The organism is Nonomuraea terrae, assembly GCF_004348995.1.
Lineage (GTDB): Bacteria > Actinomycetota > Actinomycetes > Streptosporangiales > Streptosporangiaceae > Nonomuraea > Nonomuraea terrae.
The window spans coordinates 1-55083 of sequence record NZ_SMKQ01000021.1 but is presented as its reverse complement, the minus strand read 5'-3'; the positions used below and the strand labels follow the sequence as shown (position 1 = coordinate 55083).

The following is a 55083-nucleotide window of genomic DNA, read 5'->3' as shown; positions in this document are numbered from 1 at the left end:
GAGGCGCCTCGCGTGGAGCCCATGCCCGACGGCGGCATGCGGGTGACCGCCCGGATGCCGGTCGACGAGCTGGGCGAGCTGTTCGACACCGAGATCGAGGTCGACGACGTCGAGACGGTGGGCGGGCTGCTGGCGCACGCGCTGGGGCGGGTTCCGATCGCGGGCTCGCACGCGCAGGTGGCCGGGTTGTCGCTGACCGCCGAGAGCCTGGCGGGGCGCCGTAACCGCATCAGCACGGTGGTGGTCCGCCGTGCCGAGGCGCCGGCGGGTGACGTCGTCCCGGCCGCGGCCGAACGCGAGTGACGAGCGGCAAATCGGGGCAGATGCCGCAAGCGTTCTACAAGTCTTCTGCAAGCCGGGTCCGGCACTCTGAACTCACGGCATCCAGTGCGGTGGGTGCCCGAGGGGAAGTGTCCGAGGGCCGGGTGGGGTTCGCGGCCCGAGGACGCCCCTGGGGGGGACGACAGCGTCCCGGCTGGTGAGCCGGCTGTGGCGCTGATCGGCGTAAAGGGTGCTCTCGTCCGAAATATTCGGACGGGGGCGCCCTTTTTGCGTATTCGGTGGGTTGTCGCATTCGTCGGTTGGGGAGGTTGCCGGGCAAAGGGGGGGATCATGAGACGAAAACGGGGGATCTTCGCCGGAGTGCTGCTGACAGGCGTTCTGGCGGGATGCGGGGGAGCCGAGAGAGTCCACGACCCGCACGCCATGGCGCAGCTGCACGAACTGGTCAGCAAGGGGCCGCAACTGCCCGACGGCTTCACGGTCAGGCCGGAGCCGGCGTGGCGGCTGCCGTTCGCGAAAGGCGACAAGGACTGCCGGGCGCTGCTGGAGCCCGCCGGTGGCAGGGCGCCGGGCGAGGCGCTGACCGCGCAGGTCGCGGTCAGCTACCGGGGCTACGACCTGGGCGAGCAGGCCGGGGTGGGCCTGGCCCGGTACGCCGACGCGCAGGCCGGGGGGCATCTCGACGAGCTGGCCGGGGCGATGCGGGAGTGCCGGGCCGTACGGACCGCCACGGGGACGCACCTGCGGCTGCTGGAGCTGCCGATCGGGAACGTCGGCGACGAGGCCGTGGGCGCGCGGCTGCGCGGACGCCTCAACGGCTACCCGTACGCACTGGACGTCGTGCTGACGCGGGTGGGGGACACGCTGGTGTCCGTGGTGCACACGGGCCTGGAGGGCGTGGACGCCGCGCGTACCCGGCAGGTGGTGGATGCGGCCATCTCCATGGCGAGCGCCTAACCTGTTCCCGTGACTCTCGATCCTGAAGACAGCAAGATCATTACGCTGGCCCGGTCGGCCAGGGCGCGCAACGGCTCCGCCGAGGGGGCCGCCGTACGCGACGAGACCGGCCGCACGTACGCCGCCACGAACGTGGCGCTGGACGCGCTGACCCTGTCGGCGGTGCAGGTGGCGGTGGCCATGGCGATCTCCAGCGGGGCGCGGTCGCTGGAGGCCGTCGCGCTGGTGAGCGAGGGCGCGCCGAGCCCGGCCGACGAGGCCGTGGCCGCCGAGCTGGGCGTCAAGTCGCTGCTCGTGGCAGGCCCTGACGGGACCCTGCGGGGCTGACATGCCGATGTCCCCGTTCCTCGCGCGGTTGCGCGAGAAGGTCGGCACCGACCTGATCATGCTGCCGTCGGTGTCCGGCTTCGTGTTCGACGACGCGGGCCGGCTGCTTCTTGCCCGGCACGGCGACGTGGGGCTCTGGGCGGCGCCAGGCGGCGGCGTCGACCCCGGCGAGCGGCCGGAGGAGGCCGTGGTCCGGGAGCTGAAGGAGGAGCTCGGCATCGCCGTCGAGGTGCGCGGCCTGATCGGCGTGTACGGCGGCCCCGAGTTCCACACGGTCTACCCCAACGGCCACGAGGTCGGCTACGTCATCGCCGCGTACGGCTGCGCGATGGTCTCGGGCGACCCCGAGCCCGACGGCGTGGAGATCAACGATTTCCGGTGGGCGGCGGAGCCCGAGGTGGCCGAGCTCGACACGACCGCCTGGATGCCGGTGGTGGTCCCCCAGGCGTTCGCCTGGTGGCGTGAACACGCCCGCTGATGGGACACAATGCACATGTGACTTCGCCAGACAGCCATCGCGCCGGATTCGCCTGCTTCGTGGGGAGGCCGAACGTCGGCAAGTCGACGCTGATGAACGCCCTGGTCGGTACGAAAGTGGCGATCACGTCGTCCAAGCCGCAGACGACCAGGCGCGTCATCAGGGGCATCGTGCACCGCCCTGACGCCCAGCTCATCATCGTCGACACCCCCGGCCTGCACCGCCCGCGCACGCTGCTCGGGGAGCGGCTCGACAGCCTGGTGCTGTCCACGCTCACGGAGGTCGACGCGATCGGTTTCTGCGTGCCGGCCAACGAGCCGATCGGCAAGGGCGACCGGTTCATCGCCGACAAGCTGTCGGCCGTGAAGAAGACGCCGGTCATCGCGGTGGTGACCAAGTGCGACCTGGCGAGCAGGGAGCAGATCGCCGAGCAGCTGCTCGCGGTGTCGCAGGTGGCGGAGTTCGCGGCGATCGTGCCGGTCTCGGCGCAGTCGGGCGAGCAGCTCGACGTGCTGGCCGACGTGCTGATCGAGCACATGCCGGAGTCGCCGCCGCTCTACGAGGGCGGCCAGCTGACCGACGAGCCGGAGCAGGTGCTGGTCGGAGAGCTGATCCGGGAGGCGGCGCTGGAGGGCGTACGCGACGAGCTGCCCCACTCGATCGCCGTGGTCGTCGACGAGATGCTGCCCCGCGAGGGGCGTGACGACCTGCTCGACATCTACGCCCACATGTTCGTCGAACGGCCCTCGCAGAAGGCGATCGTCATCGGGCACAAGGGCGAGCGGCTGCGCGACGTCGGCACCAGGGCCCGCAAGCAGATCGAGGCGCTGCTCGGCACCCGCGTCTACCTCGACCTGCGTATCAGCGTGGCGAAGGACTGGCAGCGCGACCCCAAGCAGCTGCGCCGCCTCGGCTTCTACGACTGAGCCCCGCGCGTGGCGCCACGGCTTCCTGGCGGTGTCGGAGACGGCTGCCTCATCGGTGCCGGCGGTGGAGGAGGGCCAGGAGCGCGAGGACGACGACCGCCGCCGCGCTCGCCAGCGCGGCGAACCAGCCGAACCTGATCACCGGCTCGATCGACAGCAGGTCGCCGAGGTGGATCGAGACGCGGTCGTGCAGGCCGCTGCCCTCGTTCATGAACAGCACCAGCAGCAGCACCGCCACGCCGCCGGGCACCGCGGCCAGGGCGGCCAGCCGCGGGTGACCGCGCAGACCGGCCACGCCGCAGGCCAGCGCCGCCAGGCCGGCGACCAGCGTGTAGACGCCGTACACGTCGTCGACGCCGCGGACGTCGCCGGTCACGCTGCCGCCGATGAGGCTGCTGGTCGCCTGCAACCCGGCCCACGGCAGGACCGCGCAGCACATCAGGAGCGCTCCCGCCACCGCCACGGCCAGCGGGTAGCCGCGGCCGCCGCGCGGTGGGGCGGACGTGGGCGTGAGGTCATCCACAGGCTCACTGTAAGCCGGGCCCGTCCGGCCGGCCACCGTACGCGACGGAGTCGTCACCAAGAAGGTGCAGGTCCGCGTGGGGTGGGTGCCCCTGGGACCGGGGCCGCGCGAAGGTCCGGTGGGGGTTCGTGCGGAAGCGGTGTCTCTGGGACGAGGCCGGGGTCGTGCGGGCTGGCACAGGGTGGCGCGGGTCTGTGTGGGGGGTGATGCTCAGCGGGGTGAGGTCGGAGCCGGTGTCAGGGCCGTCTGCTCGCCCCATTCCAGGCGGGAGCGGAGTTCGACGGCGTCGGCGGCCAGGGCGGAGACCAACGTGCCGGGGCCGGCCAGGGGGAGGACCGCTACGCCGTCGGACACGGTCGGTTTGTCGGTGCGGGCTGTCAGGAACGTGGTGCCGACGCAGCGTGCCGTGCCGTAGACGGCGGGGGAGGCGTCGAGGGCCGGGTCGCCGATCGTGAACTCCTGGCGGAGCAGCGGCAGGCCGTCGCAGGTGGCGTCGAAACGGGCGTGACAGCGGCCGGGGGACTCGCCGTGCCGGCCGAAGACGATCTCCTCGCGCCAGAACACGTCCGCGTCCGCTTCCAGGGTGAGGCGTACCAGAAGGCGGTGGTCGCAGCCGGCGGCGAGCACCGTGGGCTCCGGCGCGAACCGGAGGGTGGCGCCCGCGCCCACCCGCGCGGTGACCAGCATCTCGGACGCGCCGTCGCCGGGCAGCACGAGCGTGCCGGCGACCGAGCCCAGCTCCAGGGTCGTGTACGGGGCGACGTCCACGTCGAGGGCGAGCCGGTCGCCGCCGAGGGGGCCCGCCGCGGTGGAGATCAGGTGGACGGCGCGGGGGCCGGTCTGGCGCAGCGTGAGCGGCGGCGCCGAGGCCAGACGGCGGATGATCGTACGTCCGTCGCCGGTCAGGGCGGTCGCCACGGCCGCGCTCGCCCGCATCCCCCGACGGGACGGACGCCTTTCCCCGGCGGGCCCAGTGACGGCCGTGCGGGCGGGCTCGGGGGCCCGCGTGTCGGCGGGCGCGGTGCGGGGTGTCAAGAGACTGGGACCGCGTGGTCGTGGGACCAGGCGTGGACCTGGTCGGAGACCCAGGTGGCGACGGCGGCGGCCGTGGGTTCCTGCCTGATGGAGGTGAACAGGACCGGGCGCTCCCCGCGCACGGTCCTCGCGTCGCGGGCCATCACGTCGAGGTCGGCGCCCACCAGCGGCGCCAGGTCGGTCTTGTTGACCACCAGCAGGTCCGACGTGGTGACGCCGGGGCCGCCCTTGCGGGGCACCTTGTCGCCGCCCGAGACGTCCAGCACGAAGATCTGCCGGTCGGCCAGGCCCCGGCTGAACGTGGCCGTCAGGTTGTCGCCGCCGCTCTCCACGATCACCAGGTCCAAGGGGCCGAAGCGGTGTTCCAGGGTCTCCACGGCGTCGAGGTTCGCGGCGATGTCGTCGCGGATGGCGGTGTGCGGGCAGCAGCCGGTCTCGACGGCGAGGATGCGCTCCTCGTCCAGGACGCCCGCCCGGCGCAGGAAGTCGGCGTCCTCGGTGGTGTAGATGTCGTTCGTCACCACGCCGAGGGACAGCGTGCGGCCGAGGGCCCGGCACAGGGCGGCGACCAGGGCCGTCTTGCCGCTGCCGACCGGCCCGCCCACCCCGAGCCGCAGCGCCCGGCCGCGTCCGTCGGGGGCGTGGTGGTGGTCGTCGTGATTGGCGCCCATGGTGAAATGTCCTTCCTTGCGGAGCGTTCAGGAGACGAAGAGCCGGACCGCCGCCTGCGCGTGCTGTTCGGCGATCAGGTCGAGGGCGGGTGCCGAGCCCGCGGGCAGCGCCTCCCAGCCGGCAGCCCCGGCGGCGAGGCCGGCCTGCGCGGCGACGGCGGCGAGGTCGGGGGCCAGGTCCGCCAGCAGTCCGTGCACGGCCACGGGGTCCAGGCCGAGGAGCCGGACCGCCGCCGTGGCGGCGCCGCTGACGGCGTGGTACGCCGCCGCCAGCGCGGCCTCCCCGGGCGTGGCCCCGGCCGCGTGCGCCGCCACCCCGAGCGCGAGCGGATGATGGGGGCTCGGGGTGGCGCGCGCCAGCCCGTCCAGCACCGGCGACGGCCATACGCGGCGGGCGACCCGGAGCAGCAGCCGCCCCTGCGTCGTCGAGGCCTCGCGCTGCGCGGGCGACGCGGTCCTGGCGTCCACCTCGGCGTCCAGCGCCGCCCACCGTGGCTCGGCGGAGGCGGCCTCGGCGCAGACGGCGGCGGTCAGGGCGGCGGTGGCCGTGCCGGTGGTGTGCAGGCGTCCGCGCAGGAACGCCTCCAGCGACGGCACGTCGCGGACCGCCCCCGAGGCGATGGCGCGTTCGGCGCCGCCCGAGTGGGCGTGGCCGCCGGCCGGCAGGCGGGAGTCGGTGAGCAGGAGCAGCGCCGGGTTCATCCGGGCGAGCCCGCCGAAGGGAGTCCGTGCATGAAGCTCCTCAGAACAGGAAGTAGCGCTGGGTCATGGGCAACGTGACGGCGGGGGAGGGCTCGATGAGGTCGCCGTCGATGCGCACCTCGAACGTGTCGGGCGCCACCTCGATCCGCGGCAGCGCGTCGTTGAGCGGCATGGACGACTTGCCGCGCCGCCGTACGTCGGCCACCGGGACGAGCCGGCGGCGGACGGTCAGCCGGTCGGCCAGGCCCGACTCCAGGCCGAGGGGCGCGACGAAGTGCAGCGAGGTGGCCGCGGCCGTCACCGGCGAGGCGCCGAACATGGGACGGGGCAGCACCGGCTGCGGCGTCGGGATGGAGGCGTTGGCGTCGCCTATCTGCGCCCAGGCCACCATGCCGCCCTTGAGCACGAGGTCGGGCTTGACCCCGAAGAACGCCGGGTCCCACAGGACGAGGTCGGCGAGCTTGCCGCGTTCGACCGAGCCGACCTCGGCGTCCAGGCCGTGCGCGATGGCCGGGCAGATCGTGTATTTCGCGATGTAGCGCCGGGCGCGCAGGTTGTCGGCCGGCCCGCCCAGCGAGCCGCGCCGCGCCTTCATGACGTGCGCGGTCTGCCACGTGCGGATGATGGTCTCGCCGATGCGGCCCATGGCCTGCGAGTCGGAGCCGATCATGGAGATCGCCCCCATGTCGTGCAGCACGTCCTCGGCGGCCATCGTGGTCGGCCGGATGCGCGACTCGGCGAAGGCGAGATCCTCGGGGATCGAGGGGTTGAGGTGGTGGCAGACCATGAGCATGTCGAGGTGCTCGTCGAGCGTGTTGACGGTGTGCGGCCTGGTCGGGTTGGTCGAGGACGGCAGCACGTTCGGGTACGCCGCCACGCGGATGATGTCGGGCGCGTGCCCGCCACCCGCCCCTTCGGTGTGGTACGCGTGGATCGTCCGGTCGCCGATGGCCTTGAGCGTCGACTCGACGAAGCCGGCTTCGTTCAGGGTGTCGGTGTGCAGGGTGACCTGCACGCCGGAGGCGTCGGCCACGGTGAGGCAGGCGTCGATGGCGGCCGGCGTCGAGCCCCAGTCCTCGTGGAGTTTGAAGCCGGAGGCGCCGGCACGCAGCTGTTCGAGCAGGCCCTCGGAGCTGACGGTGTTGCCCTTGCCGAGCAGCGCGAAGTTGAGCGGGTAGGCGTCGAGCGACTCCAGCATGCGGCCGAGATACCAGGTGCCGGTGACGGTCGTGGCCTTGGTGCCCTCGACGGGGCCGGTGCCGCCGCCGACGATCGTGGTGACGCCCGACCCGATGGCCTCGTCGAGGAGCTGCGGGCAGATCAGGTGGACGTGGGAGTCGACGGCCCCGGCGGTGAGGATCTTGCCGTTGCCCGCGAGCACCTCGGTGGACGGTCCGATGACGAGGTCGACGCCGTCCATCGTGTCGGGGTTGCCGGCCTTGCCGATGGCGTGGATGCGGCCGTCGCGGATGCCGACGTCGGCCTTGACCACTCCCCAGTGGTCGAGGATCACCGCGCCGGTGATGACCAGGTCGGCCGCGCCCTCGGCGCGGGTGGCGCGGGCCTGGCCCATGGACTCGCGGATGACCTTGCCGCCGCCGAACACGGCCTCGTCGCCGGCCCCGGCCGGGCCCATCGACAGGTCCTCGGTGACCTCGATCCACAGGTCGGTGTCGGCCAGGCGGACGCGGTCACCGGTGGTGGGACCGTAGAGCGCCGCGTAACGGGCGCGGGAGATGTCAGTCATCGAGCGGCCCCGCCCACTCCGGCCGCAGGCCGGGGACGACCCGCTTGCCCGCGATCGGCACCAGGGACACGTCGCGCTCGACGCCCGGCTCGAACCGGATCGCGGTGCCGGCCGGCACGTCGAGCCGCATGCCCCAGGCGGCCTCCCGGTCGAACTCCAGGCCGGGGTTGGCGGCGGCGAAGTGGTAGTGGGAGCCGACCTGCACCGGCCGGTCGGCCGTGTTGACCACGCGTACGGTCACCCGTTCCCGGCCCGGGTTGAGCTCGATCGCCCCCTCGGGGTGCGCGTACTCGCCCGGGATCACGGGATGGGCCTGTGGACGGTGACGAGCTTCGTGCCGTCGGGGAACGTCGCCTCGATCTGCACGCTCTCCAGCATCTCCGGGACGCCCTCCATGACGTCGGCCCGGTCGAGCACCGACCGTCCTGCCTCCATCAGGTCGGCGACGCTGCGTCCGTCTCTGGCGCCTTCCATGAGGAACGACGCGATGATGGCGGTAGCCTCGGGGTGGTTGAGGCGCAGGCCCCTGGCCCGGCGCTCGCGCGCCACCCCGGCGGCGACGTGGATGAGCAGCCGCTCCTGCTCGTGTGAGGTAAGCCGCATGGCCGGACCATAGGAACCGGCCGTTTCCTCGCTGTTGCCGGGTGATGTCGTGTCGGTTTCACGCGGCGAAGAATCCCGACATGACGGAATAAGTGCCCTTGTGAAAGTTTGGCAATGGCCAATTAACGTTCGGGATCTTCCGGGGTAATGTCGCGGGGTCACCTTTCTGGCAGAACTCCTCAGCCAGGAAGGAACCGGCTGTGCGCATCTCCCGTCCGATTCTGTCCGCACTGCTCGTCATGGCCTTGGCGGCCTGCGGATCCGACGCAGAAACCGCCGCCTCGTCCAACGAGATCAAGGTCGGTCTGCTCCATTCGCTCAGCGGCACGATGGCGATCAGCGAGGTCACCGTACGCGACGCCGAGCTGCTGGCCATCGAAGAGATCAACAACGCCGGCGGCGTGCTGGGCAAGAAGATGGTCCCCGTCGTCGAGGACGGCGCCTCCGACTGGCCCACGTTCGCCGAGAAGGCCACCAAGCTCGTCAGGCAGGACAAGGTCGCCGCCGTCTTCGGCGGCTGGACCTCGGCCAGCCGCAAGGCGATGCTGCCGGTCTTCGAGCGCTACAAGGCGCTGCTGTGGTACCCGGTGCAGTACGAGGGCCTGGAGAGCTCGCCGTACATCTTCTACACCGGGGCCACCACCAACCAGCAGATCATCCCGGGCCTCGACTACCTGAAGGAGCAGGGCAAGAAGCGGATCTTCCTGGTCGGCAGCGACTACGTCTTCCCGCGTACCGCCAACAAGATCATCAAGGCGTACGCGGCGGCGAACGGGATGGAGATCCTCGGCGAGGAGTACACCCCGCTCGGCCATACCGAATACTCGACGCTGGTCAACAAGGTCATGCAGGCCAAGCCGGACGCCGTCTTCAACACGCTCAACGGCGACAGCAACGTCGCGTTCTTCAAGAGTCTCAAGAGCTCCGGCGTCACGGCGGAGAGCATGCCGGTGCTGTCGGTGAGCATCGCCGAGGAGGAGGTCACCGGCATCGGCGTGGAGAACATCGCCGGCCACCCCGTCGCCTGGAACTACTACCAGACCACCGAGACCCCGGCCAACGAGGCGTTCGTCAAGGCGTTCAAGGCCAAGTACGGGCAGAACAAGGTCACCTCCGACCCCATGCAGGCCGGCTACAACGCCGTCCACCTGTGGGCCGAGGCGGTCAAGAAGGCCGGCACCACCGAGGTCGAGGCGGTCAAGAAGGCCGCGCCGGGCATCTCGCTGGACCGCCCCGAGGGCAAGGTCACCATCGACGGCGACAACCAGCACATGCACAAGACCGCCCGCATCGGCATCATCCAGCCGGACGGCCTCATCAAGCAGGTGTGGGACTCCGGCGAGCCGATCAAGCCGGACCCGTACCTCGAGGGCTACCCGTGGGCGGCCGGGCTGGCGGGCCAGTGATGACGGCCTTCCTCAACCAGCTGCCCATCGGGCTGTCGATCGGTGCGGTGCTGATGCTGATCGCGCTCGGGCTGACGTTCACGTTCGGGCAGATGGGAGTGATCAACATGGCGCACGGCGAGTTCATCATGGCCGGGGCCTACACCGCGTTCCTGCTGCAGGACATGGTGCTGGCGCTGCCGGCGGCGTTCCTGGTCGCCGGGGTCATGGGGCTGATCCTGGAACGCTCGGCGATCCGGCACTTCTACGGCCGGCCGCTCGACACGCTGCTGCTCACCTGGGGCGTCAGCCTGGTGCTGCAGCAGCTGGCCCGCGACCTGTTCGGCGCGCCGAACGTGCAGGTGCCCGCTCCCGCCTGGCTGTCGGGCGGGGTGGGCATCCTGCCCTACAACCGGCTGTTCATCATGGGCCTGGCGGTGGCCGGCGTGGTGGCCGTCTGGCTCTACCTGACGCGTACGGGGCTCGGCCGCAGGACGCAGGCCGTGGTGCAGAACCGGCAGCTCGCCGCCACCAGCGGGATCGACACCGGCCGGGTGGACATGCTGACGTTCTTCATCGGCTCCGGCCTGGCCGGCGTGGCCGGGGTGGCGCTCACCCTCATCGGGCCGGTCGGGCCCGCGCTCGGCACGTACTACATCGTGGACGCCTTCCTCGTCGTCGTGGCCGGCGGGCTGGGGCAGCTGCGCGGGGCGGTGCTCGCCGCGCTCGGGCTCGGGCTGCTCAACTCCTATGCCGAGTTCTGGTCGGACGCCTCGCTGGCCAAGGTGATCGTGCTGGCCGCCGTCATCGCGTTCCTCCAGGTACGGCCGCAGGGACTGTTCGTGCTCAGGTCGAGGGTGCTCACATGATCAAACGACACCTGCCCTTCGCGACCGTGGCGGTGATCGCGCTGGTCGCCGCGCCGCTGCTGCTGGAGCCGTTCCGGCTGGGGCTGCTGGCCAAGTACCTGTGCTACGCGATCGTCGCGCTCGGCATCGGGCTGGCCTGGGGCAAGGGCGGCATGCTCACCCTCGGCCAGGGCGTCTTCTTCGGGCTCGGCGGCTACTCCATGGCGATGTACCTCAAGCTCACCGAGGCCGAGGGCGGGCTGCCCGACTTCATGGTGTGGAGCGGGGTGGAGGAACTGCCCGCCCTGTGGGTGCCGTTCGCCAACCCGGTCTTCGCCCTGTCCATGGCGGTGCTCGGCCCCGTCGTCCTGGCGGTGGTGCTCGGCACGCTGGTCTTCCGCCAGCGCGTACGGGGGGCGTACTTCGCGATCCTCACCCAGGCGCTGGCCGCCGCCATGGTGATCCTGCTCGTCGGCCAGCAGGGGCTGACCGGCGGCACCAACGGCATGACGAACTTCTTCGAGCTGTTCGGCCAGGACCTCGCCGAGGACTCCACGCAGCGCGGCCTCTACCTGGTGGTGGCGGGCGTGCTCGGCGTGCTCTACCTCGCCACCCGCCAGCTGGTGAACAGCCGCTACGGCCGCCTGCTCGTCGCCGTGCGCGACGGCGAGGACCGCGTGCGGTTCCTCGGCTACGACCCCGCCCTGGTCAAGACCGTCACGTTCGCCGCCTCGGCGGGCATGGCGGGCCTGGCCGGGGCGCTGTTCGTGCCGGTCGTCGGGATCATCTCGCCGGCGCTGCTCGGTGTCGTGCCCTCGCTGGAGCTGGTCGTCGCGGTGGCCGTGGGCGGGCGGCACGTGCTGGCCGGTGCCGTGCTCGGCGCCGTCGTCATGGGGTACGCCAAGACCGCGTTCAGCGAGCAGTTCGCCGACGGCTGGCTCTACCTGCAGGGCGCCCTGTTCATCGTGGTCATGACGCTGGCCTCCAAGGGCATCGCCGGAGTCGCGCAAACCGTGGCGGGGAGGCTGCGCAGTGCTCGAGCTACGTGACGTGCAGGTGGCGTTCGACGGGTTCCGCGCGCTCGACGGCGTGAACCTGACCGTGCCCGAGGGGGAGCTGCGCTTCCTCATCGGGCCGAACGGCGCGGGCAAGACCACGCTGATCGACGTGGTCACCGGGCTGACCCGGCCGGCGGCGGGCAGCGTCCGGTTCGCCGGCCAGGACCTGGTGGGCAGGAAGGAGCACCAGATCGTCCGGCTCGGCGTCGGGCGGACGTTCCAGACCTCGGTGGTGTTCGAGGAGCTCACCGTCGTCGAGAACCTCGACCTGGCCGCCAGCTTCCGCGAACCGCTGTGGGCGCTGACCCGGCGGCGCAAGGGCGTCTCCGAGGCCGTCGCGGAGTCCCTGGCGAGGACGGGGCTCGAAGCGCTCGCCGAACGGCCGGCCGGCGTGCTCTCCCACGGCCAGCGCCAGTGGCTGGAGATCGGGATGCTGCTGGCGCAGCGGCCCAGGCTGCTGCTCCTGGACGAGCCGGTGGCGGGCATGTCCAAGGACGAGCGGGAGCGGACCGGGGAGCTGCTCACGGCCATCGCCGCGGACCACACGGTGGTCGTGGTCGAGCACGACATGGACTTCCTGCGGCGGCACGCCTCCACGGTGACCGTGCTGCACGAGGGCCGCGTCCTCGTCGAGGGGTCGGTGGACGAGGTCAGCGTCGACCCCAGGGTGCAGGAGGTGTACCTGGGCAGGAGGGCTGATGACACGGTGGGCGAGCGATCCTGAGGCCCGGGGAACGGCGCCGTGCGTCTTTCGCAATGGTCAATTAACGTCCCGGCGGCTCGCCCGCAACGTCGACGCGTCACCTTTCTCCCAGAACCGGTCAGCCAGGAAGGAACCGCCCATGGGCCTCTCCCGCTCTGATCCCGTCCCCGCTCCCCATGACCGCCACCGGACGTTCAGCGGCCGTTCGCGCCGACGGCCGACGCCGGTGACCCGCGACCGGAACACTGCCACGAGAGGAGAGGAGACCGGGCGATGCTGTCGGTGAACGGACTCGAATCGGGATACGGCCGGGCCCGCGTCCTGTTCGGGGTGTCGCTGGAGGTGGGCCCTGGGCAGCTCGTGTGCGTCATGGGGCGCAACGGCGTCGGCAAGACCACGCTGCTCAACACCGTCATGGGGGTGCTGCCCGCGACCGCGGGCACGGTGACGTTCGACGGCGCCGACGTCACCCGGCTCAAGCCGCACGAGCGCGTACGCCTCAGCATGGGCTACGTCCCCCAGGGCCACCAGTGCTTCCCGCAGCTGTCGGTGCTGGGCAACCTGCTGGTGACCGTGGAGGCCGCCAAGCAGCCCAAGGAGGCCATCGACGAGGCCCTCGACCTCTTCCCGGCGCTCAGGCCGCTGCTCAAGCGGAGCGCCGGGCACCTGTCGGGCGGCCAGCAGCAGCAGCTCGCGATGGCCCGCGCCCTGGTGACCCGGCCCAGGATGCTCATCCTCGACGAGCCCACCGAGGGCATCCAGCCGTCGATCATCCTGGAGATCGAGGCCGCCATCGAACGCCTGCACGCCGCCGGGCTGCCCGTGCTGCTCGTGGAGCAGTACCTGGACATCGCGCTGCGGTTGGCCGACACGTTCGTCATCCTCGACGGCGGCCACGTCGTACGCACCGGGGCGGCCGAGGACCTGCACCAGGAGGACGTCAGAAAACTCCTCGCCGTCTGAGCTTGTCGTTCAACCCGTGGCGCGCCTGAGTCCTTCGTCGATGCGGGTGCGCAAGGAGCGCAGCGCCTGCCTGAGCTCCGCTGGTTCGATGTCCGTGACGTCAGCGTCGAAAGTCAGGAGCAATCCAGCCAGCCCTGCCCATGACCACGCACCGAGCACGAGCCGGCAGCTGGAGTCGGTGTCGTGCTCGACCGTCCGCCGCCAAGGCCGGGAGAGCACTGCTGATCACCGGCTCGCTCACCATCGCGGCATCCCAGCTCGTCCTGTGGGCGATCACCAGAGACGGTAATGATCACCGGCCGACTACGGTCACGCGCTCGGCATCGTCCTCCCCGTCTCCGCGGTGCTCTACGTCGTGGCGGCACTCGTGATGCTCGCGCTCCCGAAGACCGCGGCCGAGACCGCCACGGGTTGAACGACAAGCTGAGCGATGCGTCCAAGAGGTGCCGTTCAGGCGGTGCTCCAGGCGCGGGCCGTGCGGATGATCTCCTCCAGGTGGCCGCTGTGCGCGCCGTGCCAGTAGACCTGCCCGCACTCGCGGCAGCGGCCGTAGGCGTCGTAGGTGCGGCTCGTGCCCGCCTCCAGCAGGGACTCGACCTCGTCCTTCGGCACCGGCTCCAGCTCGCCGTTGCAGGCCGTGCAGCGCGTCCACGGCCGCAGCGGCGGAACGAAGCGCTCCAGCAGGTCGCGCAGCTGGTCGGCGGGGTCGGAGCCGCGTACGTACGCGCCCAGCCACAGCGCGCGGCGCCGCAGCAGGCCGCGGTCCTGCGTCAGCAGCACCCGCCGCTCCTCGTTGGCCTGCACCACCAGTGACGGGTCGTCCATGTCGTTGTGGTAGGCGGCGTCGATGCCCAGCAGCCGCAGCCGCCGCGCCAGCGTGCCGAGATGCACGTCGAGCAGGAACCGCGGCTCCTCCGGCAGCTGCTGCGGACGTGGCACGGGATGGACCTCCGCCACGTCGCCGTCGGCCAGCTGGCAGGAGGGCGGCACCCCGCGTCCGTTGACCACGAGCGGCCCCACCTCGGTGAGCGGGACGCCGAGCGACTCGACGTGGTGGCCCAGCGTCGAGGTGCCGTCGGGGGTCACCTCCTGCCATTCCTGGCGGCGGCTCACGGGCAGGAACATCCTCAGTTCGGGGTCGATGCGCAGACGTGCGGTCACGTGTCCATTCTGTGGCACCCGCTACCGTGACTTCATGCCGATATCCCGCCGCGCCCTCTTCGGCTTCGTGGCCGCGGCGGCGGGCGGCTGCTCCACCGGGGATGATCTGCCGGAGCTGCGCCTCGCGACCGGGCTGACCGGCGGGCCGTACGGCGAGCTCGGCGACCGGCTCGCCGGGGAGCTGCGCCGCGACGGGCTGCGCGTGCGGGTGCTGCCCACCGCCGCCAGCGTGCAGAACCTCGCGATGATGGCCGACGGGCGCGCCGACGTGGGGTTCGCGCTGGCCGACAGCGCCGACGACGCCGTACGCGTGCGCCGCCGGCCGGTCTCCGCGCTGGCCCGGATGTACATGAACTACGTGCACCTCGTCGTCGCCTCCGGTGCGCCGATCTTCGGGATCGGCGACCTGGCCGGGCGGGTGGTGTCCGTCGGGGTGGAGGGGTCGGGCACCTCCGTGACCGCGGCCCGCGTGCTGGCCGCCGCCGCGCTCGGCCACGCGCCCCGTACCGTCCGGCTGGAGCTGGACGACTCGATCGAGGCCCTGCGCGACGGCCGGATCGAGGCGTTCTTCTGGTCGGGCGGCGTGCCCACGCCCGCCCTGGCGGCGGCCCGCGGCGTCCGGCTGCTGCCGCTGGAGGAGCTGGTGCCGGTGCTGCGCCGCAAGTACGGCCTCGTGTACGAGCACGCCACCGTCCCGGCCGGCGCGTACGCCGCCACCCGGGCCGTGCCGACCGTCGGCACCCCCAGCTACCTGATGTGCCGGACCTCGCTGCCGGCGGACGCCGCCTACACCGTCACCGAGACGCTCTTCCGCGCCCGCGACCGCCTGCGGGCCCCCTCGGCCCCCGGCGGACGGCTCGACCCGCGCTACGCCATCGGCACCGGCGCCGTGCCCCTCCACGCGGGAGCGGTCCGCTACTACCGGTCGGTCTACGGCTGAGGCAGCCGCAGCTCCACGACGAGGCCGTGCGGCGTCGCGGGCAGCAGCCGCAGCGTGGCCCCGCACGCCCGGGCCAGCTCGGAGGCGATGGCCAGGCCCAGGCCGCTGCCCGGCACGTTCGCGTGGGCGCCTGAACGCCAGAACCGGCCCGTCGCCTCCGCCCGCGCCTCCTCGCTCAGCCCCGGCCCGTCGTCGGCCACGCGCAGCACGCCGTCCTCCAGGCCGACGGTCACCGTGCCGCCCGCGGGCACGAACTTCTGGGCGTTGTCGAGCGCGATGTCGGCGATCCTGGCCGCCGCCTCCGGCACCGTCGCCCCCTCGGGGACGTGGGTCACCAGGCGGACGTCCTTGGCCGCGTACACCTCCCGCCAGGCCGCCAGCCGCGGCGCGAGCTCGCTCTCCTTGACCTCGACGCCCGCGCCCGCCTCCACCTGGGCGAGTGCCAGCAGGTCGGCCACCAGCAGCGTCAGCCGGTCCAGCTCGGCCAGCGCCTCCTCGAACTCGGCCCGCCCCTTGCCGCGCAGGTGCGGCTCCAGGTTCTCCAGCCGCAGCCCGAGCACGGTGAGAGGGGTGCGCAGCTCGTGGGAGGCGTCGGCGACGAACGCCCGCTGCCGCTCCATCGCCCCCGAGACCGCGTCGGCCATCGCGTTGAAGCGCTCCTCCAACCGCCGCAGCTCGGACGGTCCGACGCCGTGATGCGCCCGCGCGTCCAGCCGGCCCCCTGCGATGGCCTGGGTGGTGCGGTCGAGCTCGGTGACCGGCCGCAGGATCCAGCGGGCCAGCCCGCGCGCCGCCAGCACCGCGTACGCCAGAACGGTCAGCGACCCCGCCGCCAGCGCGGCCCACACCAGCGTCACGTCCATCCGAGCCCGCTCGGCCGGGGCCTGGAGCAGCACCACGCCCGACAGCTGCGCGTCCCGTCCCGACGGCTCGGCCAGCAGCACCGTGCCCGGCCCGAACGGCGTGATCAGCGGCAGCTCGTCGGTCGTGCGCCCGGACAGCGCCAGCCGCACCGCCGCGCGGTCGTCGGCCTGGAAACGGCCCGCCGTGAGCAGGACCGCGCCGTCGCGGTCGCGGACCCGCACGGCGGCGCCGTACAGCTCGGCGTAGCGGTTCAGCTCGGCGACCAGGCCGGTGTGGTCGTCGTCGCGGGCCGCCTGGTCGGCCAGCTCCGCGAAGCGGGTGGCGTCGGCGCGGCGGTCGAGCAGCAGCCGGTTGGTGCGATGGGAGGCGTACGCCAGCCCCAGCGGCACCGCCAGCGCCACCACCAGGACCGCGATCAGCGTGGTGAACGTGACCACCAGCCGGGTGTTCACGCCGTCGAGCCCAGCCGGTAGCCGGTGCCGCGCAACGTCTCCACCAGCCCCGGACGGCCGGTCTTGGCCCGCAGGTTGGCCACGTGCACGTCCAGCGAGCGCGAGGCGGACAGCAGCGGGTCGCCCCAGACCTCGTCGAGGATCTCCTCCCGGCCGCGCACCACGCCGGGCTCGCGCGCCAGCATCGCCAGCAGGTCGAACTCGCGCCTGGTCAGCGTCACCGGCTCCCCGGCCACGGTGACGCGGCGCGCCCCCAGGTCGATGCGGACGTCGCCGACGCACACCACGTCGTCGCGCGTCGGCCGCGGACGGGTGCCGCGCCGCACCACCGCCTCCATGCGGGCCATCAACTCGGCCGTCCGGAACGGCTTGACCAGGTAGTCGTCGGCCCCGGAGCGCAGGCCGCGCAGCACGTCGCGCTCCTCGGTCCGCGCGGTCACGACGATCACCGGCACCGCCGAGACCCGGCGCAGGCGGCGCAGCAGGTCGAGCCCGTCCATGTCGGGCAGCCCCAGGTCGAGCAGGACGAAGTCGGCGCCCCCCGCCAGCCGGAGTGCGTCGACCGCCTGCCCGGCCCGGGTGACCGTGTGGCCGTGGCGGGCGAGGGCGGTGACGAGCGCGGACGCGAGCCGATCGTCGTCCTCGACCAGAAGAACCCGCATGTCGCCAGGTTAGACGCGGGCCGCCACGGCATCGCCCGACGCCTGCTCGGCCCGGGAGAGGGCGGCGTCCCTGGTCTCGCGCATGGTGAGGTACACCACGAGCGAGACGGCGGCGCAGCCGGAGACGTACCAGAAGAAGCCCGACTCGATGCCGGCGTCCTTGAACCACAGGGCGACGTACTCGGCGGTGCCGCCGAAGAGCGCGTTCGCGATCGCGTACGGCAGCGCCACGCCGAGCGCGCGCACGTTCGTCGGGAACAGCTCGGCCTTCACCACCGCGTTGATCGAGGTGTAGCCGGTGATGATGATCAGCCCGGCCAGCGACAGCACCAGCCCGCCGGCGAACCCGCTCACCCCGCCGAGTGCCGTCATGAGCGGCACCGTGGCCACCATCGACCCGATCCCGAACGTGATCAGCAGCGGCCGCCGCCCGATCCGGTCCGACAGCGCCCCCGCCGGCGGCTGCAGGCACATGAAGATGAACAGCGCGCAGAAGCTCACCAGCGTCGCCGTCTCCTTGGCCAGCCCGGCGGTGTTCGACAGGTATTTGGTGAGGTACGTCGTGTACGTGTAGTACGCGACCGTGCCGCCCATCGTCAGCGCGATGACCAGCAGCGCCTCCTTCTTGTGGCTGAGCAACTCCCTGATCGTGCCGCGCTTGGCGTCCTTGGTCGCGCGCTCCTCCTCGTCGTACGCCTCCGTCTCCAGGAGACTGCGGCGCAGGTAGAACACGACCGCGGCGGCCACCGCGCCCACCACGAACGGGATGCGCCAGCCGTAGGAGTTCAGCGCCTCGGCCGACATCGTGTTCTGCAGCACGATCTGCAGGCCGAGGCCGACGAGCTGGCCGGCGGTCATGGAGACGTACTGGAAGCTGGAGGCGAAGCCGCGCCGGCCGCGCGGGGTGGCCTCGGTGAGGTACGTCGCGCTGGCCGCGTACTCGCCGCCGACCGACAGGCCCTGCAGCAGGCGCGCCACCACGAGCACGAGCGCGCCGAAGTAGCCGACCGCGTCGTACGTCGGGGCGATCGCGATCAGCAGGGCGCTGGCCGACATCAGCGTGACGGTGAGGGTGAGCGCCGCCTTGCGGCCCTTCCTGTCGGCGTAACGGCCGAGCAGCCAGCCGCCGAGCGGGCGCATGAAGAAGCCCACGGCGAAGATGGCGGCCGTGTTGAGCAGCTTCGCCGTGTCGTCGCCCTCAGGGAAGAACGACGCGGCGAAGTAGACGGCAAAACTGCTGTAGACGAACCAGTCGTACCACTCGACCAGGTTGCCGACGGAACCACCGACCACGGCCTTCCAGGGCACGCGTGCTTTGCTCACGAAGAACCTCCCGACGGAGTGAAGATGCAGGTCAGAGCCTTACCCCAGAAGGTTGTTCGGGCAAGGGAGGTCGCCGGAGATCTAACGTTCGCTTAACCTTGCCGCCTCAGCGCGGCGGCTCGGCGCTTGACCCGGCCGCCTCGGCGCGGCGGCGGCTCGGCGCTAGACCTGGGCGTCAGCGCAGCGGCGGCTCGGCGTTCTCCGCCCGCTCCAGCGCCAGCTCCGGCCACCACTCGCCGGCCGGCGGCGCCACCACGCCGCGCTCGGGGTCGAGCTCGCCGTCCGTGCCCCGCCTGCACCGGCCGCCGGACGTGCCCGGCCGCGCGATCCACAGGTACGCGTCCACCAACTCCTCACCCGTCTCCGTCGTGGGCCGCTCGCCCACGCCCCGTCCGGGCGGGTTGCACCACACCTGTGGGTCCTTGTACCGCTTGTCCGGCGCCCAGGAGCCGCGGCCGTTCCTGGCGGTGTCGACCACGAAGTGCGGCATGGCCGCCGGGTCCACCTGGACGTCCGCCGGGCAGCCCGCCCGGCCGGTCGCCCGCCGTACGGCGACGCAGGCCGACAGTTCCTTGCCGTACCCGACGCTCTTCTCCGTGGTCTGGAAGGCGGCGGTGTTGAGGAAGAACCCGTCGGCCGCCTCGATCCCCGCGCCGATCAGCCGCTCGGCCATGATCGCGGTGCCCGGCCAGTCGGCCTGGCTGCCGTCGAGGTAGACGGCCGTCGCGGGGTTGGACTTGAGCGTGCGCACGGCCCGGCGCAGGTCGTCGTAGCGGTGCTGGGCCGAGCCGCCGGGGTCGCAGTTCTCCGTGCCGGGCAGGTTGACCAGGCTGGACGGCTCCAGGATGACCACGGCCTCGGCCTGGCCGATCTGGCGGGCCACGCCCGTGATCCACTCCTGGTACGCCTCCCTGTCGGCGGGTGTGGCCGGCCGGCAGTCGCCGCCCGGCAGGTGGTTGACCAGGAACACCGGGACGCCCCCCGCCTGCCGGGCCTCCGTGAGCCGCTGCGCCACCTCCGGCCTTGCGTCCGTCTGGTCGAGGCGGATCGCGTGGGGGACGGCGGCCAGCCGGCGCATCAGCTCGGCGTCGTCCGGGCGCTCGTCGTTCCACAGCTCCGCCTGGCGGCTCGCGCCCGGCTCCGGCGGGGCGTAGAACGTGACCGGCTCCTCGATTCTCAGCGGGTTGCGCCCGGCGACGGGTCGCTGGGGCGCCTCGCCGTCGTCCGGCCCCGTTGGACTGGCCGCATCGGTCGGGGCATCGGTCGGCGCACTGGTCGCGGTACTGGTCGCGGTACTGGTCGGGGCGCTCTCGTCGCGCCACGCCAGGGCGGCCGACACACCTGCGGCTGCGACGAGGACGGCGACGGTCCCGGCCAGCACCTTGCGCCGCGGGCCCCTCAGCAGCCCCGCGAGGCCGTGCGAGCCTTCCGCGGTGTCAGCGCCGGGTAACTTTCCGCCTGCCCCGGCCGTGGCAGCGGGCGGCACTCCGGCTTCCACAGAGGCGGCGAGCCCGGTGCCGCTCGTGCCGGTCGTGCCTGGCGTGGCGGACGTGAGAACGGACGGGTCCGCGAAGCTCAGCCGGTCCATCAGCTCCTGGGCCGTCGGGCGTTCGGCCGGATTCTTGGCCAGGGCCGCCACCACCAGCTCAAGCAGCGGCCCGGAGAGCCCGCTCAGCTCCGGCGGAGCGTTCACGATGCGCGCCAGCACCGCCGGCACCGGCCCCGTGCCGAACGGCGGCGCCCCGCCGGCGGCGAACGCCACCGTGCACCCCCACGAGAAGATGTCCGAGGCGGGCCCGACCTCGCCCCCCCGCGCCTGCTCGGGCGACATGTACGCCGGCGTCCCCACGATCGTGCTGCTCATCTCCGCGTCCATGAGCTGCGCGATCCCGAAGTCGATGACCTTGGGCCCCACCTGCGACAGCAGCACGTTGGACGGCTTGAGATCGCGGTGCACCACCCCGGCCCCGTGGACGGCCCGCAACGCCATGGCCGTCGCGGCGGCCAGACCGTCGAGTGCCGAGCCCCTCAGCGGCCCGGACGCGCGCACCGCCTGCCCGAGACTGGGCCCCTCGACGTACTCGGTGACCAGGTACACCACCTCGCCGTGCACGTCGGCGTCGAGCACGGGAGCGGTGCAGAAGCGGGCCACCCGCCGCGCGGCGGCCACCTCACGGGCGAAGCGGCGCCGGAAGTCCGGGTCGGCGTCCATCCGGGCGTGCAGCAGCTTGACGGCCGCCCGCGCCCCGTCGGGGCCCTGCCCCAGGTAGACGACGCCCATGCCGCCCTCGCCCAGCCGGCCGAGCAGCGTGTACGGCCCCACCCGCCGGGGATCCCCGTCTCTCAGCTCCTCCATGGACATGGATCGTCAGGCTAACGTGCCGTCGCGTGGACCTCCATGGCTCTACAGCGTCAGCCGCCACTCGTACCACTCGTCGAAGAGCTCGAAGCCCATGGCCTCGTTGATGGCGAGCATGTGGGCGTTGGAGGTGGCGTTCCAGGTGATGATGCGCTCGACGCGCGGCTCGCGCTCGCGCAGCCGGAACAGGTTGGTGAGCTTGAGCAGCAGCCCCAGGCGGTGGCCGCGGTGCCCGGCCAGCACCGTCGTGTCGGTCTGGACGGCCCAGCCGTGGGAGTGGTCGGCGTCGAGCAGGATGCGGGTGAAGCCGGCCGGGGCGCCGTCGGAGTCGCGGCGGGCGATCACGGTGTAGGCGGTCTGGTCGGCCGCGGCCATGCGCTCCTCGCGGGCGCGGATCTGGTCGGCGGTGAAGTGGAAGTCGTCGACGCCGCTGTCGCGCGGGGCGTCGTTCATGCCGTTCATGAGCGTGGCCACGTCGGGCATGAGCTCGGGGGCCGCCGGGCCGGTCCAGTGTTCGAGGCTGTAGCCGGGCGCCTGCGGGACCATCCGCTCCAGTTTCGCCCAGTCGCAGCGGCGCAGGTCGAGCGTGCGGCGTGCTTCGACGAGGGCGACCGTCATGCCTCGGGCGCGGGCGAAGGCGGCACCGGCCCCCACGACGGGCGTCTCGGCCAGCAGCAGCCGCCTGTTGTCGGCCCGCATGCGGCCGAGGGCGTGCTCGAAGAGCGCCGTGCCGAGCCCGCGCCCGCGCCGGGCGGGGCGCACGACGAGCGGGAAGAGCCAGGCCATGTGACGGTTGTCCAGGATGGGGAACGACAGGCCGTAACCGCCGGCGACCTCGCCGTCCTCGACCGCCGCCCACGCCTCGACCCGGTCGGCGGGGCGGTCCGCGACGATCTCGAGGACGAAACGGGACCGCGAGATCGGCGGGCCGGGATCGCCGGAGCCTTCGCTGTAGGCCGCGTGCAACGCCGCGGCGAGCCTCTCCGCGCCGCCGCCTTCGATCCGCTCGATCCGCATGCCGTCCAGCCAAGCGCACCCGGGCTGGCCGGCGCGAACGGTTTTCTACTGGCGGTAGTTCTCCACCTCGTCGGCGGGGCGGGGAGCGGCGTTGTCCGGGTCCTCGCCCGCCCTGCGCCGGGCCCGCCGCTGCCGCAGCAGGTCCCAGCACTGGTCGAGGGCGTTCTCCAGCTGGTCGATGCGCGCGCGTTCCTCGTCCGAGGTCACCTCTCCCGCCGACAGTCTGGTGCGCAGCTCGTGCTCCTCGCTGACCAGGGAGCTGATCCTCGTGAGTATCTCGTCGTCCCGCATGTCCGAGACTCTACCTATGGCGTGATAGAACACGCCCTATGTCTGGTATTGCGCTGGTAAGGAAGCCCGGCCCCCGTATTGCCGAGGGCATCGTCACCCACATCCAGCGCGAACCGGTGGATCCCGTACGCGCCGCCGCCCAGCACGACGCTTACGTCGCCGCCCTCGCCGCGGCCGGCTGGCGGACCGTGCACGTGCCCCCCGCCGACGACCTGCCCGACGCGCCGTTCGTGGAGGACACGCTCGTGGTGTCGGGGCGGCTCGCCGTACTGACCAGGCCGGGGGCGGTGGAACGGCGGCCCGAGGTCGACTCCGTGGCCCAGGTCGTGCGGGACCTCGGCATGAAGGCGGTCAGGATCGCGCGGCCCGGCACCCTCGACGGCGGCGACGTGCTGCAGAGCGGCCCCACCGTGTACGTCGGCAGGTCCGCCCGCACCAACGCCCAGGGCATCACACAACTCGCCGCCCTCCTGCCCGAGCGCACGGTCGTGCCCGTGGACCTGAGCGGCGTGCTGCACCTGAAGTCGGCCGTCACCGCACTGCCCGACGGCACCCTCATCGGCGACCCGCGCCACGTGGACCTGCCCGGCCTGCTCGTGCCGGAGGAAGAGGCCGGCGCCCACGTCGTGCCGCTGGGCGGCGACCGCGTCCTGCTGGCCGCCTCGGCCCCCCGGACGGCCGCCATGCTGGAGAAGCGGGGACTGACCGTGACCACGGTCGACATCTCCGAGTACGAGAAGCTCGAAGGGTGCGTGACCTGCCTGAGCGTGCTGGTCACGGACTGAGCTTCTCGCCATCTGAGATCACGCGCAGCGCATCGCGAGACGTCTGGTAACGTGCATGACATGCTGCGCGGTGTTCTTCTTAGCTGCCGCGGCGGGGGCCTTTAAGGCCGGCTCCCTCGCCGCGGAGCGAGTCGTGCGCGTCGGCCGCCTTCCACAGCAGTCCGACGAGGAGCATCCGCAATGACCGCTCAACAGCCGAGCCGTATGCCGATCCACCGTTATCAGCCCTTCGAGCCGATCCGGCTGACCGACCGCACCTGGCCCGACAAGGTCATCACCAAGGCGCCCCGCTGGTGCGCGGTAGACCTGCGCGACGGCAACCAGGCGCTGATCGACCCGATGGATCCGCACCGCAAGCTCAAGATGTTCGAGCTGCTGGTACGCATGGGCTACAAGGAGATCGAGGTCGGCTTCCCGGCCGCCTCGCAGACCGACTTCGACTTCGTCCGCCAGATCATCGAGGAAGACCGCATCCCCGGCGACGTGGTCATCCAGGTGCTGACGCAGGCCAGGCCCGAGCTGATCGAGCGCACCTTCGAGGCCATCGAGGGCGCTGAGCAGGCCATCGTCCACCTGTACAACTCGACCTCCACCCTCCAGCGCCGCGTCGTCTTCGGCCAGGACAAGGACGGCATCACCGCCATCGCGGTCGAGGGCGCCAAGCTGGTCAAGAAGCTCGCCGACGCCACCGACGTCGACGTGCACTTCCAGTACTCTCCCGAGTCGTTCACCGGCACCGAGCTGGAGTACGCGGTCGAGGTGTGCGACGCCGTCAACGAGGTGTGGCAGCCCACGCCCGAGCGCAAGGTCATCATCAACCTGCCCGCCACGGTCGAGATGGCCACGCCCAACGTGTACGCCGACCAGATCGAGTGGATGCACCGCCACCTCAAGCACCGCGACTCGATCATCCTGTCGCTCCACCCGCACAACGACCGCGGCACCGCCGTGGCCGCCGCCGAGCTGGGCTACATGGCGGGCGCCGACCGCATCGAGGGCTGCCTGTTCGGCAACGGCGAGCGCACCGGCAACGTCTGCCTGGTCACCCTCGGGATGAACCTGTTCTCCCAGGGCGTCGACCCCGAGATCGACTTCAGCGACATCGACGAGATCCGCCGCGTCACCGAATACTGCAACCAGCTGCCCGTCCACCCGCGCCACCCCTGGGGCGGCGAGCTGGTCTACACCGCCTTCTCCGGCTCCCACCAGGACGCCATCAAGAAGGGCTTCGAGCACCTCGAACACGACGCCGCCGGGGCCGGCGTGCCGGTCGACGACTTCACCTGGGCGGTGCCCTACCTGCCGATCGACCCGAAGGACATCGGCCGCAGCTACGAGGCCGTCATCCGGGTCAACAGCCAGTCGGGCAAGGGCGGCGTCGCCTACATCATGAAGTCCGACCACCAGCTCGACCTGCCGCGCAAGCTGCAGATCGAGTTCTCCAAGGTCGTGCAGGCGCGCACCGACACCGAGGGCGGCGAGGTCACGCCCGCCGCGATGTACGAGATCTTCCGCGACGAATACCTGCCCAACCCGGCCCACCGCTGGGGCCGGCTCAGCCTCATGGCCCACCGGTCGGAGTCCACGGGTGAGGACGACCGCATCAGCGCCGACGTCCGCTTCGACGGGGAGATCCGCGAGATCTCGGGCGCCGGAAACGGCCCGATCTCGGCGTTCACCGACGCGCTCGCGTCCATCGGCGTCCACGTCCGCGTGCTCGACTACGTGGAGCACGCGATGAGCGCCGGCAGCGACGCCAAGGCCGCCTCCTACCTGGAGTGCGACGTCGCCGGGCAGGTGCTGTGGGGCGTCGGCATCGACGCCAACGCCACCACCGCCGCCCTCAAGGCCGTCATCTCCGCCGTCAACCGCGCCACCCGCTGACCCACGGCTCTTCCGGCCGGCCCCGGCACGACCTGCCGGGTCCCGGCCCCCTTGGTAGGCGCCCACAAGGCAGCACACCACTCACTCGACCGCGTCCCCCGACCCAGGGGTGTCGCGGCCGAGTCGTATCAGCCCTCGACAGATCTCCACGACTCCACGGTCGCTTCGGCGATGGCGTGGATGCGGTGTCCATAGGCCGGGTGCCCATCCGCCGCGAAGCTGCCGTCCCTGAACGGCAACCCGCACAACGTGGCGCGGAAGCTCCTGGGGGATTCGCCCTGGGGAAGCGGCGCGTAGGCCTCCAACGGCGCCATGTCGTAGCCCGATCGTGCCCGGTGATTGTTCCGCGCCACCTGATGCGCCGTCAGACGCAGCAGCGCGTCAAGGCCCTTGTCCAGGTAGAACTGCAGGAGCCGGAACTGACCGTCCCGATAGTTCTCATGCGCTTGTGAAGGATGCTGCAGGAGATGAACGCAGACCACAGGCGCATGCCACCTGTACATCTGAGGATCGCTCTGCTCTTCCGCCAGGATCCCGTGGAAATAGTCCACGCACACGCCCAGCGGCCCGGCCGCCGCACCGCACTCGCACCGGCTCACGCCGGCACCATCAGCCATGGCCTGCAACCTAGGCGGCCACCAACAGCCTTGTCGACGGGATTTCCTGGCAGACCGGCACCGCATCGCCCTTGCCGAGCCGGCCCACGACGTAGTTATGATCCCGTGGTCACCGCCGGAGACGCCTTCGGCCCTCTGATCACGTGGAGACCGCCTGTGCACGACGTCGCCCTGTTCGAAGCGTTACTGATCGGCGGACGTGCCGGAGTCGGCAAGACCACCGTCGGGTGGGAGGTCTCCGCGCAACTACAGGCTGCTCGCGTCGCGCACTGCCTCATCGAGGGCGACAACCTGGACCAGGCGTTCCCCGCCCCGCCCGGCGATCCGCACCGAGCCAAGTTGACCGAGGCCAACCTCGCCGCCATCTGGCGCAACTACGCCGCGCTGGGATACCGCAGGCTCATCTACACCAACACCGTCTCCATCCTGGAGCCCGACCTCATCGCCCGCGCCATGGGCGGCACACCCCGCATCACCTCCGTACTCCTGACCGCTGATGACACGACCGCCCGGCAACGCCTCGGCGCCCGCGAGATCGGCAGCCAACTGGACCCGCACCTGACCCGCAGCGCCGCCATGGCCCGCCACCTGGACGCCAACGCGCCCTCCTCGGCAGTGCGCGTCCCCACCGACGGCCGCTCCGTAACCGACATCGCCCGCGACGTCATCGCCGCCACCCACTGGCCAACCACGCAGCCACAGCCTTCGGACCACGATTTACGCCTGGAGTACTAGGGCGTGTATCGGAAGTGGATCTCGTGCGTAGGGTGTTGGCATGTCGCTGAGCCGCATAGCCCTCTCCTCCGGCCGTTCGATCGAGCTCTCTCAGCTGTGGCTGTCTTCTACCTACGGCGACATGCTGGAGGGCTATCCGTGCAAGCGCGTTAACGACCTGAAGGTCAGCGGTCGCCTGCGGGCCGCCGAACAAGCTTTTCCCGCCACGCCGGTCCATCTCATTCCGCCCCCGCGCGAGTACCCGGACCAGACCGCAGGTGCGTTCGGTCCAGTCGAGGTGCTGCCCTCCGTGGCTTGCATCGGCGCCTTCCGCTCAACAGCAGTTGCCTCTGACCACGACCCGGTGCTGTACCGCTCCGCCCTCACCATCGTGTGGTTCCAGCCCACCCCGGACGTCCCGTCAGGCCACGGTGCTGATCTGGCCCTCCGCAACATCCGCTGGGAGGAGCTAGCCCAGGACTACGAGCTTTAGCGACGCGCGTCGATCACAGCCACTCGCTGACGGCCGCAACGAGGACAGTCGCCTCATAGCGGACCGCAAGCTTGTCGTAACGGGTGGCCACGGCCCGATGGCGCTTGAGGCGGTTGATCCCACACTCCACCGCGTGGCGCTCGCGGTAGTCGATCTCGTCGAACTTCGGTGGCCGGCCGCCGCGCGAGCCGCGTATCTTGCGGTTACGCGCTTGGTCAACTTGTCCGGGATGGCGCAGCGGATCCCGCGCCGACTCAGGTACGCGCGGTTCTTGCGGGAGGCATATGCCTTGTCGGCACGCACGCGGTCGGGCCGAGTGCGGGGCCTGCCCGGCCCGATGCGGGGCACACGGATCTTCTTCAGGACGGGCTCGAACTAGAGCGAGTCCCCGCGCTGCCCGGCCGTGATCAGGATCGACATCGGCTTCTGGCCCTGCTCGATGGCTAGGTGCAGCTTGGTGGTCAGGCCACCGCGCGAGCGCCCGAGGCCATGGTCATCCGGCTCGATGCTGAGTCCGCAGGGCGGCTCCTTCTGCAGATCCCCCCTTTTCCGCGCCCCGGCGGCGTGCTGGTGGGCCCGGCACACGGTGGAGTCGACGTTGATGTCCTAATGATCAAGTTCTTGGCGTCCGCCTGGGCCTGCAGCTTCGTAAAGATCCGTTGCCAGGTGCCGTCTCTCTGCCAGCGCCTGAACAGGTCGTACACCCGGCCCCAGGGCCCGTATCGCTCCGGGACGTCCCGCCACGGCGTCCCGGTGCGGATCCGCCAGCGTATGCCGTCGATCAGCTGCCGCTTCGTCCATCTCGGCGGGCGCCCCGGCTTCTTGCTCTTGGGTGATAGCAGCTTCAGGCAGGCCCACTGTGCATCCGTCAGATCTCCGCGCGCCACGAATCAAGATCGTGTCACGCCACAGATCCACTTCCGATACACGCCCTCTAGTGCCAACGCCGTTCAGTTAAGGGGAAAGGGCTGTTCGTCAAGACCGGTGAACAAAGCAGCGGAGCCGCTGTAGAAGAGGTCTGTCACTCCAAGACATCCTCACCACAGGAGCTCCGCTGTTGGAACAGGTTGCCATAGAACGAACGGCCAGGGTAGCCGCGGGGGTGTTCGCGCCGGGGCACCTGGGCGAACTGACCCGGATCATCCCGTTCGAGATGGTCGATGAGGTGCTGGCGCAGACGCATGCGCGGCAGCGCAGGGTCCGGCTGGTCCCGGCGCGGGTCACGGTCTACCTGCTGCTGGCCGCGGCGTTGTTCACCGGGCTGGGCTACCTGCAGGTCTTCGACCGGTTATGCACGGGATTGGCGGGCCTGGCGCCGGTGCGGCCCAGCGGCAGCGCTCTTCGCCAAGCCCGCCAGCGACTGGGAGCAGCACCGATGAAGGCGCTGTTCGACCTGGTCAGCGGCCCTGCGGTGACGACTGCCGGCGCTGGATGGTGGCGGGGACTGCGGGTGGTCGCCGTCGATGGCACCCTGCTGCCGGTCCCGGACTGTCCGGCCAACCTTACGGTCTTCACCCGCCAGCGGCTCGGTAACGGGATCTCGGGATACCCGCAACTGCGGCTGGCCGCGCTGGTGGCCTGCGGCACCCGGTCGGTCATGGCAGCCGTGTTCGGACCCGCCACGATCGGTGAGCTGGACTACGCCCGCCGCCTGGCCGCGCATCTACAGACCGGGATGCTCCTGCTGGCCGACCGCAACTTCGCCGCCACCGACCTGCTCAACCAGCTGGCCGCCACCGGCGCCGATCTGCTGGTGCGCTGCAAGTCCGGCCGGAACCTGCCCGCCGTGGCCCGCTGCCGGGACGGCTCGACCCTGGCCCGGCTGGGCGCGCTGACCGTTCGCGTCATCGACGCCGAGATCACCATCCGCACCGCGGCGGGCACCCGGACGGGCCGCTACCGGCTGCTGACCACCCTCACCGACGCCACCGCCCACCCGGCGGCGGACCTCATCCGGCTCTACCACGAGCGCTGGGAGATCGAGACCGCCTACGCGGAGCTGAAGTCCACGATCCTGGACGGGCACGTCCTGCGCTCGCGCACCCCTGATGGCATCGAGCAGGAGGTCTGGGCCCTGCTGACCGCCTACCAGGTCCTGCGGACCGCGATGACCGACGCCACCGACAGCGTCCCGGGCACCGACCCGGACCGGGCCGGCTTCACCACCGCCCTGGCCGCCGCCCGTGACCAGCTCATCCTGGCCGCCGGCGTCATCACCGGCACCGACATCGATCTGGTCGGCACCATCGGCCGTCACGTGCTGGCCCACCTCCTTCCCGCCCGGCGAGTCCGTACCAAAGACCGCATCGTCAAACGCGCGATCTCCAAATACAACGCCCGCGGACCCGCCATCGATCGGACCACCTACAAAGCCACCATCAGCATCAACATGATCAGCAGCCCTTGACACCGATGCCCCGGCCTTAACTGAACGGCGTTGCCTCTAGTGCCCCAGCTACAGATCGCGATCTTCGCTGGTGCAGCCGTACGCTGTCGTCTGCCGCCACCGCATGATCTTCGTTTGCCGACACAACGGTCGTGATCGGGGTGGCCGCAGGTGTTCGTTGTACTCGCCCACCACGCCGCCTTGTCAAGGAGGACGTCTCATGCGTTGGCTGGACGTGCGCCGACACAGCTTGACCAAGAAGGGTGCGATACGCGGCAGGGGGTCCCATCTGTCGGCTGACGGTATCGCCCTGGCCCGTTTCATCGGTTCTGGAGTCGGCCCCTACGAGCGCGTCGTCACCAGTTCGTCCCCACGAGCGGTCGAGACCGCCGTCGCGATGGGGTTCGCCGTCGACGACACCATGGAGATGCCGTCAGGCTACGTGTCCGGAGAGATCCCCCGGCATGCTCAGTGGGAATGGGCCGAGCCGTACCAGCAGATCGCGGACATCATCCGGAAGGGCCATGCCGCGGCGGCCGTGGCCGAGACCCACCGTACGATCTGGGCTGAGACGGTGGCTGGTGTCGCGGAGGGCGGGTCGGCGCTGTTGACCGGGCACGGAGGGGCGATCGAGCTGGCGTTGGTAACGTGTTTGCCGGATGCTCCGCACGACACGTGGGGAACGCCGTTCGCACACTGCGATGGCGTTCGCCTCGGCTTCACCGATGGTCGGTTTGTCGGCGTTGAGTTTTCCGGGCACCGCAGCGTCATCCCCGGCCGAACTGAAGATCGCTGAGGACGGCTGGAGCACTAGGAGCCGGGAGTGCACCGGTAGACCTCGCCGTAGCGCTTCTGCGCAACCCGCATAAGCTCAACCAAATCCTTGATCCCGTCCCGCCCTTCGGCGACCCGGGTGAGATAGATGTCGATCATTCGCTCCTTGCCACCGCAACGAAACTTAGCGCTCACTCGGTACGGCTGATCGCCCAGGGGGCCCTGCGTCACCTTGGCGGCCATGCCGTCGCCCAGATCGGTGGGCAGCCTGATCCCACCGTGCCGTGCATACACGCTGCTCCGATCCTCCATCAGAAAGTTCAGCTGTTCCTGACTTGCCCGGCTGTTCGCTGCCAGCCAGTTGACCTGGAGAGGCCGAGAAGCCGTTTCAGGAGCCCAGCACTCGCCGTTTTCCTCGGTGCCGGCCATTCTCCCCGCGATCGACCCGGTCATCCCGCTCACCAATCGCAACGCCTGCTCAGGGATGAGCTCGCAGACGTATGGAGAGGTGTCCACGATCGGCTGCGGTGCCGGAGCCGGTCTGGAAACGATGTCCGGTCCCGCTGTGCACGCTGCCCCGGTGACCACAAGGCCACCCAGCGCGGCGGGCAGACCAGACATCCTCATCTTTCACTGCCGGAAGTTGGGATCTGCAAGCCGAGGTAGGCACCCACGTCGCTGGTCCTGCTGAGCGTGCCACTGAAACGATCGAGCATTCCACTGCTTCCACCTTTGTCCCGCACCCAACTGAGAAATTCGCTGTATTCCTGTGGGCTCATTTGCGAGTAGGGCTTAATCGTCGTCGACGCTCCAGTCGCGAAGATCTGGCCCTCGCCGGAAAGTTCGTCGAGCAGGCCCTTGTTCAGCATGGACGTGGCGAGCATTTGCTCTGCAAGCCTCTCCACCGCTTGCCGGTTGTCCCGCACCGTTTGATGCGTCTCGTCCAAGGCACGCGCGGACATTCTCTGGGCGACATGGTCGGCGAGTTCGTCGTGCGCGGCCCCGGCGAGCTTCTCATACCCGTTGCCGATCAGTTCACCGAAGGCGCTGGTGGCGAGTCGGCTCGCCCACGTGGCTCCCGGCACCGGCAGCAGCCCGATCGCGTCGCTCACCATGGTCGTCAGTTCTTTGTCCGCCTCTTTGTCGTCCATCCCTTGGGCGATCAGTACCTGGCGGCGGGTCTCCACGATGTGGTTGAAGGGGCGTGCCTCTTCCACGATCCTGTCCGTCAGGAACTCCTTGACGTCGTCCTTGGTGATCCGGCCATCCCCGTCGAGGTCGAAGCGTTTGACGTCGGCCTGCGTGAAACCGAGGTGTTCGGCGTTGGCAGTGGTGAGGCCGACCGGGGGGACGGTGTTGAGGGCGGCGCGCATGTGTTCGGTCTGGGCTCTGATCAGGGCTTCGAATCCGGCGTCGTTCGAGGTGGCCAGGACCAGGGCGTAGGACATGTCCTCGGGGGTGACCTTTTCGAAGGTCGCGCGGTTCAGGTAGAGGCGGGAAAGCTGGTCGATGTGGGCGGCGAGCGCACGGGCCAGAGGGAGGCTCAACGGCGTGTAGCGGTCGAACGAGTCGCGGTCTCTGATTTCCAGGTTGCCGGTTCCGGACTTGGCGAAAGCGCCGCGGACCTCGTCGGCGAGGAGCTTGGCCAGCTCGGCGGCCAGCTTCCTGGAGGTCGCGTCCTGGCCGGTCGTCGCGCTCACCAGCAGCTCGTTGAACGGCGCGTGGTCGCCCCAGTGGCGGGCGGCGTCCCACCGGGTGGTCAGCAGGTGGTCGAGCACGGACTCCTTCCACCCGGCAGGGGTGTGGGCGAGCAGTGCCTGGGAGGTCTCGCGGCTGTACTTCGCCGCGTGGAACAGGTCGTCGACCACCGATGAGGTCATGGCGCCCAGGTGCGTACCGGGTCGAAGCAGGGTGTCGAGGCCGAGCGCGCCGGCCAGATCCGCGACGGGCAGTCGCCTGCCGCCGAAGAAGCGCCCGAGCGCGTCGTCGCTCGCCGCCCAGGCGTCCCGGCGCTGCTCGTACTCGTGGACGATCACGTCGCGCCCGACGACCTCCATGAACTCCTTCGAGTACGGCGGCCTCCCGTCGTGGGCGCGCCAGATGAGCGCCTGCGCCTGATACCCGGAGTACGTCGTGCCGCCGACCCTGTGCTGAGCCCGGCCGTGTTTCACCAGGCCCGCGAGGATACCGGGGTCGGCGGCCTTGGCCAGAGCCGTGCTCAGCAGGAGCAGAGCCTTCTTGCCCTGGCCGGAGAGCCGGCCCAGGAGGGCCGCGTCTCCACGGGCCTTGGCGTCGCGCAGCCGCACGGCGAGCGCGCCGGGCAGCCGGGTCACCCCGGCGGCGCCCAGCACACCCAGGAACGTCGTGGCGAACGCCGCATCGCCGGTGCGCGACGCGTAGCTCAAGAGCTCGGCCAGCGCCGCGGTGTCCCCGTCGGCGGCCTTCAGTGCGGCACGCCCCGCCAGCGTCCCGTCCAGCAGCCCCTGGGCTGCCTCCAGGCCGTCGGGCAGCTCCAGGTAGCTCCCGGCCGGGGTGCTCCTGCCGAACGTGACCTGCCGGCGCTGCAACTCGTGGACCATCCTCTGCCGCCGCCGCAGGTCCTCGGCCTGCGCGGTGGCCCGCCCGGCCAGTTGCCGCAGTCGCACCGCCGGAGACGGGTCCAGCCCGGCGCCGCGCAGTTCGTGGTGCAGGGCCTGCGCCAGCGCCTCCAGCCGCGCCGCCGCCTCGGTGTGCCTGCTCGCCATCGTGTCGAAGTCGGGCAGCCGGACCCCGGAGAACTCCGTCATGCCGGGTCCTGGAGCGCGGCGTTCGCGCTGTGCACGGCCTCTTCGAGCAACTCCCGCAGCTCCCGCTGGTCGGCATGGACCTGGGCGGCGAACCGGGCGCCCGCTGGCCCCACCCAGGCGCCGGCCTCCATCAGGCGGCACGAGGTGTGCAGCGCCCACCAGTGCTCGTCCGACAGCCGCCGGATCCGCTCCACCATGGCCCGCATCACGGTGATCCCCTTGTGCGTGTGAGCGGGAGAACGGCGCCCTCCCGCGGGTTCACACGCTAATCAACCCCACATCGAAAGACCAAGTTCAATGGACGTGAAAGTTATCGGGCCATGCGAATTTCGCTCGACGAATTATCTGACAAAAGCGAGCTCGGGGGATTTTCCCGAATTACGCATCACGTTTCTCGCGGTCAGCGTCGCCATGCCGATGCTGATCACTGCGCCGGCCGCCACCGCCGTGAGGAACCCCTGTGACGCCTCGGCGAGGCCGAGCGCCAGCAGTGCGCCCACGGCGAGCCAGGCGAGGGTGGTGCAGATGGCCGCTATGGCGAGCTGGGTGCCGCACGCTCGTACGTCGGGCGCGAACCCGGGAGCCCGGGCCGCGATCGTGGGCGCGAGCAGCACCAGTGCCAGCATGATCGGGACGACGAAACCACCGGCCATCGCATCGCCCAGCGGCCCGGCAGGGGACCGGGCAAGCCGGTGGAAGAGGATGAAGAACATCCCCGCCAGAGTGGTCGCGACCAGGACGGACAGCAGAACCCGGCGCGCCGCCTCGCGCGTGACCGTGCCGGAGCCTCGCAGCGCCGGGAGCGCGGTGGTCACCAGGGGCGCCAGGGACAACAGGCCGAGCACACCCGCCACGACGAACAACGACGACGCGGTCTCGGCGAGCCGCTGCGCGATCGAGCCGTGGTCGGCCGCCAGGGCCCAGACGCCGCGCAGGTTCGTCGCGTCACTCACGCCAGGGGCCCACAGCAGGACCAGTGTGTACGCGGCGAAGGGCAGCGCCAGCCCCGGCGGAACCCGGAAAGGCGTGGCCCCGGGGATGCGCCGGCGATGCAGCCACGCGTCGGCGGCGCCCCCGGCCAGGTCGAAGAGTGTGCGCGGGCGGACCGGCCGCGCGGCGACCAGGTCGGCGACCTCGTCACCGTAGCGGCGCCGCCACGGCTGCGGATAGAGGTGGAGCAGCAGGGCGGCGAGCAGGCGCATCACGCCACCCCCCAGGCGAGCCCCGCGCGCCGCGCGCCGGCCTGCTCGACGCGGCGCAGCGTGGCGAGCTGCTCGCGCAGCGACTCCCGCCCCGCGTCGGTGATCCGGTACGGCTTGCGCCGTTCGGTCGTCTCGACGCGCTCGATCCAGCCGCGCTCCTCCAGCCGCATCAGCGCCCCGTAGAGCGTGCCGGGCTCAAGCGACGTGCCCGAGAACTGCTCGATGTCGCTGATCATCCGGTATCCGTGTTTCTGCCCCTCGGCGAGGCTGATGAGCACGAGCAACGCCACGTCCGTGAAGCGCCCGAGCTCGGGGGTTCTCCGTGCCATGTATTCAGTAAAACTTAGTAAGTCCTACTGAGCAAGTCCCATGGTCGCGGCCGTCAGCCGCATCGAGTGGTCGAACGCCGCCCGGCGATCCTCGATCGTGCCGTTGAACTGGCCGAACACCTCGAAGCTGAGCCAGCCGTACAACGCCGTCCAGGCCGCGACGGCCTGCCAGACCACGCCGTCGGGGACTCCGGGCACGTGCTCGCGCACTCCGGCTGCCTCCCCTTCGAGCTCGGCCGGCGGCTCGATCGCCGGAGCCCGCATCGCGCCCGCGCGCCAGGCGTCCGAGATGATCCCGCCCAGCACGGTCACGTCCCGGACGCGGGCGGCGATCGTGTCCTGCGGCGCGTGGTAGCCGGGCACGGGGGAGCCGTAGAGGAGGGCGTACTCGTGCGGGTGCGCCACGGCCCAGTCGCGCAGCGCGTGGCAGGCCGTCAGCCACCGCCCCGCGAAGTCGTCGCGCGGGCAGGCGGCCTCGGCCCGCTCGACGGCCTCGCCGATGGCGTTGTAGCCATCGATGATCAGTGTGGTGAGCAGGTCGTCGCGGCTCGGGAAATAGCGGTAGATGGCCGAGGAGACCATGCCCATCTCCCTGGCGACGGCCCGCAGCGACAGGCCGCCGGCGCCGTCCGTGGCGAGCTGACGGCGTGCGATGTCGGTGATCTCCCTGATGAGTTCCGCCCTGACGCGTTCTCTGGCGGTACGGCTGGCTGTCATGCACAGCAGGTTACCAGAGCGGTGCAAAGAAACGAGAGCACCGCTCTTGACGAATGCCGCTCTCGTGAGAGAGCATTGCTCTCGTAAATGAACGGCAGTCACCACCACGGAGTGCTCACATGATCGCCCTCGCCAAGAACGCCAACGCCCTGCTGATGTTCCTGCTGGAACTGGGCGTGCTGGCCTCCGTCGCCTACTGGGGCTTCACCGTGAGCCCCAATTGGGGGGTCAAACTGCTGGCCGGTCTCGGCGGCCCGGCGCTGTTCGTGGCCGCCTGGGCGCTGTTCGGGGCCGGCGGCGGCGCGAACGCCACCTTCCCCCTCACCGGTTTGGCCCGCGCCGCACTGGAGATCCTCTGGTTCGGCGGCGGCGCCCTCGCGCTCTACGCCTCCGGCCTGGTCACCTCCGCCGCCGTCTTCGCGGCGCTCTTCGTCGTCAACGCGGTCCTCCGCATCTTCTGGAACGAGGTCTGAACATGGGCAAGCACGTCGTCGTCGGATCCGGTCAGGTCGGCACTCACCTGGCCCGCAAACTCCTCTCCCGCGGACACGAGGTCACCGTCGTGACCCGCTCCGGCAGCGGCCCCGACGGGGCGGTCAAGGTGGCCGCCGACGTCGCCGACCAGGCCCGGATGATCGAGATCGCGCGCGGGGCCGACGCCCTGTACAACTGCGTCAACCCGCGATATCACCGCTGGCTCACCGACTGGCCGCCGATGGCAGCGTCGTTCCTGGCCGCCGCCGAGGCGAGCGGCGCCGCCCTGGTGGTCCTCGGCAACCTCTACCCGTACGGGCCCGTCTCGGTGCCCATGACCGAGGACCTGCCGCTCGCCTCGACCAGCCCCAAGGCCCAGGTACGGGCCCGGATCTGGCAGGAGGCGCTGGCCGCGCACGAGGCCGGCCGGATCAGGGCGACGGAGGTGCGCGGCTCCGACTACTACGGCCCCGGCGCGACCGACCAGTCCTATCTGGGTGACCGCTTCCAGGTGCCGCTCAGGGCGGGCAAGACCATCCCGCTCATCTGGCCGGGCGACATCCCGCACAGCTGGACGTACCTGCCCGACGTGGCCGACGCGCTGATCATCGCCGGCACCGACGAACGGGCCTGGGGCCGTGCCTGGCACGTGCCGACCGCCGAGCCGCTGACCTTCCGCGAGATGGGGGACCGGATGGCCGCCCTGCTGGGCCGGTCCGCGCCCCGGTACATGCGGATCCCGTGGCCGGCGCTCAGGGCGGCCGGGCTGTTCTCGCCCATGCTGGGGGAGATGCGACACATCCGGTACCAGTTCACCGCGCCGTACGTGCTGGACTCCTCGGCCTTCCAGAGCACGTTCGGCATGGCGCCCACCCCGGTCGGCGATGCGCTGAAAGCTACGCTCGACGTGTGAAGATAGCCATGATCGGCCTCGGCGACATCGCGGAGAAGGCCTACCTGCCGGTGCTGGCCGCCCAGCCCGGCCTCGACCTCCACCTGTGCACCCGTAACACCGAGCGCCTGGCGCGGCTGGGCGACGCGCACCGGATCGCCGCCCGGTCCACCAGCGTGGACGACGTGATCAAGGCCGGGGTCGACGCGGCGTTCGTGCACGCCGCCACCGAGGCCCACCCCGAGATCGTCGAGCCGCTGCTGGCCGCGGGCGTCCACGTGTACGTCGACAAGCCGATCGCCTACACCCTGGCCGAGTCGGAGCACCTCGTCCGCCTCGCGCGGGCCGAGGGCCGGTCGCTGATGGTCGGCTTCAACCGCCGTCGCGCCCCCGGCTACGCCGCCCTCGCGGCCCTGCCCCGCCACCTCGTGGTCATGGAGAAGAACCGCGACAACCTGCCCGACCGGCCGCGCCGGGCGGTCTTCGACGACTTCATCCACGTGGCCGACACCCTGAGGTTCCTCGTCCCCGGCGAGGTCACCGGCACCACGATCAGGACCCGCGTCAAGGACGGCCTGATCGAGCACATCGTCCTGGAGCTGTCGGGCGACGGCTTCACCGCGCTCGGCGTGATGAACCGGGTGAGCGGCGCCTCCGAGGAGAGCTGCGAGGTCATGGGCGACGGCGTCAAGCGGCGCGTGGTCAACCTCGGCGACGTCGTCGACTACCGGGGCGGTGAGACGCTCGCCCGGCGGCCCGACTGGGTGCCGGTCGCCCGGCAGCGCGGCATCGAGCAGGTCTGCCTGGAGTTCCTCACCGCCGTGCGTGACGGCCGCCGCGTCGACGCCGGCGACGCGCTGGCGAGCCACGCGCTCTGCGAGGAGATCGTCAGCCAGGCCGCCTGAGCCGCATCTCCCGGTCGGCCCTGGCGAACATCCGCTCGAACGGCCTGCCCCCCAGCCTGGTGAGCACGGTGTAGCCCTTGTCGTCCTTCATGGGGCTGGAGGACGACACGATGCCCGCCACCGCGCCGCCGTACAGCGCGGGGCCGCCGCTGCCGCCGGCGGCGGCGTGGCAGTTGCGGGTGACCATCAGCCCCGGGCCCTTGGAGACGGCCTCGACGGTGTCGCCCAGGCACCGGTAGAGCGCGGTGCCCGGGTAGCCGCGGCCCATCGGGTAGCCCAGCAGCTCCAGGCCGCGCAGGTTGGTGCCCCTGGTGGTGCGCATCGCCTCCAGGCCCCGCCCGGTGACCGCCTCCAGCGGCCGCTTGCCGCGTTCGACGCCGACCAGGCCGACGTCGTACGGCAGCAGGTCGGCGGAGTACGGCCGGCTACGCCAGCGGGCCGGCACCCACGCGCGCACGACCGGCCAGACGCCGAGCGGCGGCCTTCCCCTGTCGTAGGCCGGCAGGAACGCCAGCCGCTTCAGCATCCGGCCGTTGTGGTGGAGACAGTGGGCCGCGGTCAGCACCAGGCTCCGGCTGCGTGAGTTGATCACCGTGCCCCCGCAGAGCACGTCGGTGCGGGTCGCCGGGTCGCTGCCGAGCAGCACCCCCGTCAGCCGCCGCGCCCCCGTGTAGGGGCGCGGGACCGGCGCGTAGCCCAGGCGGTCGCCGTCGGGGGTGATGACGCGGGGGACGGGGACGTTGCCCTGGGACACCTCGGCGACGGCGGCTGGATCGAGCAGGACCAAAGACAGCACCAACCTGAGCACGATCACACTCTACGGCGACCATGATCAGTGCTCTGACCTGCGCGGTCCAATGTTTACCTCAACTTGTGTACGCCGAACCCGCCGCACGCAACCGGGCGTGCACCGACTCGTACACGGTCGTGGCACCCAGGTATGCCTTGGGCAGTTTCGCGACCATCGTGTAGTTGGTGTCGCACACGTTGCCCACCGGCGCCTGCCCGGCCTGGCTGACGAGCTGGTAGGCGTCGAGGGTGTCCAGCCCGGTCAGCTCCGAGGTCCAGGTGACCAGGTCGTGCTGGCTGATCCGGTACGCGTCCTCCAGCGGCCGGGCCGAGCCGGTGGACATCACGTGCAGGTCGTCCTCCATCCGCGGCCACGGCGTGGCCACGCCCTTGATCAGCTCGACCGCGACCACGGTGTTCATGGCCGACTCCACGGCGGTGCCGCAGACCTCGCCGTGCCCCTGCAGGCCGTGGCCGTCGCCGATCGAGAACATCGCGCCCTCGACGTTGACGCCCAGGTAGACGGTGACGCCGGCGCGCAGTTCCGGGGTGTCCATGTTGCCGCCGTGCGCGTCGGGCGTGATCGTCATGCGGGCCTCGTTCGCGGCGGGGGCCACGCCGACCGTGCCGTGCATCGGGTCGAGCGGCAGCTCCACGCTGAAGTCGCTCTTGCGGGCGTGGTAGACGGCCACGTTCCTGTCGAGGTCGATGTCGTAGCGCCACACCCGCTCCTCCAGCGGCGCGTGCAGCATGGCGGTGGTGTGGGTGGTGGTCAGCGCGCCGAAGTGCGGGAACGTCGTCGAAACCGCCCAGTCACGGGCCGGTGTGATCTTGACGAAGTGCAGGGCCAGCGTGTCGCCCGGCTCGGCGCCCGTCACGTGGAACGGCCCGGTCACCGGGTTGAGGAACGGGAACTCGCACACCCGCGACGGCAGGTCGTCCACCGTCCGGACCCGCCCGCCGAAGCAGTCTTCGGTGTACAGCTCCATGATCGTGCCAGGCCGCACCTCGGCGACCGCCTGGCGGCCACCGAAGGTGTAGCTCAGCTCTTCGGGAGAGGGGCGGTACGACAAGACGCTCACTGAACCTCCGACGGTAGGACGGGACGGCGGCCGGACGCGTACGAGGCCGCGAGGACGATCAGGCCGACGACCAGCCAGAGGCCGCCGACCCAGTGGGCCGCGACGTTCTGGTTGATCACGACGGCGACCAGGACGGCGAACCCGATCGCGGGCGCGACCAGGTGCGCCCAGTAGTTCGTGCTGCGCCGCCGCACCACGTAGTGGACCACCACGGCGATGTGCAGCAGCAGGAAGGCGGTCAGGGCGCCGAAGTTGACCAGCGAGCTCAGCTCGCCGATGCCCTGCGCCCGGGTGCTCATGAAGATGCCGATGACCAGGGAAATACCGGCCACGAGGAAGGTCGCGTTGACCGGCACCCGGTGCTTGGGGTGCACCTTGGCGAGGAACGCGGGCAGCTGGCGGTCGCGGGCCATGGCGTACAGCAGGCGCGAGGTGGCCGCCTGGGCGACCAGGGAGTTGGCGAAGCCCCAGGCGATGGCGGTGGCCACGGCGGTGAGCACCGACAACCACGCGCCTCCGGCGTACGCGGCGGTGTTGTAGAACGCCTGGCCGTCGGCGTCGCCCTGGGCGATCAGCCGCGCCCGGTCCGGGGTGAGCAGCGCCGCCACCCACGTCTGCACCACGAACAGCACGGCGGCCAGGGCCAGCGCGGCGACCATGGAGCGGCCGAGCCGGCGGGCGTCCTCGCGGCTCTCCTCCGCGAGCGTGGAGATGCCGTCGAAGCCCAGGAACGACAGCACGGCCACCGATGCCGCCGCGAACACCACGCTCCAGGTGAACGACGAGGACTCGAAGAACGGCGTGAACGCGCCCGTCTGCGCCTTGCCCTGGGCCAGCGCGACGCCGCCGACGACCAGGAAGATCGCCAGCACGACCAGCTCGGCCACCAGCATGACCCGGGTGATCTTGACCGTCATCTGGATGCCCAGGTAGTTGACCACGGTGTTGAGCACCACGAACGCCACCACCCACCCCCAGACCGGGATCACCGGGATGAAGGTGTTCATGGCCACGCTGGCGATCAGATACAGCAGCGACGGCACGAGCAGGTAGTCGAGCAGGATCGACCACCCTGCCATGAACCCGACGGGCGCGGCGATGCCGCGGCCCGCGTAGGTGTAGACCGAGCCCGCCATCGGGAAGGCCTGCGCCATCTGGGCGTACGACAGCGCGGTGAACGCCATCGCGACCAGGCCGACCACGTAGGCCAGGGCGACCATGCCGTGGGAGGTGGCGAAGACGTTGCCGAAGATGCCGAAGGGGGCGATCGGCACCATGAAGATCAGGCCGTAGATCATCAGGTCGGCGAAGCTCAGGCTCCGCTGGAGTTCCTGGCGGTAGCCGAACTCTTCGATTGAGCTCATCGAGCGGCTCCTCGGGTACGTGTGGGGCGATACGCACCATAGAGGAAAATTTTTCTATCGAAAAGTTTTCACTAGAAAGATTTGCAATCCGTCCGCCCTGCCGAGGTGGACCGGGTGGCGCACCTGGCGGTTCGCCAGCGTGAGCGTGCCCCGGGCGCTGGTGATCGCGGTGCCGTCGGCGACCGCGTCGAGCTCCGGAACGGCCAGGGAACCGGCTCGGGCGGACAGGGCGGCGAGCACGGAGACGGCCTCGTAGCAGCCGTGGCCGTGGGCGTTGAGCGTCGGGGCGTCGGGGCCGAACCGGGCGGCGTACCGCTGCGCGAAGCCGATCCCTGCCTCGGTCGGCAGGGCGTGGAAGTAGCCCATCGACGCGTAAAGCTCGCCGGTGGCGTCGCCGCCGATGGCCAGCAGGCCGTGCTCCTCCAGCGCCCCGCACAGCCGCGCCGCCCGCAGCCCGGCCGCCGCGTACGCCCGGTTGAACGCCACCAGGTCGCTGCCGATCAGCGTGAGCAGGATCGCGTCGGGACGGGCGTCGGCCACCCGCTCCAGCCACCGCACGGCCTCGCCGTACCGGACGAAGCTCTCGCCCACCACGCCCGCGCCTGCCGCGTGCAGCCGCCGGCGGGCGCTGGCGTGCACCAGGCGCGGCCAGATGTAGTCGTTGCCCAGCAGATACCAGCGGCGCGCCCGCCGCGCGCCGGCCAGCCACTCGATGCCTGGCGCGAGCTGCCGCCCGGGGGTCTCGCCGAGGAAGTAGACGCCCGGCGCGTGCCCCCCGCCCTCGTACGGCGGCGCGTAGACGAACGGCACCCGCCCGGCGATCGCGGCCACCACCGCCAGGCGCACGTCGCTGGCGTGGGCGCCCGCCACCGCCGCGACGGTCCCGGTGCGGACCAGCGCGTCGATCTCGGCCGCCACCTCGGGAGCGGGCCGGCCGCCGTCGATGAGCACCAGCTCCACGGGCCGGCCGAGGACGCCGCCGCGGGCGTTGACCTCCTCGGCGGCCAGCAGGGCGCAGTTGATCGCGCACGGGCCCATCAGGCCGAGCACGCCCGAGACGGGAACGACCAGGGCGATTCTCACCGAGTCGGAAGGAAGGAGCCGCGCTTCGAGCGGATCGACGGTCGCCGCCACCTGACGAGTATCCTCCTTGGTAGCCCCCTGACGAAAGGACCCCCTCATGACCGTCTCCGGCCTCGGGTCCTCACTGGCCTACCAGCTCAGTCGTGCGGAGCGCAGCGTCAACCGGGGGCTGGCCGCGGCGCTGGCCGGCGAAGACCTCACCGTGGAGCAGTGGCGCATCATGAGGGCCTTGGCCGACGGCCGGGGCGAGTCGATGGGGGAGCTGGCCGAGGCGGTGCTGATGCCGCACCCGACGCTGACCAAGGCCGTCGACCGGCTCATCGACCGGGCGCTGGTCTACCGGGGGCCGGCCAAGGGCGACCGGCGGCGGGTGGCGGTGTTCGTCTCCGAGCGGGGGGCCGAGCTGCTCGCCCGGGTCGACGGCGCGGTGGCCGAGCAGCAGGCGGTGATCGCCGGCGTCTTCGGGCGCGAGCGCACCGCTCTGCTCATGCGGGACCTGGAGAGCCTCGTGCGGGCCCTCGACGAGACCGACCTCAAGGTCTGACTCCCGCGGCCAGCGGGCGGGCGAGCTGAGCGCTCACCCGTGCTCGCTCTTCTTGGCCCTGTCGGCGGCGACCGCCACCGCGACGCCGGCGACCGCCACCCCCAGATAGCCCCACAGGGGCAGCTCTCCCACCACCCGGTGCAGGAACCCCCACTCCCGGTCGAACCACATGCGGCCGATGAACCCGCCCAGCCCCTGGACGATGGCGATGAAGGCGATGACGCCGAGAATCCCTCTCATGGCGACCACCCTCGCAACACGGGGCCCGCCCCGGCGTCGAACCTTGGGCGAGCCCCGTGCTACTAAAGTCGCTCAACCCGTGTTCACGGGTAGAGGCCGCGCATCTGGTGCGCCTCGGCCACCCGGCCCACGCCGATGACGTGGGCCGCCTGCCGCAGCGTCAGGCCGCGCTCGGCGGCCAGCGACCGCACGTCGGAGAACGCGCCCAGCATGAGGTCGCGCAGCTTGACCTCGACCTCGCCCGAGCCCCACGAGTAGGCCTGCATGTTCTGCACCCACTCCAGGTACGACACGATCACCCCGCCCGCGTTGGCCAGGATGTCGGGCACGACCGTGGTGCCGGCCGCGGCGAGGATCTCGTCGGCCTCGGGCGTGGTGGGTCCGTTGGCGCCTTCGACGATCAGCCGGGCGCGGACCCGGGGCGCGTTGACCTCGGTGATCGCGCTCTCCATCGCGGCCGGGACGAGCACGTCGACGTCCAGCTCCAGCAGGTCGTCGCGGTCGAGCGCGTCGGCGTGGTGGAAGCCGCGCACACCCCCTGTCTCGGTGGCGTACGCGCGCAGCCGGGCCACGTCGAGGCCGCCGCGGGCGTGGACCGCGCCCGTGACGTCGGAGACCGCGACGATCTTGCAGCCGGCGTCGGACAGGTACTGCGCGGCGAGCGCGCCCACCTTGCCGAAGCCCTGCACGGCCACGGTGACGCCCTCGGGCGAGCGGCCCAGCGCGGCCAGCACCGCGATCTGCACGCCGCGCGAGGTGGCGCCCGTACGGCCGAGCGAGCCGCCGAGCGTGGTCGGCTTGCCGGTGACCACGCCGGGCACCGAATAGCCCGCGCTGACGCTGTAGGTGTCCATGATCCACGCCATCGTCTGCTCGTCGGTGCCGACGTCGGGCGCGGGGATGTCCTTCTCCGGGCCGATCAGCGGCATGATCTCGCTGACGTAGCGCCGGGTGAGCCGTTCCAGCTCGCGGGTGGTGAGCCCGGCCGGGTCCACGGCCACGCCGCCCTTGGCGCCGCCGTACGGGATGCCGACCAGGGCGCACTTCCACGTCATCCACATGGCGAGCGCGGTGACCTCGTCGAGGTCGGTCGTGGGATGGAAACGAAGGCCGCCCTTGGCGGGGCCGCGTGAGACGTTGTGCTGGACCCGGAAACCCTGGACGACGTCGAGTCGGCCGTCCTCACGGCGCACCGGGACCGAGACGGTCAGGGAGCGGCGGGGCGTGGCCAGCATCGTGCGGAGCCCGTCGTCGAGCCCGAGATGCCCGGCGGCCTGGTCGAACTGGTGAAGAGCGGAATCGAGCGCTTGGCGACCTGGAGTGATCAGGGCCGGCGTCGTTGACGGCACCATGATGCTCATGGAAGAGAATCCTCCTGTTATTTGCGCCCTTTTGGCGGGAAAAGCGCCATTGCCTTTCCCATTTGGGCGCACTTGTTACGATCATCCTAGAGCGGGGCGTTTGACCTTGCTAGTTGTTGCCGGAAATCCAAGCCGGTGATCGGGCGCCGCGACCGTGCCACTCTGGCAGTGTTGCAGGCGAGAGTGTGCCGGATCGCCGAATCGGGGGGTCGAATGCCCGCACTCGTGGTGGGGCCGCTGCTGCGTCACGTCGATTCCGTCAGCGCCTCGATCTGGGTGGAAACCGCCGATCCCTGCACGGTCGCCGTCGAGGCGGACGGCAGGACTTACCGGTCGCCTACCTTCACCGTGCACGGTCACCACTACGCGATCGTGGATCTCATTGAGTTGTCCCAGGATATCGCGTCGTATTCCGTCACGCTCGACGGGGAGCGCGTATGGCCGCAGGCGAATCGGCCGCCGAGCCGGATCAGGCTGCTGCGCCAGGAAGGGGGGCGCCGGCTGGCGTTCGGCTCGTGCCGCACCAGCGTCCCGCACGACGCCGCACACGTACGCACGCACGGCCACGACGCGCTGCGCGCCTACGGCCTGCACCTCGCCGAGTCGGGCGACGAGGAATGGCCCGACCTGCTGCTGCTCCTCGGCGACCAGGTCTATGCCGACAGCCCCTCGCCCGAGATGCTGGACTTCATCCGCTCCCGCCGGGACACCGAGCCGCAGGGCGAGATCGCCGACTTCGAGGAGTACGCCGAGCTTTACCGCCGGGCGTGGACCGAGCCCGAGATCCGCTGGCTGCTGTCCACCGTGCCGACCGCGATGATCTTCGACGACCACGACGTGCGCGACGACTGGAACACCTCGCAGACCTGGCGCGAGCAGATGGCCGCGACGCCGTGGTGGCGGCGCCGGGTGGTGGCCGGGCTCGGGGCGTACTGGATCTACCAGCACCTCGGCAACCTCTCGCCGGCCGAGCGGGCCGAGGAACCGCTGCTGCGCATGCTCATGTCCGGCGAGGGCGACGCCGACGCGGCGCTCGACGCGTTCGCCGAGAAGGCCGACGCCGAGCCGAGCAGCAACCGCTGGAGCTACGCCCGCGACCTCGGGCCGGACCGCCTGATCATGGTGGACACCCGCTGCGCCAGACAGCTCACCCCCGGCGACCGCCGCATGCTCGACCCGGTGGAGTGGGCCTGGCTGGAGGAGCAGGTCAGGCGGCCGGCCGAACGGCTCATCATCGGCTCGTCGATCCCCTTCCTGCTGCCCGAGGGCGTGCACGGGGTGCAGAGCTGGAACGAGGCGCTGTGCGACGGCAGGTGGGGGCCGGTCGTGCGGCGGTGGTCGGAGACGTTCCGGCAGGCCGTCGACCTGGAGCACTGGGCGGCCTTCCGCAGGTCGTTCGACGACCTTTCCCGGCTGCTGGTCGAGGTGGGGCGGCCGGTGCTGATCCTCTCGGGCGACGTGCACTTCTCCTACCTGGCCGAGGCCGGCGCCGGCCGCATCCACCAGATCGTCTGCTCGCCGATCCGCAACCCGCTCGGCCCGCTGCTGCGCTGAGCCAACGTGGTCACCCAGTTCGCGATCGCCACGCTGGTGGGCGGCCTGCTCGCGCGCCTGGCCGGCGTCCCGCGGCCGCCGTTCCGGTGGCGGATCACCAAGGGCCCCTGGTTCCAGAACGCCGTCGCCACGCTGACCCTGCCGGGCCACGTCACCTGGTACACCGCCAACGGGAAAACCGTCGAACGGATCGACTCCGCCGATCTACGCTGAACCTTCGTGAACGCTGATCCTCTCTCCGCCGCCGTGCCGTTCTACGACCTCCTGCACGATGACGGGCACGTGCCCGTCATCCGCGAACTGCTGCCGCCGCTGCTGGCCGGCGTGCGGCACGGCGTCATCGAGATCGGGGCGGGCACCGGCCTGATCACCGAGGTCATCGCCCGCTCGACCCCCGGCGAGATCTACGCGCTGGAGCCGTCGCTCGGCATGCGTTCCGTGCTGCTCTCGCGACTGGCTGCGGATCCGGGGACGCGCCGCCGCGTGACCGTGCTGCCGTGCGGCGCTCTCGACACAGAGGTGGACGAGCCGGTCGAGGCCGTCGTGATGATCTCGGTGCTGCAGAGCTTTCCCGCCGCCGAACGGGCCGAGCTGTGGCAGGTGCTGGCCCGGCAGCTGCGGCCGGGCGGGCGGCTGGTGTTCAACTGGCGCGACCGTCCCACGCCCGTGCCAGGAACACTGGAGCCGGTGGGCTCGTACGAGGTAGGGCGGCACACGTACGAGATCGCGGCGCAGGTGCTGGGCGTCGCGGGGGAGAGCGTCACGTCCCGGTTCGTCTACCGGGTCAGGCAGCGCGGGGTGGTGATCAGCGAGGACGAGGTGGTCAGCACGAACCACTGGCCGTCGACCGGGGTGCTGGCGTGGGAGCTCAAAGAGAGCGGGTTCACCTGGTCACCGGCGCCCGAGGGGATGCAGGTGTGGCACCTGCCCGGCTGACGCGACCGGGCGAGGCGCCCGCAGCTCCGAAGACCGGCCGCCGGGATGACCACCCGGACGGTGACCGGGCGCCGTGACGGCGCCCGGTCCGTGCGCCCGAGGAGCGTCTCCCTGGACGGGGCCCGGCCATGGACGGCGGATGGGGCCCGCCCGGCGGAGCCGTAAGAGAGCTAAGGGTTCTTGAGCTCGTAAACGGCGTCGGCGAGCTGGTCGATCGCCCAGTGGAGGTCGTCCTCGGAGACGACGATGGGCGGAGCCAGGCGGATCGTCGAGCCGTGGGTGTCCTTGGCCAGCACGCCGCGCTTGAGCAGCGCCTTCGACACCTCACGCCCGGTCGCGATCTCCGGGTCGATGTCGACGCCGGCCCACAGCCCGCGCCCGCGCACCTCCACCACGCCCTTGCCGACCAGCTCGCGCAGCCGCGCGTGCAGCACCTCCCCGAGCTTGCCGGCCCTGGCCTGGTATTCGCCGGTGTTCAGCAGCTCGATGACGGCGATGGCGACCGCGCAGGCCAGCGGGTTGCCGCCGAACGTGGACCCGTGCTGCCCCGGGTGGATGATCCCGAGCACGTCGCGGTCGGCCGCGATGGCCGAGACCGGCACGACGCCGCCGCCGAGCGCCTTGCCCAGCACGTAGATGTCCGGCACGACCCTTTCGAAGTCGCAGGCGAACGTCTGGCCGGTGCGGCCGAGGCCCGACTGGACCTCGTCGGCGATCATCAGGATGCCCTCGGCCGTGCACAGCTCGCGCACGTCGGTGAGGTAGCCGTCCGGCGGCACCAGCACGCCCGCCTCGCCCTGGATCGGCTCGACCAGCACGGCCACGGTGTTGGCGTCGATCGCCTGCCGGATCGCCTCGGCGGAGCCGTACGGGACGATCCGGAAGCCGGGCGTGTAGGGGCCGAAGTTGTCGTGGGCGTCGGGATCGGTGGAGAAGCTGACGATCGTGGTGGTACGACCGTGGAAGTTGCCCTCCATCACGATGATGTTGGCCTGCCCGGGCTCGACGCCCTTGACCTCGTAGCCCCACTTGCGCGCCACCTTGATGGCGGTCTCGACGGCCTCGGCGCCGGTGTTCATGGGCAGGACCATGTCCTTGCCCGTCAGGTCGCCGAGCCCGGCGCAGAAGCGCGCGAACTGGTCGTGGTAGAAGGCCCGGCTGGTCAGCGTCAGCCGGTCGAGCTGCTCCTTCGCGGCGTCGATGATCTTCTGGTTGCCGTGGCCGAAGTTGAGCGAGGAGTAGCCGGACAGGCAGTCGAGATACCGCCTGCCGTCCACGTCGGTGACCCAGGCGCCGTGCGCCTCGTGGATCACCACGGGCAGCGGGTGGTAGTTGTGCGCGCTGCGCCGCTCACTCAAATCGATCAGCTCTGCGCTGGTGGTCATGTCAGTTCTCCCCCCTGATCTCCAGTGTGCAGCACTTTGGACCCCCGCCTGCCTTGCGCAGCTCCGACAGATCGACGGGGATCACCTCGTAGCCACGCCGCTTGAGCTGCAGTTGGAGATTCGACGCCTCGGCGTTGACGACCACGTTCGTGCCGTCGCTGACCGCGTTGAGGCCGAGCACCTCGGCGTCCTCGGCGGTGGCGAGCACCGCGTCGGGGAACATCCGCCGCAGCACCTCCCGGCTGCCGGGAGAGAAGGCCTCCGGGTAGTACGCGACGTTGTGCCCGTCGAGCGGGAACAGCGCCGTGTCGAGGTGGTAGAAACGCGGGTCGACCAGGGTCAGGGAGATCACTGGCCGGCCCAGGAACTCCTGCGCCTCCTGGTGGGCGACGACGTCGGTGCGGAAGCCGGTGCCGGCCAGGATGACGTCGTCGAGAGTGAGGAAGTCGCCCTCGCCCTCGTTGACGCGGGACGCCTCCAGCGTCGGATAGCCGCGCTCGGCGAACCAGCGCAGGTACGCGGGACCCTCGGCGGCGCGCTGCGGGAAGGCGAAACGGGCGCCGTACACCCGGCCGTCCACCACCAGGGCGCCGTTGGCGGCGAACACCATGTCGGGCAGCCCCTCGATCGGGTCGATCAGGCTCACCCGGTGACCGAGCTCCTCGTACGCCGCCTTCAGGCTCTCCCATTGCCGGACCGCGAGGTCGCGGTTCGCGCCCGACTCGGGGTGCATCCACGGGTTGATGGCGTACTCGACCGCGAAGTGGTCGGGGCGGCACATGAGGAAGTGTTTGGGCATGCAGGCTCCATCGCGCAACTGAGCAGGGGAAATGCAGGGAACAGCCTAGGAACGCCCCGATGCGCGGGCCAAGAGGGTGATATTGCGCGTTCGCGCAGGTCTGTTGCGTCTCTCAGCCGGTGACCGCTGTTTCGTTGCGCGCGTCCGGCACGGCCCCCGGAGGCGTGTCGACCAGCCTCGACAGCACGATGGAGCTCTTGGTCCGCACCACGAACGACTCGGCCGCGATGCGCTCGATCACCCGCTCCACGTGGCCCACGTCGGTGGCCCTGATGTGCAGCAGCGCGTCGGCCTCACCGGTGATCGTCGCCGCCGCCACCACCTCCGGGTAGCGGGAGACCGCCAGCGCGATGTCGGACGGCTTGGTCTTGCCCTGGCAGAACAGCTCGACGTACGCCTCCGTCGTCCAGCCGAGCGCCTGCGGCGCGACCCGGGCGCTGAACCCCGTGATCGCCCCGCTCTCCCGCAACCGGTCGACCCGCCGCTTGACGGCCGACGCGCTCAGCCCCACCTGGTGGCCGATCTCGGCGTAGGTGGCGCGGGCGTCGTCGACGAGTGCCGCGATGATGTCACGATCGAGCCGGTCCAGTTCCACGCGCCCTGTATACAGCGTGGCCAGGCAGGCGCGCGACGCGGGAGACTGGGCGCGCTGACATGTGAAGGAAAGGTACGCGCCAGGATGAGTTTCCCCGATGGTTTCGTGTGGGGGGTTTCGACGTCGGCTTTCCAGATCGAGGGGGCGACGTCCGCCGACGGCCGTGGGCCGTCCATCTGGGACACATTCCTCGCCGATCATGCCGGGGCGTGCGACCACTACCACCGCTACCGCGACGACGTGGGACTGATCCGGGACCTCGGCGTCTCCGCCTACCGGTTCTCGGTGAGCTGGGCGCGGGTTCTCCCCGACGGCGAGAAGGTGAATCCGGCCGGGCTCGACTTCTACGACCGGCTGGTGGACGAGCTGCTCGGCGCGGGCGTCGCGCCGTACGCGACCCTCTACCACTGGGACCTGCCGCAGGCGCTGGAGGACCTCGGCGGGTGGCCGTCCCGCGACACCGCCCACCGCTTCGCCGACTACGCCGCGGCCGTGCACGAGCGGCTCGGCGACCGAGTGGACACCTGGTTCACCCTGAACGAGCCGTGGGTGGCGGCCTTCCTCGGCTACGGCGCCGGCCGCCACGCGCCCGGCCGCACCTCGACCGCCGACGCCTTCCGCAGCGCCCACCACCTGCTGCTCGCCCACGGGCTCGGCGCCCGGGCGCTGCGCGCGGCCGGCGCCGCGAAGGTCGGCACGGTGCTCAACATCTCCCCCGTCATGACGCCCGCCCAGGTCGGCGACCCGGCCAGGCCGCTCGCCGAGGAGGACGCCGAGGCCGTGGCCAGGATCGACGTGCTGGCCAACCGGCAGTTCCTGGAGCCGCTGCTGCGCGGCGCCTACCCCGACGAGCTGCTGCCGGTCGTCGAGCGCGCCTGCGGCGATCTCGGCCACGTGCGCGACGGCGACCTGGGGATCATCAACCAGCCCCTCGACCTGCTGGGCGTCAACTACTACACGCCGCTGGTCGTGCAGGCCCAGCCCAGCGAGCCCGCCGACCCCGCGTGGCCGGGCAGCGAAGGCGTCCTGTTCTGCACGGTTCCCACCGCCGTGACCGCCATGGGCTGGCCCATCGTGCCCGACTGCCTCACCAGGCTGCTGCGCCGCCTCTCCGGCGAGTACCCGGACCTCGACCTGATGGTGACGGAGAACGGCGCCGACTTCGTGGACGTGGTCACCGGCGACGGCATCCACGACGTCGACCGCGTTCACTTCCTGGAAGAGCACCTGCGGGCCGTGCGCTCGGCGATCGACGCCGGCGCGCGGGTGCGCGGATATCTCGTCTGGACGCTGCTCGACAACCTCGAATGGGCCGACGGCTACCGGCGCAAGTTCGGGCTCTACCACGTCGACTTCGCCACCCAGCGGCGACGGCCCAAGGACAGCGCGCTGTGGTACCGCGACGTCATCCGACGCGGCGCTCTGCCCCCGACCCGGCCGAAACGGCCCACCCTGGAGACGGTGGCGGCCCGTGCCGGGGTGTCCAGGGCCACGGTCTCCCGCGTGGTCAACGGCGAGGCGGCGGTCAGCGCGCAGGTGCGGGCCACCGTGCTGCGCGCGGTCAACGAGGTCGGGTACGTCCCCAACGCGGCCGCGCGCAGCCTCGTCACCCGCCGGACGAACGCGGTGGCCCTGGTGCTGTCCGTGCCGCGGCCGGGCGGCGACGCCCTCACCGCCGCCGTCGTCCAGTACGCCACCAGCGTGCTGGAGGGCGCCGGCAAGCACATCACGCTCATGCTCGCCGACACCGCCGAGAGCCACCGGCGCGTCGTCGCCCACGTCGAGGCCGGGCAGGTCGACGGCGTCGTGCTGCTGCCGCCCGAGCGGGCGGACACGCTCGCCGAGCGGCTCGCGCGCACCGGGGTGCCGGTCGTGCTGCTGGGCAAGCCGGCGATCGCGTCGCTGGTGCCGTACGTGGACGTCGACAACGCCGGCGGCGCGGTGGCGGCGACCGAGCACCTGCTGGCCGCCGGCCGCCGCCGCATCGGCATGGTCTGCGGACCCATGGACCTGGTCACCGTCCAGGACCGCCTGGAAGGACACCGGGCGGCGCTGGCGCGTGCCGGGCTCCGCCCGCACCTCGCCTTCGCCGATCTCACCCGCGACTCGGGGGCGGCGGCCACCCGGCGGTTGCTCGCCGACGACCCGTCAATCGACGCCGTCTTCGCCGCCACCGACCAGCTCGCCGTCGGGGCGCTGCGAGGGGCGCGGGAGGCGGGCCTGCGGGTGCCGGAGGACCTCGCGGTCGTCGGCTTCGGCGACGGCGACGCCGCCTCGGCCACCACCCCGGCGCTCAGCACCGTCCGCGTCCCGGTCGCCGACCAGGCGCTGGCGCTCGCCCGGCTGCTGCTGTCACGGTTGGAAGGCCGGTCCACGACCCCGGTGGTGCTCTCCACGCGGCTGGTGGTGAGAGAGTCGGCATAGCCCGCTCGGCACGGCGGGTCCCCGGCTTAGCATCGAAAGCAGGACCCGGGGAGGGCAGATGCGTTTCTTCCGCGAACACGACACCCCCACCGATCCCGGCGACGAGGTCACCAGGATCGCGCCCGCCGTCGTGTACGACGGAGACCTCTACCGCCTGCCCGACTGGGCGCAGCGCCGCCGCGAGGAACGCGAGCTCGGCCGCTCCCACGCCGCCGAGGGCCAGATCGACACGCTCACCCTGCAGACCGGCAGCGTGCCGCGCTTCCACGAGCTGGAGGACGAGCGCCTGGCGGAGATGGCCAGGGTCGAGGAGCTCACCGAGCAGGAGATCCAGCGGGCGCGGGCCGCGTTCGAGAGCCAGAGGATCCGCCTGGCGGAGTCGCAGCGCACGTTCGGAGAGGCCAGGAAGGCCCTGGAGGACAGCCGGCGGCGGGTCGCCGAGCTGGAGCAGCCCAGCAGGCGGCCCGGCGACGGCCGCCCCAGCTCCATCGCGATCACGGGCGGGCGCCGGCCGGCCGTGCGCCGCTGGTTACCCGCCGCGCTCCTGCTGACCCTCCTGGTGATCGTCGAGGTGCCCATTCTTTACCAGGTCATCCTGAGCTGGGGCGACAGCGTCGCGATGACCGCCCTGCTCGCCGCCGGCGCCGCCCTCGTCATGCTGGTCGCCCCGCACATGTACGGACGGGCGTTCCGCTCCTGGCAGGAGAACGGCAGCCCGGCCAAGGGCCGCTGGCTGCTCATCGGCGTCGCGCTGGTCTGGCTCGGGCTCATCCTCGCGGTCGCGGTGCTGCGCCGGGACGCCCTCGTCCGGCCCCTCGTGGTCGACGGGCAGGCGATCGGGCCGGCCTCGGAAGGCGTCGGCCGGCTGCCCACGATGGTGCTGCTGCTGGCTTTGCTGATCGCCACCGCGCTGATCGCCGCCGACCTCGGCCGCCGCATGCACAACCCGAACGACCGCCGCCTGTTCGAGCTGCGCGCCAAACGCGACGCCGAGGCCAAGGCGTGCGCCGCCGCCCAGGTCGCCTACCAGGCCGACGCGGGATACGCCGAGAGCATCGCCCAGTACCTCCAGGGGGCGGACCGGCGGCGGGCCGGGCGGCTGCGGCAGCTCGACAGCGGGTTCGACAGCCTCGCGACCGCCTACCTCGGGGGAGTGGTGGAAGGGCTGAAAGACCCCGAGGCGGCGAGCTGGGCCGAGCGCATCGTGCTGCGCCGCCGTACCCGGTCCTGAGGCTTCACAGCAGGTCGACCGTGGCGGCGCCGGCCGCCTCGAACGCCTCCCGCCAGAACGCCTCCAGCTGCGGGAAACGGTCGGGGCTCGCCGTCCGCCCGCGCAGGAAGCCGTGGACGGTCACGGTGTAGCCGGTCATGTCCGGCAGCAGGCGGGCCTCGCGCAGCTGCTGGATCTTCTGGCGGCGGGCGTCCTCGCTGAGGTCCAGGCGGTTGACGTTGAGGTCGCCGCGGTTGTTGATCAGGTCGCTGAAGACGATGATCTGGTGCGGCATGTCCGGCCGGCGTTGCGCGGTGAGCTGCTTGGCCAGGTAGCGCAGCGCGCCGAGCACGTCCGAGCCCTCCCCCTCCGTCGGGCAGTCGAACAGCTGGACGGCCCTCGGCAGCACCTGCGAGATGCGGTGCTCCCTGACCCGCTCCTCCACGACGGGGTTGTCGTTGGGGTTCTCGGCCGGGGTGGCGGCGATCGGGACGGGGTCCTGACGGCAGGTGCTGCTCTCGGAGCTGCCGGTGACGGCCGCGAAGCCGATCCAGTCGCAGCCGCGGGTGAAGGCGGGGAGCTTGGAGGTGACGTCGTTCCTGGAGGTGGCGGGGTCGGCGTAGCTGGTGGAGTCGACGATCACGCCGCAGACGGCGCCGGACTCCGTCCCGCACGCCACGACCCCGGAGAGGACCAGAGTCATCGCCCCCGCCACCGCCCCGACCCGCCGCCGCAACCCGGCCCGCGCCGGCTTGCCGGAGCCGATGTCGCTGTCCTCAGGCATCGTCCGCCTTCCTCGTCGCACGAGCGTCGTCGCCCTCTTCGGTGCCCTTTTCTGGGCCCTTTTCTGGGCCCCTTTCCGGGCCGTCTTCGGTGGCCTGTTCGGAGGCTTCGTGCTCGGGTGCGGTGAGTTGGGCGCGGGGGTGCGCGGGCATGACCTCCGCGTGCCACACCTCGATGCGCTGCTCCACCTCGCGTAAGATCCGCGCGATCTCCTCGCGGCCCGAGCCCGCCGCCGCGCCCCCGCCCGGGGCGTCCACCGCGATCACCTCGCCCTTCCACAACGACGGGATCTCCTCCCGCCGCGGATGGGCTTGCAGCACCCCGCTCTTGTACGCCGCGATGAGCTGCTCGGCCCTGGCGTGCACCGCCTCCACCTCGTGGTCGCGCTCGGCCAGCGCGTTCTCCCACTCCTGGGTCAGGTGCTCCAGCCGGGCCCTGGCGCCCTGCACGCCGGCGTTCGACTCCTCGACCACGGCGCGCCGCCGCGCCTCCGCCCGCCGCGCTCTGGCCTCCGCGATCGAGATGAACTCGTCACCGTTCGCGTCGTGCCCGTTGGCGTACCCGGCCGGCTGGGGGCGGGTGTCGCTGCGGCCCAGCTCGCGCAGGATCACCTCCCGCTCGCGGAGTGCCCGCTCCAGCAGCGCCGTACGCCGCGCGGCCAGCCGTCGGTCCACCTCGGTGATCTGCTCGCGGGCCCGGGCCCGGGCGCGGATCTCGGTCACGTACGCGGGCTGGAAATCCGGGTCCGTGAACTCGCCCAGCGGGTGGCTGCGGGCGTCCTTCCTCCCCTGACGGCGGGCCTCCTCCCGCTCGGCCAGCGGGTCGCCCCGATTGAACAGCCGCGACAAGAACGCCATCCGCGTCTCCTGGCTCCGGCCGGCACCCGGCTCACGTGTCCCTGAAATCCAGCCTAGGCGGTCGAATCAGCTTCGAACGGCGTACCGATGCCCGAAAACACGAAGCGGCGCCGCACGGGGAGTGCGGCGCCGCAAGGGTGAGGAAGCGGAGACTCAGCCCTTCTCGTCGCCTTTGGCCTGCTCCATGGCCTCTTCGGGGGAGGCCTCCAGGTCCTGCTCGGCGTCGGCGCCGGCCTGGGCGGACGCCTTGTCCAGGCGCACCCAGCTCGTCACGCTCTCCACGGCGAACAGCACGAACAGGTACGCCGTCAGCACGGCCAGCACCGGCGTCAGCACGTCGAACGCCGCACCGAGGCCGATGATCAGCAGCCGCAGCTCCCATCCGAGACCCGCGTGGAACACCCAGGCGGGCGGCCAGATGCTCTGCCGGGTGCGGTAGACGGTGTCGTAGGTGTGGTAGCCGACGACGTAGACGAGCACGAACAGCAGCCACTTCGGCGCCTCGGCCGCCAGGCCGACCGCGATGATGGTGAAGAACTCCGCGCCGCGCAGCAGCGGCGGGGTGAGCCAGTCGAGGCGGCCGAGGTGGTCGCGCGGCGTCGTGGGCAGCACGAGCAGCAGCATGATCGCCACCGGCACGAGCAGCATGGGCCCCGGCTCCAGCAGGCCGGCCACCGTGACGGCGACCACGGCCAGCAGGGCCACGAGCGCGGCGGGCATGGGGGGCAGGCCGGCGCCGATCTTGCCGGCCAGGACATGGGCGAGGGGGCCGTCGTCCCGATAGGCGAGGAGGCGGGCGGTCTGGATGCGGCGGCGCTCCTCGTCCGGGTCCGGGGTGGGGG

At 71.4% G+C, this 55083-nt stretch carries 60 protein-coding genes and 1 pseudogene (1 of these 61 only partly in view); 26 read left to right on the top strand and 35 right to left on the bottom strand.

Translation table 11 applies throughout. The annotated features are described in order from the left end of the window. From E1286_RS10750 to era, 5 genes are all read left to right on the top strand, one after another. Positions 1 to 303, top strand: partial view of a hemolysin family protein gene (locus E1286_RS10750; RefSeq protein WP_132611249.1) — the final stretch only. It extends 993 nt beyond the left edge of the window; the window shows 303 of its 1296 coding nt (coding positions 994-1296); the start codon falls outside the window, past its left edge; the stop codon is at positions 301 to 303. A 309-nt stretch (positions 304 to 612) separates the two neighbouring features. After that, complete coding sequence (locus E1286_RS10745) at positions 613 to 1239, top strand: hypothetical protein (protein ID WP_132611247.1); 627 nt, start codon at positions 613 to 615, stop codon at positions 1237 to 1239. Positions 1240 to 1248: 9 nt separating this feature from the next. Then, complete coding sequence (locus tag E1286_RS10740; protein ID WP_132611245.1) at positions 1249 to 1566, top strand: cytidine/deoxycytidylate deaminase family protein; 318 nt, start codon at positions 1249 to 1251, stop codon at positions 1564 to 1566. A 1-nt stretch (position 1567) separates the two neighbouring features. After that, positions 1568 to 2044, top strand: a complete 477-nt coding sequence (locus tag E1286_RS10735) for an NUDIX domain-containing protein (RefSeq protein WP_132611243.1) — start codon at positions 1568 to 1570, stop codon at positions 2042 to 2044. 17 nt (positions 2045 to 2061) lie between these two features. Continuing rightward, positions 2062 to 2970 carry a GTPase Era gene (gene era, locus E1286_RS10730; protein WP_246074698.1) on the top strand — a complete coding sequence of 303 codons (909 nt, stop codon included), beginning with the start codon at positions 2062 to 2064 and terminating at the stop codon, positions 2968 to 2970. 49 nt (positions 2971 to 3019) lie between these two features. On the opposite strand, the gene E1286_RS10725 is transcribed toward era, so the two are convergent. From E1286_RS10725 to E1286_RS10695, 7 genes are all read right to left on the bottom strand, one after another. After that, positions 3020 to 3493, bottom strand: a complete 474-nt coding sequence (locus tag E1286_RS10725; protein WP_132611239.1) for a hypothetical protein — start codon at positions 3491 to 3493, stop codon at positions 3020 to 3022. Positions 3494 to 3703: 210 nt separating this feature from the next. Continuing rightward, positions 3704 to 4429 (bottom strand): urease accessory protein UreD, encoded by a 726-nt coding sequence (locus E1286_RS10720; RefSeq protein WP_132611237.1) that lies wholly within the window; start codon positions 4427 to 4429, stop codon positions 3704 to 3706. Between the two features lie 95 nt (positions 4430 to 4524). After that, on the bottom strand, positions 4525 to 5199 hold the full coding sequence (gene ureG / locus E1286_RS10715; protein WP_132611235.1) for an urease accessory protein UreG: 675 nt from the start codon (positions 5197 to 5199) through the stop codon (positions 4525 to 4527). Positions 5200 to 5226: 27 nt separating this feature from the next. Beyond that, entirely contained in the window at positions 5227 to 5901 is a 675-nt protein-coding gene (locus E1286_RS10710; protein WP_132611233.1) for an urease accessory protein UreF, read from the bottom strand. A gap of 40 nt (positions 5902 to 5941) precedes the next feature. After that, positions 5942 to 7648: an urease subunit alpha gene (locus E1286_RS10705; protein ID WP_132611231.1), complete on the bottom strand. Its 1707-nt coding sequence runs from the start codon at positions 7646 to 7648 to the stop codon at positions 5942 to 5944. After that, positions 7641 to 7952 carry an urease subunit beta gene (locus E1286_RS10700; protein ID WP_132611229.1) on the bottom strand — a complete coding sequence of 104 codons (312 nt, stop codon included), beginning with the start codon at positions 7950 to 7952 and terminating at the stop codon, positions 7641 to 7643. The genes E1286_RS10705 and E1286_RS10700 overlap by 8 nt, the downstream gene beginning before the upstream one ends. Beyond that, positions 7949 to 8251, bottom strand: coding sequence for an urease subunit gamma (locus E1286_RS10695; protein WP_132611228.1), 303 nt, complete (start codon positions 8249 to 8251; stop codon positions 7949 to 7951). The genes E1286_RS10700 and E1286_RS10695 overlap by 4 nt, the downstream gene beginning before the upstream one ends. 200 nt (positions 8252 to 8451) lie before the next feature. Here E1286_RS10695 and urtA point away from each other — a divergent pair, with 200 nt between their 5' ends. From urtA to urtE, 5 genes are all read left to right on the top strand, one after another. Further along, positions 8452 to 9657 carry an urea ABC transporter substrate-binding protein gene (urtA, locus tag E1286_RS10690; protein WP_425464750.1) on the top strand — a complete coding sequence of 402 codons (1206 nt, stop codon included), beginning with the start codon at positions 8452 to 8454 and terminating at the stop codon, positions 9655 to 9657. Beyond that, positions 9657 to 10505: an urea ABC transporter permease subunit UrtB gene (urtB, locus tag E1286_RS10685; protein WP_111184145.1), complete on the top strand. Its 849-nt coding sequence runs from the start codon at positions 9657 to 9659 to the stop codon at positions 10503 to 10505. The genes urtA and urtB overlap by 1 nt, the downstream gene beginning before the upstream one ends. Continuing rightward, positions 10502 to 11533: an urea ABC transporter permease subunit UrtC gene (gene urtC, locus E1286_RS10680; RefSeq protein ID WP_132611227.1), complete on the top strand. Its 1032-nt coding sequence runs from the start codon at positions 10502 to 10504 to the stop codon at positions 11531 to 11533. Before urtB ends, urtC begins: the two co-directional genes overlap by 4 nt. Beyond that, positions 11517 to 12266, top strand: coding sequence for an urea ABC transporter ATP-binding protein UrtD (gene urtD / locus E1286_RS10675; RefSeq protein WP_132611226.1), 750 nt, complete (start codon positions 11517 to 11519; stop codon positions 12264 to 12266). Before urtC ends, urtD begins: the two co-directional genes overlap by 17 nt. 252 nt (positions 12267 to 12518) lie before the next feature. Continuing rightward, positions 12519 to 13208, top strand: a complete 690-nt coding sequence (gene urtE, locus E1286_RS10670; protein ID WP_132611225.1) for an urea ABC transporter ATP-binding subunit UrtE — start codon at positions 12519 to 12521, stop codon at positions 13206 to 13208. A gap of 9 nt (positions 13209 to 13217) precedes the next feature. Here urtE and E1286_RS51725 read toward each other — a convergent pair whose 3' ends face one another. Both E1286_RS51725 and E1286_RS10660 read right to left on the bottom strand, forming a co-directional pair. Beyond that, a complete protein-coding gene (locus tag E1286_RS51725) occupies positions 13218 to 13427 on the bottom strand; it encodes a WCX domain-containing protein (RefSeq protein WP_342776186.1) in 210 nt (69 codons plus the stop codon). Positions 13428 to 13658: 231 nt separating this feature from the next. Continuing rightward, on the bottom strand, positions 13659 to 14369 hold the full coding sequence (locus E1286_RS10660) for a Mut7-C RNAse domain-containing protein (protein WP_281282652.1): 711 nt from the start codon (positions 14367 to 14369) through the stop codon (positions 13659 to 13661). 34 nt (positions 14370 to 14403) lie between these two features. Between E1286_RS10660 and E1286_RS10655 the strand changes: the two genes are divergently transcribed. Next, positions 14404 to 15309 (top strand): TAXI family TRAP transporter solute-binding subunit, encoded by a 906-nt coding sequence (locus tag E1286_RS10655; RefSeq protein WP_132611223.1) that lies wholly within the window; start codon positions 14404 to 14406, stop codon positions 15307 to 15309. On the opposite strand, the gene E1286_RS10650 is transcribed toward E1286_RS10655, so the two are convergent. The 6 genes from E1286_RS10650 to E1286_RS10625 form a co-directional block, all read right to left on the bottom strand. Continuing rightward, positions 15300 to 16625 (bottom strand): sensor histidine kinase, encoded by a 1326-nt coding sequence (locus E1286_RS10650; RefSeq protein WP_132611222.1) that lies wholly within the window; start codon positions 16623 to 16625, stop codon positions 15300 to 15302. The two genes, E1286_RS10655 and E1286_RS10650, sit on opposite strands and share 10 nt — an antisense overlap. Beyond that, a complete protein-coding gene (locus tag E1286_RS10645) occupies positions 16622 to 17287 on the bottom strand; it encodes a response regulator transcription factor (RefSeq protein ID WP_132611221.1) in 666 nt (221 codons plus the stop codon). The genes E1286_RS10650 and E1286_RS10645 overlap by 4 nt, the downstream gene beginning before the upstream one ends. A gap of 9 nt (positions 17288 to 17296) precedes the next feature. Continuing rightward, positions 17297 to 18610 carry an MFS transporter gene (locus E1286_RS10640; RefSeq protein WP_187368149.1) on the bottom strand — a complete coding sequence of 438 codons (1314 nt, stop codon included), beginning with the start codon at positions 18608 to 18610 and terminating at the stop codon, positions 17297 to 17299. A gap of 175 nt (positions 18611 to 18785) precedes the next feature. Next, entirely contained in the window at positions 18786 to 20966 is a 2181-nt protein-coding gene (locus E1286_RS10635) for a glycoside hydrolase family 6 protein (RefSeq protein WP_246074695.1), read from the bottom strand. A gap of 48 nt (positions 20967 to 21014) precedes the next feature. Continuing rightward, complete coding sequence (locus E1286_RS10630; protein WP_132611218.1) at positions 21015 to 21986, bottom strand: GNAT family N-acetyltransferase; 972 nt, start codon at positions 21984 to 21986, stop codon at positions 21015 to 21017. A gap of 45 nt (positions 21987 to 22031) precedes the next feature. Next, positions 22032 to 22277, bottom strand: a complete 246-nt coding sequence (locus tag E1286_RS10625) for a DUF2630 family protein (protein ID WP_132611216.1) — start codon at positions 22275 to 22277, stop codon at positions 22032 to 22034. Between the two features lie 38 nt (positions 22278 to 22315). On the opposite strand from E1286_RS10625, the gene ddaH (E1286_RS10620) reads away from it, so the two are divergent. Next, positions 22316 to 23062: a dimethylargininase gene (gene ddaH / locus E1286_RS10620; RefSeq protein WP_132611214.1), complete on the top strand. Its 747-nt coding sequence runs from the start codon at positions 22316 to 22318 to the stop codon at positions 23060 to 23062. Positions 23063 to 23242: 180 nt separating this feature from the next. Beyond that, complete coding sequence (gene leuA / locus E1286_RS10615; RefSeq protein WP_132611212.1) at positions 23243 to 24946, top strand: 2-isopropylmalate synthase; 1704 nt, start codon at positions 23243 to 23245, stop codon at positions 24944 to 24946. 128 nt (positions 24947 to 25074) lie between these two features. On the opposite strand, the gene E1286_RS10610 is transcribed toward leuA, so the two are convergent. Further along, positions 25075 to 25563, bottom strand: coding sequence for a DUF5946 family protein (locus E1286_RS10610; RefSeq protein WP_132611210.1), 489 nt, complete (start codon positions 25561 to 25563; stop codon positions 25075 to 25077). A 156-nt stretch (positions 25564 to 25719) separates the two neighbouring features. Between E1286_RS10610 and E1286_RS10605 the strand changes: the two genes are divergently transcribed. Beyond that, on the top strand, positions 25720 to 26298 hold the full coding sequence (locus E1286_RS10605; protein WP_132611208.1) for a hypothetical protein: 579 nt from the start codon (positions 25720 to 25722) through the stop codon (positions 26296 to 26298). A gap of 40 nt (positions 26299 to 26338) precedes the next feature. Continuing rightward, the gene (locus E1286_RS10600) at positions 26339 to 26770 is read left to right on the top strand and encodes a hypothetical protein (RefSeq protein ID WP_132611206.1); all 432 of its coding nucleotides are present in this window, start codon (positions 26339 to 26341) and stop codon (positions 26768 to 26770) included. A 13-nt stretch (positions 26771 to 26783) separates the two neighbouring features. On the opposite strand, the pseudogene E1286_RS10595 reads toward E1286_RS10600, so the two are convergent. Beyond that, positions 26784 to 27657, bottom strand: a pseudogene (locus tag E1286_RS10595) (IS5 family transposase). Between the two features lie 170 nt (positions 27658 to 27827). Between E1286_RS10595 and E1286_RS10590 the strand changes: the two are divergent. Then, positions 27828 to 29177: an IS4 family transposase gene (locus E1286_RS10590; RefSeq protein ID WP_165969679.1), complete on the top strand. Its 1350-nt coding sequence runs from the start codon at positions 27828 to 27830 to the stop codon at positions 29175 to 29177. Between the two features lie 199 nt (positions 29178 to 29376). After that, entirely contained in the window at positions 29377 to 29952 is a 576-nt protein-coding gene (locus tag E1286_RS10585; RefSeq protein ID WP_165969678.1) for a histidine phosphatase family protein, read from the top strand. 14 nt (positions 29953 to 29966) lie between these two features. Here the strand turns inward: E1286_RS10585 and E1286_RS10580 are convergent, their stop codons facing one another. The 6 genes from E1286_RS10580 to E1286_RS10555 all read right to left on the bottom strand — a co-directional run bounded on the left by E1286_RS10580 (position 29967) and on the right by E1286_RS10555 (position 34964). Next, entirely contained in the window at positions 29967 to 30551 is a 585-nt protein-coding gene (locus E1286_RS10580) for a hypothetical protein (RefSeq protein WP_132611202.1), read from the bottom strand. A 2-nt stretch (positions 30552 to 30553) separates the two neighbouring features. Further along, on the bottom strand, positions 30554 to 32716 hold the full coding sequence (locus tag E1286_RS10575; protein ID WP_132611200.1) for a hypothetical protein: 2163 nt from the start codon (positions 32714 to 32716) through the stop codon (positions 30554 to 30556). Beyond that, entirely contained in the window at positions 32713 to 32925 is a 213-nt protein-coding gene (locus tag E1286_RS10570; RefSeq protein WP_132611198.1) for a hypothetical protein, read from the bottom strand. The genes E1286_RS10575 and E1286_RS10570 overlap by 4 nt, the downstream gene beginning before the upstream one ends. Positions 32926 to 33057: 132 nt before the next feature. Beyond that, complete coding sequence (locus E1286_RS10565; RefSeq protein WP_132611196.1) at positions 33058 to 33918, bottom strand: hypothetical protein; 861 nt, start codon at positions 33916 to 33918, stop codon at positions 33058 to 33060. Further along, positions 33918 to 34247 carry a PadR family transcriptional regulator gene (locus tag E1286_RS10560; RefSeq protein WP_132611194.1) on the bottom strand — a complete coding sequence of 110 codons (330 nt, stop codon included), beginning with the start codon at positions 34245 to 34247 and terminating at the stop codon, positions 33918 to 33920. The genes E1286_RS10565 and E1286_RS10560 overlap by 1 nt, the downstream gene beginning before the upstream one ends. A 24-nt stretch (positions 34248 to 34271) precedes the next feature. Next, positions 34272 to 34964: a TetR/AcrR family transcriptional regulator gene (locus E1286_RS10555; protein WP_132611192.1), complete on the bottom strand. Its 693-nt coding sequence runs from the start codon at positions 34962 to 34964 to the stop codon at positions 34272 to 34274. Between the two features lie 119 nt (positions 34965 to 35083). On the opposite strand from E1286_RS10555, the gene E1286_RS10550 reads away from it, so the two are divergent. The 3 genes from E1286_RS10550 to E1286_RS10540 are packed head-to-tail and all read left to right on the top strand — an operon-like array spanning position 35084 to position 37235. Next, on the top strand, positions 35084 to 35437 hold the full coding sequence (locus tag E1286_RS10550; protein WP_132611190.1) for a YrdB family protein: 354 nt from the start codon (positions 35084 to 35086) through the stop codon (positions 35435 to 35437). A 2-nt stretch (positions 35438 to 35439) separates the two neighbouring features. Further along, entirely contained in the window at positions 35440 to 36351 is a 912-nt protein-coding gene (locus E1286_RS10545; protein WP_132611188.1) for an NAD-dependent epimerase/dehydratase family protein, read from the top strand. Then, complete coding sequence (locus E1286_RS10540) at positions 36348 to 37235, top strand: Gfo/Idh/MocA family protein (protein WP_132611186.1); 888 nt, start codon at positions 36348 to 36350, stop codon at positions 37233 to 37235. Before E1286_RS10545 ends, E1286_RS10540 begins: the two co-directional genes overlap by 4 nt. Here E1286_RS10540 and E1286_RS10535 read toward each other — a convergent pair. Genes E1286_RS10535 through E1286_RS10520 form a run of 4 tightly spaced genes read right to left on the bottom strand, consistent with a single transcriptional unit; the run spans position 37219 to position 41604 of the window. Then, positions 37219 to 38043 (bottom strand): trypsin-like serine peptidase, encoded by an 825-nt coding sequence (locus E1286_RS10535; RefSeq protein ID WP_132611184.1) that lies wholly within the window; start codon positions 38041 to 38043, stop codon positions 37219 to 37221. The genes E1286_RS10540 and E1286_RS10535 overlap by 17 nt on opposite strands. Positions 38044 to 38101: 58 nt before the next feature. Next, positions 38102 to 39106: an acetamidase/formamidase family protein gene (locus tag E1286_RS10530; protein ID WP_132611182.1), complete on the bottom strand. Its 1005-nt coding sequence runs from the start codon at positions 39104 to 39106 to the stop codon at positions 38102 to 38104. Continuing rightward, positions 39103 to 40470 carry an APC family permease gene (locus tag E1286_RS10525; RefSeq protein WP_132611180.1) on the bottom strand — a complete coding sequence of 456 codons (1368 nt, stop codon included), beginning with the start codon at positions 40468 to 40470 and terminating at the stop codon, positions 39103 to 39105. The genes E1286_RS10530 and E1286_RS10525 overlap by 4 nt, the downstream gene beginning before the upstream one ends. 54 nt (positions 40471 to 40524) lie before the next feature. Beyond that, entirely contained in the window at positions 40525 to 41604 is a 1080-nt protein-coding gene (locus tag E1286_RS10520; protein WP_246074693.1) for a substrate-binding domain-containing protein, read from the bottom strand. 46 nt (positions 41605 to 41650) lie between these two features. Here E1286_RS10520 and E1286_RS10515 point away from each other — a divergent pair, with 46 nt between their 5' ends. Continuing rightward, entirely contained in the window at positions 41651 to 42097 is a 447-nt protein-coding gene (locus E1286_RS10515; protein WP_132611176.1) for a MarR family winged helix-turn-helix transcriptional regulator, read from the top strand. Positions 42098 to 42130: 33 nt separating this feature from the next. Here E1286_RS10515 and E1286_RS10510 read toward each other — a convergent pair whose 3' ends face one another. Both E1286_RS10510 and E1286_RS10505 read right to left on the bottom strand, forming a co-directional pair. Then, positions 42131 to 42337, bottom strand: a complete 207-nt coding sequence (locus E1286_RS10510; RefSeq protein ID WP_132611174.1) for a hypothetical protein — start codon at positions 42335 to 42337, stop codon at positions 42131 to 42133. An 83-nt stretch (positions 42338 to 42420) separates the two neighbouring features. Next, positions 42421 to 43698: a Glu/Leu/Phe/Val family dehydrogenase gene (locus E1286_RS10505; RefSeq protein WP_132611172.1), complete on the bottom strand. Its 1278-nt coding sequence runs from the start codon at positions 43696 to 43698 to the stop codon at positions 42421 to 42423. 213 nt (positions 43699 to 43911) lie between these two features. Here E1286_RS10505 and E1286_RS10500 point away from each other — a divergent pair, with 213 nt between their 5' ends. Genes E1286_RS10500 through E1286_RS10495 form a run of 3 tightly spaced genes read left to right on the top strand, consistent with a single transcriptional unit; the run spans position 43912 to position 46188 of the window. After that, positions 43912 to 45252, top strand: a complete 1341-nt coding sequence (locus E1286_RS10500; protein ID WP_246074692.1) for an alkaline phosphatase D family protein — start codon at positions 43912 to 43914, stop codon at positions 45250 to 45252. A gap of 6 nt (positions 45253 to 45258) precedes the next feature. After that, on the top strand, positions 45259 to 45465 hold the full coding sequence (locus E1286_RS50095; RefSeq protein WP_246074690.1) for a hypothetical protein: 207 nt from the start codon (positions 45259 to 45261) through the stop codon (positions 45463 to 45465). Positions 45466 to 45471: 6 nt separating this feature from the next. Beyond that, complete coding sequence (locus E1286_RS10495) at positions 45472 to 46188, top strand: class I SAM-dependent methyltransferase (protein ID WP_132611170.1); 717 nt, start codon at positions 45472 to 45474, stop codon at positions 46186 to 46188. 170 nt (positions 46189 to 46358) lie between these two features. Here E1286_RS10495 and rocD read toward each other — a convergent pair whose 3' ends face one another. The 3 genes from rocD to E1286_RS10480 all read right to left on the bottom strand — a co-directional run bounded on the left by rocD (position 46359) and on the right by E1286_RS10480 (position 48967). Further along, on the bottom strand, positions 46359 to 47573 hold the full coding sequence (gene rocD / locus E1286_RS10490) for an ornithine--oxo-acid transaminase (RefSeq protein ID WP_132611168.1): 1215 nt from the start codon (positions 47571 to 47573) through the stop codon (positions 46359 to 46361). Between the two features lies 1 nt (position 47574). Further along, on the bottom strand, positions 47575 to 48372 hold the full coding sequence (gene ddaH, locus E1286_RS10485) for a dimethylargininase (protein ID WP_132611166.1): 798 nt from the start codon (positions 48370 to 48372) through the stop codon (positions 47575 to 47577). Between the two features lie 112 nt (positions 48373 to 48484). Next, positions 48485 to 48967 (bottom strand): Lrp/AsnC family transcriptional regulator, encoded by a 483-nt coding sequence (locus E1286_RS10480; protein ID WP_132611164.1) that lies wholly within the window; start codon positions 48965 to 48967, stop codon positions 48485 to 48487. A gap of 84 nt (positions 48968 to 49051) precedes the next feature. Between E1286_RS10480 and E1286_RS51720 the strand changes: the two genes are divergently transcribed. Together E1286_RS51720 and E1286_RS10470 are read left to right on the top strand one after the other, a co-directional pair. Continuing rightward, complete coding sequence (locus E1286_RS51720; protein ID WP_132611162.1) at positions 49052 to 51391, top strand: GH1 family beta-glucosidase; 2340 nt, start codon at positions 49052 to 49054, stop codon at positions 51389 to 51391. A gap of 58 nt (positions 51392 to 51449) precedes the next feature. After that, positions 51450 to 52622: a hypothetical protein gene (locus tag E1286_RS10470; RefSeq protein WP_132611160.1), complete on the top strand. Its 1173-nt coding sequence runs from the start codon at positions 51450 to 51452 to the stop codon at positions 52620 to 52622. A gap of 4 nt (positions 52623 to 52626) precedes the next feature. Here the strand turns inward: E1286_RS10470 and E1286_RS10465 are convergent, their stop codons facing one another. The 3 genes from E1286_RS10465 to E1286_RS10455 all read right to left on the bottom strand — a co-directional run. Continuing rightward, positions 52627 to 53385, bottom strand: coding sequence for a vWA domain-containing protein (locus E1286_RS10465; RefSeq protein ID WP_132611158.1), 759 nt, complete (start codon positions 53383 to 53385; stop codon positions 52627 to 52629). Next, positions 53378 to 54241, bottom strand: coding sequence for a hypothetical protein (locus E1286_RS10460; RefSeq protein ID WP_132611156.1), 864 nt, complete (start codon positions 54239 to 54241; stop codon positions 53378 to 53380). Before E1286_RS10460 ends, E1286_RS10465 begins: the two co-directional genes overlap by 8 nt. 153 nt (positions 54242 to 54394) lie before the next feature. Then, positions 54395 to 55083, bottom strand: a 689-nt coding sequence (locus E1286_RS10455) for a DUF5941 domain-containing protein (RefSeq protein ID WP_132611154.1), incomplete at its 5' end; no start/stop codon positions are given.

Bases quoted from the DNA above. Each gene is read 5' to 3' on its own strand.
- E1286_RS10745 (WP_132611247.1), top strand. From the start codon at position 613: ATGAGACGAAAACGGGGGATCTTCGCCGGAGTGCTGCTGACAGGCGTT.
- E1286_RS10735 (WP_132611243.1), top strand. From the start codon at position 1,568: ATGCCGATGTCCCCGTTCCTCGCGCGGTTGCGCGAGAAGGTCGGCACC.
- E1286_RS10720 (WP_132611237.1), bottom strand. From the start codon at position 4,429: ATGCGGGCGAGCGCGGCCGTGGCGACCGCCCTGACCGGCGACGGACGT.
- ureG (WP_132611235.1), bottom strand. From the start codon at position 5,199: ATGGGCGCCAATCACGACGACCACCACCACGCCCCCGACGGACGCGGC.
- E1286_RS10710 (WP_132611233.1), bottom strand. From the start codon at position 5,901: ATGAACCCGGCGCTGCTCCTGCTCACCGACTCCCGCCTGCCGGCCGGC.
- E1286_RS10705 (WP_132611231.1), bottom strand. From the start codon at position 7,648: ATGACTGACATCTCCCGCGCCCGTTACGCGGCGCTCTACGGTCCCACC.
- E1286_RS10695 (WP_132611228.1), bottom strand. From the start codon at position 8,251: ATGCGGCTTACCTCACACGAGCAGGAGCGGCTGCTCATCCACGTCGCC.
- urtB (WP_111184145.1), top strand. From the start codon at position 9,657: ATGACGGCCTTCCTCAACCAGCTGCCCATCGGGCTGTCGATCGGTGCG.
- urtC (WP_132611227.1), top strand. From the start codon at position 10,502: ATGATCAAACGACACCTGCCCTTCGCGACCGTGGCGGTGATCGCGCTG.
- urtE (WP_132611225.1), top strand. From the start codon at position 12,519: ATGCTGTCGGTGAACGGACTCGAATCGGGATACGGCCGGGCCCGCGTC.
- E1286_RS10655 (WP_132611223.1), top strand. From the start codon at position 14,404: ATGCCGATATCCCGCCGCGCCCTCTTCGGCTTCGTGGCCGCGGCGGCG.
- E1286_RS10645 (WP_132611221.1), bottom strand. From the start codon at position 17,287: ATGCGGGTTCTTCTGGTCGAGGACGACGATCGGCTCGCGTCCGCGCTC.
- E1286_RS10635 (WP_246074695.1), bottom strand. From the start codon at position 20,966: ATGGAGGAGCTGAGAGACGGGGATCCCCGGCGGGTGGGGCCGTACACG.
- E1286_RS10630 (WP_132611218.1), bottom strand. From the start codon at position 21,986: ATGCGGATCGAGCGGATCGAAGGCGGCGGCGCGGAGAGGCTCGCCGCG.
- E1286_RS10625 (WP_132611216.1), bottom strand. From the start codon at position 22,277: ATGCGGGACGACGAGATACTCACGAGGATCAGCTCCCTGGTCAGCGAG.
- ddaH (WP_132611214.1), top strand. From the start codon at position 22,316: ATGTCTGGTATTGCGCTGGTAAGGAAGCCCGGCCCCCGTATTGCCGAG.
- leuA (WP_132611212.1), top strand. From the start codon at position 23,243: ATGACCGCTCAACAGCCGAGCCGTATGCCGATCCACCGTTATCAGCCC.
- E1286_RS10610 (WP_132611210.1), bottom strand. From the start codon at position 25,563: ATGGCTGATGGTGCCGGCGTGAGCCGGTGCGAGTGCGGTGCGGCGGCC.
- E1286_RS10600 (WP_132611206.1), top strand. From the start codon at position 26,339: ATGTCGCTGAGCCGCATAGCCCTCTCCTCCGGCCGTTCGATCGAGCTC.
- E1286_RS10585 (WP_165969678.1), top strand. From the start codon at position 29,377: ATGCGTTGGCTGGACGTGCGCCGACACAGCTTGACCAAGAAGGGTGCG.
- E1286_RS10580 (WP_132611202.1), bottom strand. From the start codon at position 30,551: ATGTCTGGTCTGCCCGCCGCGCTGGGTGGCCTTGTGGTCACCGGGGCA.
- E1286_RS10575 (WP_132611200.1), bottom strand. From the start codon at position 32,716: ATGACGGAGTTCTCCGGGGTCCGGCTGCCCGACTTCGACACGATGGCG.
- E1286_RS10565 (WP_132611196.1), bottom strand. From the start codon at position 33,918: ATGCGCCTGCTCGCCGCCCTGCTGCTCCACCTCTATCCGCAGCCGTGG.
- E1286_RS10560 (WP_132611194.1), bottom strand. From the start codon at position 34,247: ATGGCACGGAGAACCCCCGAGCTCGGGCGCTTCACGGACGTGGCGTTG.
- E1286_RS10555 (WP_132611192.1), bottom strand. From the start codon at position 34,964: ATGACAGCCAGCCGTACCGCCAGAGAACGCGTCAGGGCGGAACTCATC.
- E1286_RS10550 (WP_132611190.1), top strand. From the start codon at position 35,084: ATGATCGCCCTCGCCAAGAACGCCAACGCCCTGCTGATGTTCCTGCTG.
- E1286_RS10545 (WP_132611188.1), top strand. From the start codon at position 35,440: ATGGGCAAGCACGTCGTCGTCGGATCCGGTCAGGTCGGCACTCACCTG.
- E1286_RS10525 (WP_132611180.1), bottom strand. From the start codon at position 40,470: ATGAGCTCAATCGAAGAGTTCGGCTACCGCCAGGAACTCCAGCGGAGC.
- E1286_RS10515 (WP_132611176.1), top strand. From the start codon at position 41,651: ATGACCGTCTCCGGCCTCGGGTCCTCACTGGCCTACCAGCTCAGTCGT.
- E1286_RS10510 (WP_132611174.1), bottom strand. From the start codon at position 42,337: ATGAGAGGGATTCTCGGCGTCATCGCCTTCATCGCCATCGTCCAGGGG.
- E1286_RS10505 (WP_132611172.1), bottom strand. From the start codon at position 43,698: ATGAGCATCATGGTGCCGTCAACGACGCCGGCCCTGATCACTCCAGGT.
- E1286_RS10500 (WP_246074692.1), top strand. From the start codon at position 43,912: ATGCCCGCACTCGTGGTGGGGCCGCTGCTGCGTCACGTCGATTCCGTC.
- rocD (WP_132611168.1), bottom strand. From the start codon at position 47,573: ATGACCACCAGCGCAGAGCTGATCGATTTGAGTGAGCGGCGCAGCGCG.
- ddaH (WP_132611166.1), bottom strand. From the start codon at position 48,372: ATGCCCAAACACTTCCTCATGTGCCGCCCCGACCACTTCGCGGTCGAG.
- E1286_RS51720 (WP_132611162.1), top strand. From the start codon at position 49,052: ATGAGTTTCCCCGATGGTTTCGTGTGGGGGGTTTCGACGTCGGCTTTC.
- E1286_RS10470 (WP_132611160.1), top strand. From the start codon at position 51,450: ATGCGTTTCTTCCGCGAACACGACACCCCCACCGATCCCGGCGACGAG.
- E1286_RS10465 (WP_132611158.1), bottom strand. From the start codon at position 53,385: ATGCCTGAGGACAGCGACATCGGCTCCGGCAAGCCGGCGCGGGCCGGG.
- E1286_RS10460 (WP_132611156.1), bottom strand. From the start codon at position 54,241: ATGGCGTTCTTGTCGCGGCTGTTCAATCGGGGCGACCCGCTGGCCGAG.